The sequence below is a fragment of the Paenibacillus sp. GYB006 genome, from assembly GCF_036577645.1.
In the GTDB taxonomy this organism is placed as follows: domain Bacteria; phylum Bacillota; class Bacilli; order Paenibacillales; family Paenibacillaceae; genus Paenibacillus.
In genome coordinates, this window is sequence record NZ_JARBDA010000002.1 from 1 (window position 1) to 57,671 (window position 57,671).

General features: G+C 42.9%; 53 protein-coding genes and 1 other annotated feature (1 of these 54 running past the window's edge). Of the genes, 44 read left to right on the plus strand and 9 right to left on the minus strand.

Features of this window, described 5'->3' with window-relative positions:
- Nucleotides 1-227 precede the first annotated feature (227 nt).
- The 6 genes from PV403_RS05455 to PV403_RS05480 all read left to right on the plus strand — a co-directional run bounded on the left by PV403_RS05455 (nucleotide 228) and on the right by PV403_RS05480 (nucleotide 4,626).
- A complete protein-coding gene (locus PV403_RS05455; RefSeq protein WP_332083808.1) occupies nucleotides 228-665 on the plus strand; it encodes a DUF2487 family protein in 438 nt (145 codons plus the stop codon).
- Between the two features lie 190 nt (nucleotides 666-855).
- Nucleotides 856-1,398, plus strand: coding sequence for a ubiquinol-cytochrome c reductase iron-sulfur subunit (locus PV403_RS05460; protein WP_332083809.1), 543 nt, complete (start codon nucleotides 856-858; stop codon nucleotides 1,396-1,398).
- Nucleotides 1,399-1,412: 14 nt separating this feature from the next.
- The gene (qcrB, locus tag PV403_RS05465; protein WP_191799267.1) at nucleotides 1,413-2,084 is read left to right on the plus strand and encodes a menaquinol-cytochrome c reductase cytochrome b subunit; all 672 of its coding nucleotides are present in this window, start codon (nucleotides 1,413-1,415) and stop codon (nucleotides 2,082-2,084) included.
- Nucleotides 2,085-2,103: 19 nt separating this feature from the next.
- Entirely contained in the window at nucleotides 2,104-2,976 is an 873-nt protein-coding gene (locus PV403_RS05470) for a menaquinol-cytochrome c reductase cytochrome b/c subunit (protein WP_213529550.1), read from the plus strand.
- A gap of 105 nt (nucleotides 2,977-3,081) precedes the next feature.
- A complete protein-coding gene (locus tag PV403_RS05475; protein ID WP_213529548.1) occupies nucleotides 3,082-3,735 on the plus strand; it encodes a DUF1405 domain-containing protein in 654 nt (217 codons plus the stop codon).
- Nucleotides 3,736-3,783: 48 nt separating this feature from the next.
- On the plus strand, nucleotides 3,784-4,626 hold the full coding sequence (locus PV403_RS05480; protein WP_213529546.1) for a sporulation protein YpjB: 843 nt from the start codon (nucleotides 3,784-3,786) through the stop codon (nucleotides 4,624-4,626).
- 40 nt (nucleotides 4,627-4,666) lie between these two features.
- On the opposite strand, the gene PV403_RS05485 is transcribed toward PV403_RS05480, so the two are convergent.
- On the minus strand, nucleotides 4,667-5,536 hold the full coding sequence (locus PV403_RS05485; RefSeq protein ID WP_374705765.1) for a YitT family protein: 870 nt from the start codon (nucleotides 5,534-5,536) through the stop codon (nucleotides 4,667-4,669).
- Nucleotides 5,537-5,695: 159 nt separating this feature from the next.
- On the opposite strand from PV403_RS05485, the gene PV403_RS05490 reads away from it, so the two are divergent.
- The 24 genes from PV403_RS05490 (at nucleotide 5,696) to PV403_RS05605 (ending at nucleotide 29,310) form a co-directional block, all read left to right on the plus strand.
- Nucleotides 5,696-6,025 carry a nucleotide pyrophosphohydrolase gene (locus tag PV403_RS05490; RefSeq protein WP_213529544.1) on the plus strand — a complete coding sequence of 110 codons (330 nt, stop codon included), beginning with the start codon at nucleotides 5,696-5,698 and terminating at the stop codon, nucleotides 6,023-6,025.
- A gap of 52 nt (nucleotides 6,026-6,077) precedes the next feature.
- A complete protein-coding gene (locus tag PV403_RS05495) occupies nucleotides 6,078-6,614 on the plus strand; it encodes a tetratricopeptide repeat protein (RefSeq protein WP_213529542.1) in 537 nt (178 codons plus the stop codon).
- Between the two features lie 21 nt (nucleotides 6,615-6,635).
- Nucleotides 6,636-7,439: a 4-hydroxy-tetrahydrodipicolinate reductase gene (gene dapB / locus PV403_RS05500; RefSeq protein WP_213529540.1), complete on the plus strand. Its 804-nt coding sequence runs from the start codon at nucleotides 6,636-6,638 to the stop codon at nucleotides 7,437-7,439.
- Between the two features lie 44 nt (nucleotides 7,440-7,483).
- Nucleotides 7,484-7,918, plus strand: coding sequence for a methylglyoxal synthase (gene mgsA / locus PV403_RS05505; RefSeq protein WP_213529538.1), 435 nt, complete (start codon nucleotides 7,484-7,486; stop codon nucleotides 7,916-7,918).
- Between the two features lie 44 nt (nucleotides 7,919-7,962).
- Complete coding sequence (gene bshA / locus PV403_RS05510; protein ID WP_213529537.1) at nucleotides 7,963-9,120, plus strand: N-acetyl-alpha-D-glucosaminyl L-malate synthase BshA; 1,158 nt, start codon at nucleotides 7,963-7,965, stop codon at nucleotides 9,118-9,120.
- Nucleotides 9,121-9,163: 43 nt separating this feature from the next.
- Nucleotides 9,164-10,486 carry a CCA tRNA nucleotidyltransferase gene (locus tag PV403_RS05515; protein WP_332083810.1) on the plus strand — a complete coding sequence of 441 codons (1,323 nt, stop codon included), beginning with the start codon at nucleotides 9,164-9,166 and terminating at the stop codon, nucleotides 10,484-10,486.
- Nucleotides 10,476-11,450, plus strand: coding sequence for a biotin--[acetyl-CoA-carboxylase] ligase (locus tag PV403_RS05520; protein ID WP_213529533.1), 975 nt, complete (start codon nucleotides 10,476-10,478; stop codon nucleotides 11,448-11,450). Before PV403_RS05515 ends, PV403_RS05520 begins: the two co-directional genes overlap by 11 nt.
- 435 nt (nucleotides 11,451-11,885) lie before the next feature.
- Nucleotides 11,886-12,758, plus strand: a complete 873-nt coding sequence (panB, locus tag PV403_RS05525) for a 3-methyl-2-oxobutanoate hydroxymethyltransferase (RefSeq protein ID WP_213529531.1) — start codon at nucleotides 11,886-11,888, stop codon at nucleotides 12,756-12,758.
- A 1-nt stretch (nucleotide 12,759) separates the two neighbouring features.
- Nucleotides 12,760-13,656, plus strand: a complete 897-nt coding sequence (panC, locus tag PV403_RS05530) for a pantoate--beta-alanine ligase (RefSeq protein ID WP_213529529.1) — start codon at nucleotides 12,760-12,762, stop codon at nucleotides 13,654-13,656.
- Nucleotides 13,649-14,032 (plus strand): aspartate 1-decarboxylase, encoded by a 384-nt coding sequence (gene panD / locus PV403_RS05535; RefSeq protein WP_160033195.1) that lies wholly within the window; start codon nucleotides 13,649-13,651, stop codon nucleotides 14,030-14,032. The genes panC and panD overlap by 8 nt, the downstream gene beginning before the upstream one ends.
- Before the next feature lie 93 nt (nucleotides 14,033-14,125).
- A complete protein-coding gene (locus tag PV403_RS05540) occupies nucleotides 14,126-14,755 on the plus strand; it encodes a tetratricopeptide repeat protein (protein WP_332083811.1) in 630 nt (209 codons plus the stop codon).
- Between the two features lie 138 nt (nucleotides 14,756-14,893).
- A complete protein-coding gene (dinG, locus tag PV403_RS05545; protein ID WP_332083812.1) occupies nucleotides 14,894-17,773 on the plus strand; it encodes an ATP-dependent DNA helicase DinG in 2,880 nt (959 codons plus the stop codon).
- Between the two features lie 33 nt (nucleotides 17,774-17,806).
- Complete coding sequence (locus PV403_RS05550) at nucleotides 17,807-18,466, plus strand: redox-sensing transcriptional repressor Rex (protein ID WP_213529523.1); 660 nt, start codon at nucleotides 17,807-17,809, stop codon at nucleotides 18,464-18,466.
- On the plus strand, nucleotides 18,453-19,754 hold the full coding sequence (locus PV403_RS05555; protein WP_213529521.1) for an amidohydrolase: 1,302 nt from the start codon (nucleotides 18,453-18,455) through the stop codon (nucleotides 19,752-19,754). Before PV403_RS05550 ends, PV403_RS05555 begins: the two co-directional genes overlap by 14 nt.
- 29 nt (nucleotides 19,755-19,783) lie before the next feature.
- Complete coding sequence (locus PV403_RS05560) at nucleotides 19,784-20,302, plus strand: cell wall elongation regulator TseB-like domain-containing protein (protein WP_249716829.1); 519 nt, start codon at nucleotides 19,784-19,786, stop codon at nucleotides 20,300-20,302.
- Nucleotides 20,303-20,479: 177 nt separating this feature from the next.
- Nucleotides 20,480-21,007 carry a hypothetical protein gene (locus tag PV403_RS05565; RefSeq protein ID WP_213529519.1) on the plus strand — a complete coding sequence of 176 codons (528 nt, stop codon included), beginning with the start codon at nucleotides 20,480-20,482 and terminating at the stop codon, nucleotides 21,005-21,007.
- Nucleotides 21,000-22,502 carry an AAA family ATPase gene (locus PV403_RS05570; RefSeq protein WP_332083813.1) on the plus strand — a complete coding sequence of 501 codons (1,503 nt, stop codon included), beginning with the start codon at nucleotides 21,000-21,002 and terminating at the stop codon, nucleotides 22,500-22,502. The genes PV403_RS05565 and PV403_RS05570 overlap by 8 nt, the downstream gene beginning before the upstream one ends.
- Before the next feature lie 136 nt (nucleotides 22,503-22,638).
- The gene (locus PV403_RS05575; protein WP_213529516.1) at nucleotides 22,639-23,511 is read left to right on the plus strand and encodes a 3-hydroxyacyl-CoA dehydrogenase family protein; all 873 of its coding nucleotides are present in this window, start codon (nucleotides 22,639-22,641) and stop codon (nucleotides 23,509-23,511) included.
- On the plus strand, nucleotides 23,508-24,713 hold the full coding sequence (locus PV403_RS05580) for an acetate/propionate family kinase (protein WP_213529514.1): 1,206 nt from the start codon (nucleotides 23,508-23,510) through the stop codon (nucleotides 24,711-24,713). Before PV403_RS05575 ends, PV403_RS05580 begins: the two co-directional genes overlap by 4 nt.
- Nucleotides 24,714-24,743: 30 nt before the next feature.
- On the plus strand, nucleotides 24,744-26,039 hold the full coding sequence (asnS, locus tag PV403_RS05585; protein WP_213529513.1) for an asparagine--tRNA ligase: 1,296 nt from the start codon (nucleotides 24,744-24,746) through the stop codon (nucleotides 26,037-26,039).
- A gap of 20 nt (nucleotides 26,040-26,059) precedes the next feature.
- Entirely contained in the window at nucleotides 26,060-26,767 is a 708-nt protein-coding gene (locus PV403_RS05590; RefSeq protein ID WP_213529512.1) for a DnaD domain-containing protein, read from the plus strand.
- Between the two features lie 188 nt (nucleotides 26,768-26,955).
- Nucleotides 26,956-27,492, plus strand: coding sequence for an RNA polymerase sigma factor (locus tag PV403_RS05595; protein WP_249716826.1), 537 nt, complete (start codon nucleotides 26,956-26,958; stop codon nucleotides 27,490-27,492).
- Entirely contained in the window at nucleotides 27,485-27,976 is a 492-nt protein-coding gene (locus PV403_RS05600; RefSeq protein WP_332083814.1) for a hypothetical protein, read from the plus strand. Before PV403_RS05595 ends, PV403_RS05600 begins: the two co-directional genes overlap by 8 nt.
- Before the next feature lie 41 nt (nucleotides 27,977-28,017).
- Entirely contained in the window at nucleotides 28,018-29,310 is a 1,293-nt protein-coding gene (locus PV403_RS05605; RefSeq protein ID WP_332083815.1) for a multi-tm2 domain protein, read from the plus strand.
- Nucleotides 29,311-29,391: 81 nt separating this feature from the next.
- On the opposite strand, the gene PV403_RS05610 is transcribed toward PV403_RS05605, so the two are convergent.
- The 7 genes from PV403_RS05610 to PV403_RS05640 all read right to left on the minus strand — a co-directional run bounded on the left by PV403_RS05610 (nucleotide 29,392) and on the right by PV403_RS05640 (nucleotide 36,872).
- Complete coding sequence (locus tag PV403_RS05610) at nucleotides 29,392-30,036, minus strand: methylthioribulose 1-phosphate dehydratase (protein ID WP_332083816.1); 645 nt, start codon at nucleotides 30,034-30,036, stop codon at nucleotides 29,392-29,394.
- Nucleotides 30,033-30,707, minus strand: a complete 675-nt coding sequence (locus PV403_RS05615; RefSeq protein ID WP_213529509.1) for a 2-hydroxy-3-keto-5-methylthiopentenyl-1-phosphate phosphatase — start codon at nucleotides 30,705-30,707, stop codon at nucleotides 30,033-30,035. Before PV403_RS05615 ends, PV403_RS05610 begins: the two co-directional genes overlap by 4 nt.
- Complete coding sequence (locus PV403_RS05620; protein WP_332083817.1) at nucleotides 30,708-31,928, minus strand: 2,3-diketo-5-methylthiopentyl-1-phosphate enolase; 1,221 nt, start codon at nucleotides 31,926-31,928, stop codon at nucleotides 30,708-30,710.
- The gene (gene proC, locus PV403_RS05625; RefSeq protein WP_332083818.1) at nucleotides 31,925-32,785 is read right to left on the minus strand and encodes a pyrroline-5-carboxylate reductase; all 861 of its coding nucleotides are present in this window, start codon (nucleotides 32,783-32,785) and stop codon (nucleotides 31,925-31,927) included. Before proC ends, PV403_RS05620 begins: the two co-directional genes overlap by 4 nt.
- A gap of 30 nt (nucleotides 32,786-32,815) precedes the next feature.
- Nucleotides 32,816-34,063 carry a glutamate-5-semialdehyde dehydrogenase gene (locus PV403_RS05630; RefSeq protein WP_332083819.1) on the minus strand — a complete coding sequence of 416 codons (1,248 nt, stop codon included), beginning with the start codon at nucleotides 34,061-34,063 and terminating at the stop codon, nucleotides 32,816-32,818.
- A 58-nt stretch (nucleotides 34,064-34,121) separates the two neighbouring features.
- Complete coding sequence (proB, locus tag PV403_RS05635) at nucleotides 34,122-35,228, minus strand: glutamate 5-kinase (protein ID WP_213530222.1); 1,107 nt, start codon at nucleotides 35,226-35,228, stop codon at nucleotides 34,122-34,124.
- Nucleotides 35,229-35,372: 144 nt separating this feature from the next.
- Nucleotides 35,373-35,590 (minus strand) — a binding site (T-box leader).
- A 76-nt stretch (nucleotides 35,591-35,666) separates the two neighbouring features.
- Nucleotides 35,667-36,872, minus strand: coding sequence for a pyridoxal phosphate-dependent aminotransferase (locus PV403_RS05640; protein ID WP_332083820.1), 1,206 nt, complete (start codon nucleotides 36,870-36,872; stop codon nucleotides 35,667-35,669).
- 171 nt (nucleotides 36,873-37,043) lie between these two features.
- Here PV403_RS05640 and PV403_RS05645 point away from each other — a divergent pair, with 171 nt between their 5' ends.
- Complete coding sequence (locus PV403_RS05645) at nucleotides 37,044-37,892, plus strand: carbon-nitrogen family hydrolase (RefSeq protein WP_213529500.1); 849 nt, start codon at nucleotides 37,044-37,046, stop codon at nucleotides 37,890-37,892.
- A 381-nt stretch (nucleotides 37,893-38,273) separates the two neighbouring features.
- Here the strand turns inward: PV403_RS05645 and PV403_RS05650 are convergent, their stop codons facing one another.
- The gene (locus tag PV403_RS05650) at nucleotides 38,274-39,194 is read right to left on the minus strand and encodes a LysR family transcriptional regulator (RefSeq protein ID WP_332083821.1); all 921 of its coding nucleotides are present in this window, start codon (nucleotides 39,192-39,194) and stop codon (nucleotides 38,274-38,276) included.
- A 193-nt stretch (nucleotides 39,195-39,387) separates the two neighbouring features.
- Here PV403_RS05650 and PV403_RS05655 point away from each other — a divergent pair, with 193 nt between their 5' ends.
- The 13 genes from PV403_RS05655 to PV403_RS05715 form a co-directional block, all read left to right on the plus strand.
- A complete protein-coding gene (locus PV403_RS05655; RefSeq protein ID WP_332083822.1) occupies nucleotides 39,388-39,738 on the plus strand; it encodes a DUF3889 domain-containing protein in 351 nt (116 codons plus the stop codon).
- Nucleotides 39,739-39,986: 248 nt separating this feature from the next.
- Nucleotides 39,987-41,408, plus strand: a complete 1,422-nt coding sequence (gene leuC, locus PV403_RS05660) for a 3-isopropylmalate dehydratase large subunit (RefSeq protein WP_160031986.1) — start codon at nucleotides 39,987-39,989, stop codon at nucleotides 41,406-41,408.
- A gap of 20 nt (nucleotides 41,409-41,428) precedes the next feature.
- Complete coding sequence (gene leuD / locus PV403_RS05665; RefSeq protein ID WP_332083823.1) at nucleotides 41,429-42,031, plus strand: 3-isopropylmalate dehydratase small subunit; 603 nt, start codon at nucleotides 41,429-41,431, stop codon at nucleotides 42,029-42,031.
- Nucleotides 42,032-42,357: 326 nt separating this feature from the next.
- Nucleotides 42,358-43,752, plus strand: coding sequence for an N-acetylmuramoyl-L-alanine amidase family protein (locus PV403_RS05670; protein ID WP_332083824.1), 1,395 nt, complete (start codon nucleotides 42,358-42,360; stop codon nucleotides 43,750-43,752).
- A 24-nt stretch (nucleotides 43,753-43,776) separates the two neighbouring features.
- Nucleotides 43,777-44,448 carry a GerMN domain-containing protein gene (locus tag PV403_RS05675; RefSeq protein ID WP_213529490.1) on the plus strand — a complete coding sequence of 224 codons (672 nt, stop codon included), beginning with the start codon at nucleotides 43,777-43,779 and terminating at the stop codon, nucleotides 44,446-44,448.
- A 75-nt stretch (nucleotides 44,449-44,523) separates the two neighbouring features.
- Entirely contained in the window at nucleotides 44,524-47,250 is a 2,727-nt protein-coding gene (locus PV403_RS05680) for an S-layer homology domain-containing protein (RefSeq protein WP_332083825.1), read from the plus strand.
- An 87-nt stretch (nucleotides 47,251-47,337) separates the two neighbouring features.
- Nucleotides 47,338-48,033 carry an endonuclease III gene (nth, locus tag PV403_RS05685; protein ID WP_213529487.1) on the plus strand — a complete coding sequence of 232 codons (696 nt, stop codon included), beginning with the start codon at nucleotides 47,338-47,340 and terminating at the stop codon, nucleotides 48,031-48,033.
- A 26-nt stretch (nucleotides 48,034-48,059) separates the two neighbouring features.
- The gene (locus PV403_RS05690; RefSeq protein ID WP_160031980.1) at nucleotides 48,060-48,332 is read left to right on the plus strand and encodes an NAD/NADP transhydrogenase alpha subunit; all 273 of its coding nucleotides are present in this window, start codon (nucleotides 48,060-48,062) and stop codon (nucleotides 48,330-48,332) included.
- A gap of 231 nt (nucleotides 48,333-48,563) precedes the next feature.
- Entirely contained in the window at nucleotides 48,564-52,244 is a 3,681-nt protein-coding gene (locus PV403_RS05695; protein WP_332083826.1) for a dynamin family protein, read from the plus strand.
- Nucleotides 52,245-52,486: 242 nt separating this feature from the next.
- Nucleotides 52,487-54,259 (plus strand): ABC transporter ATP-binding protein, encoded by a 1,773-nt coding sequence (locus PV403_RS05700; protein ID WP_332083827.1) that lies wholly within the window; start codon nucleotides 52,487-52,489, stop codon nucleotides 54,257-54,259.
- Nucleotides 54,256-56,106, plus strand: a complete 1,851-nt coding sequence (locus tag PV403_RS05705; protein ID WP_213529481.1) for an ABC transporter ATP-binding protein — start codon at nucleotides 54,256-54,258, stop codon at nucleotides 56,104-56,106. The genes PV403_RS05700 and PV403_RS05705 overlap by 4 nt, the downstream gene beginning before the upstream one ends.
- A 131-nt stretch (nucleotides 56,107-56,237) precedes the next feature.
- Nucleotides 56,238-57,425, plus strand: a complete 1,188-nt coding sequence (gene purT, locus PV403_RS05710) for a formate-dependent phosphoribosylglycinamide formyltransferase (protein WP_332083828.1) — start codon at nucleotides 56,238-56,240, stop codon at nucleotides 57,423-57,425.
- Nucleotides 57,415-57,671, plus strand: the 5' portion of a protein-coding gene (locus tag PV403_RS05715) for a GNAT family N-acetyltransferase (RefSeq protein ID WP_332083829.1). 199 nt of this gene lie beyond the right edge of the window; the window shows 257 of its 456 coding nt (coding positions 1-257); it begins with the start codon at nucleotides 57,415-57,417; its stop codon lies beyond the right edge, outside the window. The genes purT and PV403_RS05715 overlap by 11 nt, the downstream gene beginning before the upstream one ends.

Below are 57,671 nucleotides of genomic sequence, written 5' to 3' on the forward strand. Positions count from 1 at the left end.
TAAAGCAGAGAAGTAAGTCAATATAAAAGAAATAGATCACTTCCTATTCAAAAACTAAACAGGAAGTGATCTATTTTGTTTTGAGAAACAATTACTAATTTAAAAGCGCAACTTTTTCAGTGGCCTCCTGAAAAATGAGAAGGGTTTTTTGTGAATCTATAGAAAGTCTTTCCAGTAATGAATTCGAACCTTATAATAGAAGTAATACATAAAGAGGAGGCAGGGTCTTGAAATTCAGCGAGATTACATCAGAAGATTGGGTAGAATTGCAGCCTTACCTAGATACATGTCTCATACCCTACACCGCACTTACGGGACAGGAATCCCCCTGCGAAACGGTAATTGCGCTTGAAAGGCTAAGAGATTTTCTGAATTATGTTGAAATCCCTTTCAACGGACGAGTAGTCACCTATCCTGCGGTTCATTATAGCCAAGCTTCGCAATTACAACATTTGAATGAGCTGTGCTCACATCTAAAAGCAAGCGGTTTCAAATATGTCATTGTGATGACCGCTGACGAAGCGTTGGTTCAAGCTGAACTTCCTGACGCAGATCTAGTCTTGTCTTTATCTGCATTTTCCCCTGGGAAGGAAGAAAGGGAACACGATAATGTATACGAATTAAAAAAGGATATCCAAAGTCAAATCTATCAAATGTGGATTTAATCCATTTCATAGGGATATGTGACAAATTACCAACATTTTCATTGTGACGCTTCCATTCCCTGTTTGAAAAGTTGTGACAAATTCTTGACGGTCCTTGTAGGCTACTATATGATAATGTATGTCATAGTAATTTGTGGAATATTTTAAGAGAAGAATGAAATATTTGGATGAAAAAGGGGGTCGGAAGAGGATGAGCAATCACAATGATAGTGAGCATAATGTGCCTAAGCCACCCAAGCGGAAAGAGATGTCACGCAGACAGTTTCTGACGTACACTTTGGGCGGAGCTACCGCATATATGGCTGCAGGTGTCGTATTGCCTATGGTTCGATTTGGTGTGGATCCAATATTGCAAAAGAAAGATGATGGCGCATTTGTGAAGGCAGTGGAAGTGAGTAAAGTGACTTCGGAGCCTCTGGAAGTCCATTTTGAACTGAAACAGCAAGATGGTTGGTACACTAACAATTCTTCACTAATTGCATGGATTCGCAAAGGGGAAGACGGCACCATCTATGCATTGTCACCGATATGTAAGCATCTTGGATGTTTGGTTGGTTACAATAACAATCCTGAATTTCAAAATCAATATTTCTGTCCTTGCCATGGTGCACATTATACACAAGAGGGGAAACAGTTAGCTGTAGCTTCCAAGCCGCTTGATGAGTACACCGTCAAGGAGGAAGATGGATGGATATACCTTGGGGAGATTATTCCGAATCAGAGAGTCCAATAGGAAGGCGTGAGTAGATGTTTAAAAATATTTACAACTGGGTCGACGAACGTCTGGATATCACTCCTATTTGGCGTGACGTTGCTGACCATGAAGTTCCTGAACACGTAAATCCAGCCCATCACTTTTCAGCGTTTGTATATTGCTTTGGCGGACTTACGTTCTTCATCACGGTTATACAGATTCTATCAGGAATGTTTCTAACGATGTATTACGTACCCGACATTATTAATGCGTATGCTAGTGTAGAGTTTTTGCAAACCCAAGTTGCTTTTGGTCAGATTGTACGGGGAATGCACCACTGGGGAGCCAGCTTGGTCATAGTGATGATGTTTTTACATACGATGCGGGTGTTTTTCACAGGATCCTATAAGGCCCCACGTGAGATGAACTGGGTGGTAGGAATGTTAATCTTTTTCGTTATGCTTGGACTTGGATTAACAGGTTATCTGCTGCCTTGGGATAACAAAGCTTACTTTGCGACCAAAGTAACACTCGAGATCGCGAATACGGTTCCTTATTTGGGACCTATTATCAAAGAACTTTTACAAGGCGGTACGATTGTTGGAGCTGAGACATTAACGAGATTCTTTGCCCTTCACGTGTTCTTCCTTCCTGCTGTTCTGCTTATTTTACTTGTAGGCCATTTTATTATGATCCGCCGACAAGGTATCTCCGGACCACTATAATAGAAGGGGGGAAACGCCTATGGCACACGGGAAAAAATCAGACGAAAAAGTTGTTTTTGTTGGAGATTCCAGGGTACGTAAGGGTATGGGATTTGTTACACCGCCTGACTACACTTCATATCCGGGAAAATCAGAGGCTTTTATACCAAACTTCCTTTTAAAAGAATGGATGGTAGGGGTCGTTGTTCTTGTTGGCTTTCTGGTACTTACGATTTCGGAACCAGCACCGCTTGGATATCCTGCTGATCCTGGTGCATCGGTAATACCGATGCCTGACTGGTACTTTTTATTCTTATATCAATATCTGAAGTATCCTTATGCTTCTGGTGATTATGTTGTACTTGGTACACTCGGTGTTTCAGGTGTAGCATTTGGAGCTTTACTTCTTGCACCTTTTCTAGATACGGGGAAAGAACGCCGTTTCTATAAGAGGCCGATTGCATCAACGCTTATGCTGTTATCCATTGCTTCGGTCTTCTATCTGACCAATGTAGCATGGACTCATTACCAACATGAGCTTGAAAAGTCCGGTCAAGTTCCAGAACATATCGCACGTGAGGAAGAAGCGCTTGAGAAACATAATGCAGGGCTTCCTACTTCAATGGCACCTACTACAGAAGAAGTAGCCATTGTAGATCCAGATGGAGCAGGTGCTGAGATTTACAAAAAAGCGACCTGTATAACCTGCCATGCTGCGGATATGAAAGGGCAAGGGGGTCCTTCACTTCGGGGGATCGGCGATGCTCACAGCAAAGAAGAACTTCTCGGTATCATTCATGACGGTATTGGTGGAATGGGACCTCAATATGATGCCAACATCGCAAAAGGTTTAACAGACAAAGATATTGACACTCTTGCAGACTGGCTTGCTTCCCAGAAAACGGCAGAGTAATATTAGAATACGGGTTACCGAAAAAGGGCCTGACTGCTTCTATGAGCAGTCAGGCCCTTTTTAGAGAGAACTCAATCACAATCATTCTATTAAAGTGAATATCACATGATAAAGGAGGATGTACGGCACGTGTTATCCCTATCTTTTTTTTGGAGCCGTTCTGTGCTGATGAACCGCGGTTTCTTATGGCTCTTATTTTGGTGTAATTTGCTAGGTACAGTATATGGATACATATGGTATGATGATCAGCTTCTTTTCACACTTCAAAATTATCCGGCAGCTCTCCTTGTTTTTGTACCGGATAGCCCTACCGCTAGTTTATTTTTTACGCTATCCCTATTATTTCTGTTATATCCGCCATCCGGGCGTTCACTTAAGAATGCAGGGTATGTGATTCAAGGGTTAGCTGTCGTTACATCGATCAAATATGGAGTGTGGGCAGTGAGCATGATTGTAGCAGGATGGTCCTTCGGAGGAGATATGATCTGGCAGGATTTTATGCTAATCGCTTCTCACTTAGCGATGGCAGTAGAGGCACTTCTCTATGTTCGGTTCTTTGGATTTAGAATGGTTAGTCTGATTGTAGCAGGAGGGTGGACCCTCTTAAATGATGTCATGGATTACACATTTGGGATTTATCCGTATCTTCCTTATGAGCTTCATAATTACGTGAGTGAAGTACGAACCTTTACCTTCACACTGACGATTCTTAGTTTTATAGCAGGCTGGATCGCCTTGAAAAAGGCGAAACGGTTATAGTTCTAGGTGGACATCTCTCTTCATACGATACAGTAGGAGGGGATGTCCTTGTTTTTTCGAAAAAAACGTTCTTCCTTATTAATGGTTGGTCTACTATGTTGTACACTACTGAGTCAGACTTTCTTGCTGAACACCGCATATGCGGAAATTTCGGATCAAGCGAGTCCAAGCCTTGTAAACAATGCTGAACAACTCAATCAGATCGCAACCTCCTTATATCGGAATGCGCTCGACTATAATCTTTCTGCGGTACGTGAAGATGTAGAGGATTTAACGAGGCAAGTAGAGCGGTTCTCGTTCGATGGGTTAACTACAGTAGAAGGGATGCATGCCCTCACGGAGACGATTGTGGAAGTGAAGGAAGCTACAGCCAGTGTGCAGGCAGCGTCGGAATCTTTACAGCATGCGTCTGCGAAACTGAGACTTGCGGTGGATAGTTTGGCTCATCCGGATAAACCGCTGTGGCTTCAATACTACAAGATTTTGAAAGAAGACTTATCATCTATTGAACAAAAAGTAATGAATGAACCAGGAACAGATATAACTGCAAATTATATGGAACTGGAAAGTCATTATGAAACGATTCGTCCTGCAGCCATCATTCGAAGACAACCTTATGAAATTGAAAGATTTGATTCCTGGATGTCTTATCTAAAGGGACTGACAATGAGTAATGGAGCGAAAGGACAAGACATTCTAGGTACCCTAAAGCAGGGGGATGAATTTGCCAATGCTTTGTTTGGCAGGGAGAAGGATGCGACCGCTTTTGTTCCATTTGCTGCAGGGCCTGAACCTTGGGCAGCCAATTTATTCCTTGGTTCTGCGATTGTGGCGGTGCTTGCGTACGTCGGTTACCGTAAGTACAGGGGGAATCACCAATCCTATTTTTAGCCAGGTAAAATAAAAAGGGAAAATAGTCCGGATTTCCGGGCTATTTTTCTCCTTCTTTGAAGCCTTCCCCATGAACATCATGCACCTCATTAATAATGAAAAATGCTTTCGGATCAATGGATCTTACAATCTGATGGAGTTCTCTAATCTCTTGTCTAGAAACAACAGAGTACACAACATGTTTTGCTTTTTTTGAGTAGGCTCCAATCGCTGGAATCAGCGTAACTCCGCGTTCCATCTGTTTGGTTATTTTATCCGCAATTTCAGGGCCGTAATCACTAATGATCGTAAACGCTTTTGCAGCGTATGCTCCTTCTTGAATGAAATCAATAACCTTGGATCCGATAAATACGGCAATGAGCGTATACAGAATTTTTTCAATAGGTATGTAAATAAGGGAAGACCCAATAATAACAATATCAATGGCGAGCATAACTCGTCCAATACTGAGCCCCGTTTTCTTCGACAGAATTCTTGCGATGATATCAGAACCTCCGGTTGTCCCCCCTGCACGAAACACAATCCCTAAACCAAGACCAATGGTAACACCGGCATAAAGTGCAGCAAGCAATAGATCATGTTCCGTCTGCAAAGGAATGATATATCCTGCATCAATTAATCGTTCGAATAAACCGAGGAAAATGGTAAGAGCGACGATTCCGACACCGGTATAAATGATTTGTCTTCCGCCAAAAACTTTCCATCCCAGCAGAAACAGCGGGATATTAATAATGAGAGTAGAAATGGAAGGAGAAATACCAAAAGCATAATTTAGAAGCACGGTAATACCCGTGACTCCGCCTTCCATCAATTGATTCGGAATAATAAAATACAGGAGACCGAACGCAAAAATGGCGGTACCCAGGAGGATTGGTACAATGATCTTAAGTTGTGCTGTAATCTTATTCATTTGAATGAATCCCTCACTAGTATTAGATTTGCCTGGATGCTCAAATGTAGTATGCCTTTTTGATGGGAAGTTTAAAAAATGATTTGTTTTCACTTTCTCAATACGTTAACATATGGATGAAGTGAGTTGTAAACATTGGTTAGTAAGGAGTATGCTCACATGGAAAAAACTTTATCAGAAATGCAAAAAGAAGTGGACGATTATATCTCCCAATTCAAAGAAGGTTATTTCAGCCCGCTGACGATGCTCGCTCGAATGACGGAAGAAGTCGGAGAACTTGCTCGTGAAGTCAATCATGAGTATGGAGAAAAACCTAAAAAAGCAACGGAAGCGGATAATTCCATTGAACTGGAGCTTGGCGACATCTTGTTTATTACCATTTGTTTTGCCAATTCGCTCGGAATTGATCTAACCGAAGCTCATGATAAAGTGATGCACAAATTTAATACGCGAGATAAGGATCGCTGGACGAAAAAGGACACCGATTAGGCCATTCTTACATATGCTGTACTGACCGACGATACGGGAGGTGCAAGCTAACGTGAATGCTGACGACTACATTCAAGAAGCGTATAAAGCCATTTTTCATAATGACTTTGAACGGGCTGTCTACTGGTTTGAAACTGCAATAGCAGAGGAACCAAATAATCCAGAAATTCATTATCGCTGCTCGATTACGTATGCTCGTAATGGAAAGCTTGATCAGGCTTTTGTTCATGCGAACAAAGCAGCTGAGATGGCACCAGGGCATATTGAATATCTCATCCACATCAACCGTCTCCAGTCCAAAAAGCTGACTGCCCTGTCTCGTGTTCTCATTGAGTCGGGAAATGCAGATCCGAAGAAGAATTACGATAAGGCGCTGGAACAATTGAAACAGGCGATTACGCTGGATCCGCTCTATACAGAAGCGTATGTATGGCTCGCAGTTGCTTATGCCGAGATGAATGAATATATACTGGCTATTGCTGTATTAAAGGAAGCAATCGCGATGGAACCGCAAAATGAACAATTAACAGATCTGTTGCACGATTTTAATAAACGGATGAGAATATATTTCCAGAAACCATCAACCTAGTTAATCTAAGGAGTGTTCGTTTTGGCTGATAAAATTAAAGTTATTGTTGTAGGTGCAGGGGGGCGCATGGGGCGCGAGGTTGTTAAACTAGTGCTTCAGGATGAGGAATTAGAACTTGTTGCTGCAGTTAACCGTTCCGAAGCAGGTACGGATGCCGGCAAACTGGTAGGACTTGAACCTTGCGGGATTATCGTTATGGATCAGCTTGAAAAAGCTCTGAGTCAGACCGATGCTGATGTCATGGTTGATTTCACAACGCCTCAGTATGCTTATGAGCATACCTCCCTGGCTATTTCTCATGGGGTAAGACCTGTAATGGGGACAACTGGTTTTACGACCGAACAGATTACGGAACTGGACAAGCAATGTGAAAAACAAGGGATTGGCGGCTTAATCGCACCGAATTTTTCAATCGGAGCTATTCTGATGATGAAATTTGCTGCACAAGCTGCGAAGTATTTGCCAAACCTCGAAATTATTGAATATCACGGAGATCAAAAACTCGATGCACCATCGGGAACGGCTGTAAAAACAGCTGAGATGATTGCAGAGAATCGCAAAGAAATACGCCAAGGAAATCCAAAAGAAGAAGAAACAATAGAAGGATCACGCGGCGGGTACTACAATGGTTTCCGTATTCATAGTGTTAGACTTCCGGGCGTGTTTGCGCAGCAAGAAGTTATTTTTGGTGACTTCGGACAAACGCTGAAGATTAGACACGACTCCTATGAGCGTGCCGGTTATATGCCAGGTGTTAAGATCGGGATTCAAAAAGTAATGGAGTATACGGGAATGGTCTATGGATTCGATCATTTTATAGACTAGTTGTTTGAAAAGCCTCAATTTATAGACATAGGGAGAGAACAGATATGTTAAAAATCGCTTTTATTGCACATGACCGTAAAAAAGATGAAATGGTTAACTTTGTAACAGCATATGAACACGTATTTGTTGGACACCAGCTTTATTCAACGGGGACAACCGGACAGCGTATCATGGCAGGTACAAATTTGGAAATTCATCGCTTTATGTCAGGCCCGCTTGGCGGTGACCAGCAGATTGGTGCACTTGTTGCTCAGAATGAGATGGATTTAATTATATTCCTGCGGGATCCATTAATGGCACAGCCGCATGAACCGGATATCAATGCATTACTTCGTCTATGTGATGTTCAAGGGATTCCGCTTGCCACCAATGTAGCTACGGCTGAAATTTTGGTGAAGGCGCTGGATCGCGGAGATTTCGCATGGCGTCAGCTTGTACATAAATACAAACCAGGTACCGATGGTACAGATTCCGAATAATACGGAAATAATTTCACTATTCTTAAGTAAAAGGAGGCCCTTCTTTGAGTCAAGCGGGTAAACACTTAAAAATCGGGATTACCTGTTATCCGTCTCTAGGCGGTTCGGGTGTCGTAGCAACTGAGCTTGGAAAAAGGCTCGCCGAAAGAGGGCATGAGGTTCATTTTATTGCGAACAGTATACCTTTTCGACTTGGACAATTCCATAAAAACGTATTTTATCATGAGGTGGAAGTGAACGATTATTACGTCTTTCGCTATCCTCCTTATGACTTGTCTTTAGCTACAAAAATGGCTCAAGTAGCCAAAGCACAGCAGCTCGATCTGCTGCATGTGCATTATGCGGTACCTCATGCGGTATGCGCCTACTTGGCTAAACAAATGGTACCGAATGATTTGAAAGTAGTGACAACTTTGCATGGAACCGATATTACGGTACTTGCACAGGATGAATCGCTCAAAGACTTGATTCAGCTGGCTATTAATAAGAGCGATGCGGTAACAGCCGTCTCAAACGATTTAATTCGCGAGACACATGAACTGCTCGATATTACGCGAGATATTGATCTTACGTATAATTTTGTGGATGAGAGAGTGTATTATCCAAGAGAAGTCTCATCCCTGCGAAGAGATTATGTAAGTGATCAAGAGAAAGTGCTCATGCATATTTCTAACTTCCGTCCAGTGAAGCGAACCCTGGATGTCATTGATGTGTTTGCAAGAGTTCAGCGAGAGCTTCCTGCGAAGCTTATACTCGTTGGTGAAGGACCAGACTTACCTAAAATTCAATGTAAAATCCAGGAGCTCGGTCTATCTGAAAAAGTTCTCTTTCTCGGAAAGCAAGATGACGTAGCACAGGTGATTTCGATGGCTGATCTACTGTTACTTCCATCCGAAAAAGAAAGCTTTGGTCTTGTTGCTCTTGAAGCAATGGCTTGCGGTGTACCAACGATCGGATCTACGGCGGGCGGAATTCCAGAACTCGTATTACACGGACAAACAGGGATGTTATCCCCGATTGGAGATACGGAGCAAATGGCAAAAGATGCTGTCCGCTTGCTAACGGATGGTGAACTTATGAACAAATTCAAAAAGGCTTGTCTTGAAAGAGCGAGCGTTAACTTTAATATTGATAAAATAACGGAACAGTATGAACGAATTTATGATCGGGTACTAACACAAAAACCGGCATCAATTTTATAAAAAGTCCCTGTGTGGATGAGGTTCGGTAAAGGAGTAAGTGGGAATGAAGAACTGGGATTATACGCTTCCAGCAATGGCTGCTGGTGGAGAACAAGTGCTGCAAAAACTAAACGACCATGGTTACGATGCCTTTTTTGTTGGTGGATGTGTGCGGGACGAGCTAATGCATAGAACGGTTACGGACATGGACATAACGACTTCGGCAACGCCTGAACAGGTTATTACTCTTTTTCCGGACTCCATTCCTACCGGGCTTCAGCATGGGACAGTTACGGTGCGAAGTAACGGACATCATTATGAAGTAACGACTTTTCGTACTGAGAGCGGGTATGAAGATTTTCGACGCCCGACCGAAGTCCATTTTGTGGATCGAGTAGAAGATGATTTAAAAAGAAGAGACTTTACGATGAATGCGATCGCCCGTAATGTACACGGCGATTTGCTTGATCCTTTTCACGGTCAAGAGGATATTAAGCAAGGTATTGTGAAGTGTGTCGGGACCCCAGAAGAAAGATTTGAAGAAGACGCCCTTCGCATCATGAGAGGCGTTCGTTTTGCTTCGGTTTTCAATTTCGGACTGGAGACAGATACCTGGTCGGGAATGATTCGTCAGCGTGATAAACTCGCTTACATAGCAATGGAACGAGTTCGTACGGAGATGGATAAAATGATGGCAGGTCCTTTTCCTTCTAAAGGTGTGCAGCTTCTTATGGACAGCTGCATCTTAGAATATGTGAAGGCGCCGGTAAGTTTCACCCTATTAGACCGTAATCTTACTGGATATTTGGATAAACTTCCGCAGCAAGCAGTTTATCGCTATGAAATGTTGCTGTTGTTACTTCAGATGGGTTCATCTGAGGCTAGTACCTTACTTCGTGAATGGACATTTTCAGGCGAATCACGTGATCGAATAACAAATATGTTAGCCTTTCATGAGCATATTATGAGTTTATTTGAGAAGCTCGCCTTAAACACGGAGCAGTTGGAGAAAAAAGAACTTTTGAGTTTGCTGCGAGCAGACTGGATACCTCTTGTCCTCCGGTTTGGAAGAGAAGCGGCTCAAGACTGGATTTTGATCAATAGGGAAATAGCGGTAGAAGCGGATATTTTTTCTCCTGCGTATAGTAATCTTTGTCCCTTGCTGCTTCTGAAAGCGGAAGATTGGACTGCTGAAATGAATGTATATCATGTAAAAGATCTGGCACTTGGAGGGGCTGACTTGATGAGAGTCACAGGGCGCAAGGGCGGGCCTTGGCTCGGTTTAACCATGAAGAGACTTTTACATGTTGTAGCACTTGGACAGATCCCTAATGACCATGATTCTCTAATAGATGCAGCGAAGAAGGTGATTGAAGATGAAGTTTAAATTGTTGCTCGATTTATTTGATGAAAAGTCGAATAGCTTTGTTTCCGGGGAAGAAATCAGTAACCGATTATCCATCAGCAGAGCAGCGGTATGGAAGCAAATTAACCAATTGCGTGAGCTCGGTTACGAATTCGAAGCGGTGTCCCGTAAAGGATATCGTTTATTGTACAAACCAGATAAGTATGAGCATAAGGATCTTATGCAAAATATAAACACAGCCGTTTTTGGAAGCAGGTTTCATCTTCTGGAATCGACTTCCTCTACGCAGATCGAAGCAATCAAGCTTGCAGAAGAAGGAGCCGAAGCAGGGACTCTGGTGATTTCGGATATGCAGACGAGTGGGCGAGGGCGTCTTGGACGCAACTGGTTCTCTCCTGCTGGAAAAGGCATCTGGATGAGTCTTGTTTTACGCCCGGAACTGCCGGTTAGATTTATGCCTCAGTTAACTTTGTTAACAGGTGTAGCGGTATGCAGTGCGATCCGAAAAGTTACAGGAGTGGAAGCGGGGCTCAAATGGCCAAATGATATTTTGATCAGCGGCCGTAAAGTGTGCGGTATTCTTCTCGAAGCAGCTACCGAAGATAACAAAGTAAGGTATTGTATTGCAGGGATAGGCATCGATGTTAATTTGTCTGAACAAGATTATCCAGAAGAACTGCGAAGTATTGCTACTTCTTTGAGAATGGAATCTGGAACTTCTGTGTCTCGGTCGAAACTGATCGGTGAAGTGATGAATGAACTCGAAGCGAGATATTTGCAGTATGAGAAGGAAGGATTTGCTCCGATCTTGAAAGAGTGGGAAGCCTTGTCGGCCTCTTTAGGGAAACAAGTGCGCTCGGTAACGCTCAACCAGGTAATTGAAGGAACGGCTATCGGTTTATCCGACAGTGGAGGTCTTATAGTTTTGACGGAAGAAGGAAAGAATTCTACTATTTTTTCCGGTGAAGTGGAGATAATACAATAAGGGCAGCCGTCCGAGTAAACAGATGTAAAAATCGGATGACTTCTTCATTAATCTAATGATGGTTCATCCTGTATGCTTTAGATTAATTATTCCGGGGCATAGACATTTGGTCTTTTTTTGGTATACTTTCTTCTTGAGGCGGTATTAAATTATTGCAATTTGAACTGCACTCAATAAGTTAGTCTGCTTTAAAAATTATTATTTTATAGGTTTGTTGGATTCTGCTCTGAGCCGAAGAGGACCGAGACAGAAGGGACGATCGTTAAGTGACTCTTTTTTGACTTTTGGGACCTTTTTAGTGACAACTAAAAGGTTTTTTTGTGTGTTCATCATCTAAACCTCCAGGGCCCAGCTGATGAGAATCCGTAGGAATTTCACATTTTTCAACATCTCAGACTTACGGTCAATATCAGAACAGAAGGGAGCCACATCCAAATGGCTGCAGTAAAAAAACCACTTAATATTGTTAAAATGAAAAAAATGAAAGAAAATAAAGAACCGATCACAATGGTGACTGCTTACGACTATCCTTCCGCGTTACTTGCTGAGGAAGCGGGAGTAGATATGATTCTTGTAGGAGATTCACTTGGTAACGTTGTGCTTGGATATAACTCCACAATTCCTGTAACACTCGATGATATGGTTTACCACAGCCGCTCTGTTGCACGCGGAGCTGAGCATACATTTATTGTTGCCGATATGCCTTTTATGACGTATCACGGCAGCATTGACGAAAGCTTGCGCGGTGTTCGCAGATTAATGCAGGAAGGGCATGCCCATGCCGTAAAACTAGAGGGTGGAGCTGAGATTGCGGATACCGTTCGTACCATTGTTTCCGCAGGTGTTCCTGTTCTCGGACACATTGGACTCACGCCTCAGTCTGTGAATCAAATTGGTGGATTCCGGGTACAAGGAAAAGACGCACAAGATGCAAAACGATTGCTTGAAGACGCTAAGGCTCTAGAAAAAGCGGGTGCGTTTGCAGTAGTACTTGAGCTGGTAACCGAAGAAGTAGCGGAAGCAATCTCTCGTGAGCTTAGCATCCCAACCATTGGTATTGGTGCAGGTCGAGGGTGCGATGGGCAAGTTCTTGTGTTCCATGATATTGTTCAGTATGCTTCTCCTTATATTCCGAAACGATTTGTTAAAACGTACAGTGATGTAGGGTCCATTATTCGTGAGAGTATTGCAAACTATGTGAAAGAAGTAAAAGAGAAATCTTTCCCAGCACAGGAACATGTATTTACTGCAGAAGACGGTGTCGTTGAGTCGCTATACGGAAATCGTAAAGCAAAGGTGGATAATTAAGATGATTACCGTTCGTAGTATTCAGGAACTAAGATCTCAAATTGCAGGGATGAAAAAGCAGATTTCTAAACCGGAAGTAACGGTTGGATTTGTGCCTACAATGGGTTTCCTGCATGAAGGTCATGCCAGTTTGATGAAACAAGCAAGAAACAAAACCGATATTGTTGTGCTCAGTATTTTTGTGAATCCGATCCAGTTTGGTCCGAATGAGGATTTCGAAAGTTACCCGCGTGATGAGAAGAGAGATCTTGCGGTAGCTGAAAAAGAAGGAGTAGATATTGTATTTATTCCTTCGGTTGAAGAAATGTATCCAGAGCCTACAAAGACGACGATTCAAGTCGCTGGCCTGACAGAAGGCCTATGCGGTGCTTCTCGTCCAGGTCACTTTGACGGGGTAACTACGGTTGTCGCCAAACTTTTCAATATAGTTCAGCCTGATTTCGCATTTTTTGGTATGAAAGATGCACAACAAGTTGCAGTGCTGTCGCAAATGGTTGCGGATTTGAATATGCCTGTAACCATTGTTCCTTGCCCAATCATGAGAGAGGACGATGGGCTGGCTTTAAGCTCTCGTAACGTCTATTTAAGCAGTGAGGAGCGTTCGCAGGCACTCTGCTTGTCACGTTCACTTGCTCTTGCTGAGAAAGCAAGTAAAGAACGTGCTGATATTACCATTGGTGAGCTTCGCAGCCTGGTTATTGCAGAAATCGAAAAATCACCAATTGCGGTAATTGATTATGTGGAAATTTTGACGTTTCCCGGTTTACAACCACTAGGTGAGGAACACAAGCTTACCGATCTAGAAGATGTAATTGTGGCATTAGCCGTTAAATTCGGCAAAACTCGTCTGATCGATAATCATCGTTTACAGAAAGTGAAGGTGGTCTCGCATGTTTAGAACTTTAATGAAATCAAAAATACATCGTGCAACTGTAACAGAAGCAAATTTGAATTATGTAGGAAGTATTACCATTGATCGCGATCTAATGGAAGCAGCGGATATTTTTGAGAACGAGAAAGTACAGATTGTGAATAACAATAATGGAGCCAGACTAGAGACTTATGTCATCCCTGGACCACGCGGTTCTGGAACGATCTGTCTCAATGGCGCAGCAGCTCGTCTCGTTCAGCCGGGAGATACGGTTATTATTATCTCTTATGCGATGATGGATGCAGCGGAGATGGCAAGTCATAAGCCAACCGTCGTGTTTGTTAATGATGCGAATAAACCGGTTCAAACCGTTCAACAGGAAGTTCACGCCACGATCATGTAATCCATGGGAATAAGGAATGAAAACTGCCCATTACGCAGAAAATGTGATTAGGTTACTGCACTAATCCATTTTACCGAGGGTGGGATGCAAGCCATGTTTCAATATTTATTCGCCGAAATGAATGATGCGCTTGACGAGATTGAGAAGTATTATTCTGCTGCACCTGCCGTTAAGAAACAGGAATTGTTACGAAAGTGGAATTTGCTAAAACAGATGAGCGATGGAATTATGGATGAGTGGATGTCATTCGAAGAAAAGATGGCTCGGATACGGGAAAGCGGTTTGTTCCGCGGAACGGATCCCTTTACCATGATTCCGGAACTTAAGCTTCAATCTTTTGTCAAAGGACAGGGTTATTTTAAACTTCTTATGTACAAACACGCGGCTGAAGAATTTAACAAAGTCGTTGAATTGTACCCGGAAAGTTTAATGTCTCGTCTGTACTTAGCTGTGTCGTATCTTCATTTAGAAGAAACACATGTCGCTGCAAAGGAACTGAATCGAATTTTGCTGAACAGCGATCAGCCGAGATTAAAAGCGCTGGCATATAATGCACTTGGCTGTATCCATGCCAAACATACGGATCTCGAGAAAGCTCTTTCCTGTTTTGCACTTTCTCTAAAGCTTGATCCTAGTTTGCAAGAGCCGCTGTATAATCTGGAAGCATGCAGATCAAATAGCGGAAAACTCCATTATGGAACCCAGTTGCTTGCTCTCTCCTAGAGATGCATCAAAAGGCAGTGCATCAAAAAGGCGATGTCTCTTCATTTGGCATCGTCCTTTTTTTGTGCTCTAATGTTCAAAAGTCTTTTTTTTTGCTATGCTACTAAAGAGACTGGATGAAGGGAACGTTTAATTGTAATGAAATTTGCCGTGCTTGATTTTGAAACAACAGGTACCCAGTCTGATGGTGAAATTACCCAGGTTGGACTTACCATAATAGATCATGATTTAAGTATAAAAGAGACATACAGCTCTTATGTCAATCCCGGCGTTCCCATTCCACCTTTTATAACTGGACTTACTGGAATTTCGGACGACGATGTCAAAGATGCACCTCATCTTGAAGAAATGATGATGGAACTTGTTCCATTGCTAGATGACGTTGTACTCGTTGGGCATAATGTAGCTTTTGATTTTTACTTTTTGCAAAATGCGTTAGATCGATGCGGATACCTGCCGTTTACAGGCCGTATTTTGGATACGATGGACCTTTTAAAAGTTTGTTTTCCTTCGCTTTCCTCTTACCAGCTGGGTTATGTTTCAACTGAATTTGGATTTGAACATGACAGACCGCACCAAGCGGATAGCGATGCACTGGCAACCGCCCATGTATTTCTTAAAAGCATTGACGAACTGAGAGGCTTACCTTTGATTACACTGCAGCGTCTCTCGGACCTCTTTCCTGCAGAGGAAAGTGATTTCGGCTGGTTTTTGGATGGACTGCTGACAGAGAAGGAAAGCGAGCCGATTCAGGATCTGGATGGTCAGAAATACTACAGGCAACTTGCGCTGGCCATTGATGATTGGTCTACGATTGCTCCGCCACGGGACGAGCGTGCACCGAACCCTTTGGAAAATGAGTCGTTCAGCGAGTATATGGAGAAGGTTCAACAGAATTTGAAAGAAAAACTTCCCAACTATGAACAAAGGGAAGCGCAAAATATGATGTTTGACGAAGTCAATAAAGCTCTTTATGAGGACAAGCATTTATTGATTGAGGCGGGAACAGGAACAGGTAAATCACTCGGATATTTGTTGCCTTCTATTTACCAAAGTGTAAAGCAGGAGACTAAGGTTACGGTAAGTACACACACCATAAACCTGCAGGAACAATTGCGTGAACGTGATCTTCCTCTGTTAACAAAAGTCGTTCCTTTTCCTTTTAAAGCAGCGATCTTCAAAGGTCGTGGTCATTATCTTTGTCTGCGTAAGTTTGAACAGAAGCTGAATAATAAAGAATTTGCTACACCCAAAGAAGATGTTTTTACTGCTGCTCAGATGCTCGTCTGGCTCACGCAAACAGAAACCGGAGATGATGAAGAACTAAACTTAAGCCACCGGGGAACAGATTTCTGGGAAACCGTGCAAAGCGAATCTGAATCCTGTTTAGGACGGAGCTGTCCGTGGTTCAAAAAATGTTTCTATCATCGTGCGCGTCATGAAGCGGGGATTGCAGATGTTGTGATTACCAATCACTCGAAACTGTTTACAGATGTGAAAGCCAGCCATCAACTGCTTCCAAGTTATGATTATCTAGTGATTGATGAAGCTCATCATCTAGAAGACGTAGCTGGTAAACATCTGGGGATGCATATGAAATATTTCTCAGTGGTCCATACTCTAACGAGACTGTTTAAGGATAGTCGTAACGGTCAATTTCCTGCACTTCGTCAACAAATCAATCAGTCAGGACATGAGAAATACGTGGAATGGACTTCAGCTATTGACGAGTTGTTCCCATTTGCTCTGGAAGCGAAGGAAGAATGGGATACACTGAGTGATATGTTATTTAAGCTGTTACCAGAGAGAATGGATGCTGCGCCGGGAGACTCAGGACAGTTTTCACTAAGACTGAAGCCGCAGGCGAAGCCAAAAGCATGGGACAAAATCTCAAAACATGAAAATCAGTTTTATGTCACAGTAGGCGAAATGGTGCGCAAAGCAGATAAGCTGCTTGGAGAAGTGAGAGAAGAACTAGACGATTATGCATCAGATAGTCTGATTACGGATATCACAGGTCTTGTCAGAGACTTAGCAGAGCTTAGGGATAATTTGAGACTCTTTATGCGGCTTGACGATACAGGCACCGTATACTGGCTTGAAGCAAGCGGTCAGTTTAGAAGTAAGTCCCTTCAGCTATACGCAGTTCCTGTCGATGTAAGTTCACATTTGAAGGAACTGTTTTTTGATAAAAAACACAGTGTGATTCTGACCTCTGCTACGTTATCTGTAGACAAGTCATTTCAGTTTATGATCGATCAGCTGGGACTATCGGAAGCGCAGGAAAAGGGCAGGCTTATGACGTCCTTGCTGCCATCGCCATTCAATTATAGGGATCAGGCACTTCTTGTCATTCCACGCGATTTTCCAAGCGTAAAAGGAAGTGTAGGGGATGATCACTTTGTAAGTATGCTTGTGACTTCACTTGCAGAGACAGCGAAGGCTACCAAAGGCAGGATGTTAGTGTTGTTTACATCCTATCGAATGCTGAGACAAGTGCATGAACCACTAAAAGAAGCACTTGCAGCTAGTGACATCACGGTGCTTGGACAAGGAGTAGATACAGGCAGCCGGACAAAACTTACTCGTCGGTTCCAAGAGGCTAAGGCTTCTGTTTTGCTCGGAACAAGCAGCTTCTGGGAAGGTGTAGATATTCCAGGAGAAGCTTTAACTTGCCTTGCGATCGTGCGACTGCCTTTCCAGCCGCCTAGCCATCCGGTGGTGGAAGCGAAAAGCGAACTTTTGGAAAAAGAAAAGAAAAATCCTTTTATGAAACTTTCTGTTCCGCAGGCAGTGATCCGGTTCAAACAAGGTTTCGGACGGCTCGTTCGTACAGCACAGGACAGAGGTATCGTTATCGTTTACGATACAAGGGTTATTGAATCTTATTATGGAAAGTACTTTTTGTACTCCTTGCCAGGTCCAAAAATGGAACATATGGTTACGGAGAAGATGGTTCCAAGGATTAGTGAATGGCTGATGGAACATGAAACGAATAATGAAACAGACGGAACATAAGAAATTGTGTTTTGATGTAAGGGGGAGTTAACATTGAAGTCGGATAAAATTTCAGAGGCAGTCGTTCGTCGGCTGCCCGTATATCTGCGTTATCTGCAGGAGTTATACAAAAGAGAAGTTACAACGGTATCATCTCAAGAACTCGGGCTTAAACTGGATCTAAATCCAGCTCAAATCCGTAAAGATTTAGCTTATTTTGGCGATTTTGGACGGAAGGGAATCGGATATGACGTCGCTTATCTTATTGATAAAATCCGTCAAATTCTCAAAATTGATCAAGTCATCAATGTTGCCCTCGTCGGGGCAGGTAATCTCGGTCAAGCTTTATCTAACTATAACCGCTATGTAAAAGACAATATGAAGATTGTTGCCGTATTTGACTCCTATGATAAAAAAATTGGAACGATGATTAATACACTTACGGTACAGCCAATGGAAGAGTTACAGGATACAGTGAAAGAACGGAATATCCGGATTGGGATCATTACGGTGCCTGATTTTGAAGCTCAGCGTGTAGCGGATTGCATGGTTGAAGCAGGTATAGAGGCTATACTTAATTTTGCACCGATTATTATTAAAGCTCCGCCGCATATTCGGATTCATACGGCCGATTTCACAACAGATCTATTAAGCCTTGCTTATTATCTGGAAAGCGAAGAAGGAAAGGAAGAAACAGAAGATGAAAAGTCATAAATGGCTTATTAAGAATGGACAATTTGCAGTTAGTGATCCAGAATGGCGAATCGTTAAAGGTTATATGCTTGTGGAGAATGATAAGATTGTCTACATAGGCGAGAAACTCCCTGAGGGTGAAGAAGAAACGACCGTTTTTGACGGGAATAATCTACTCTTTATTCCTGGTCTAATCAATACGCACGGTCACGCTGCAATGTCTCTTCTGCGAGGTTATGGGGATGATCTTGCACTCCAAATTTGGCTTCAAGAAAAAATGTGGCCAATGGAAGAGAAGTTCACGGCAGACGATGTATACTGGGGAGCGTCCTTGTCGATCCTTGAGATGATTAAAGGGGGGACAACCGCTTTTCTTGACATGTATGATCAGATGAATCAAGTGGCTAAGGTAGTAGAGGAGTCGGGAATACGTGCAAGCCTGATGCGCGGTGTAATTGGATTCGGTTCAGATGAACTGCGAGCTTCTAAACTTGCGGAAGCGACTTCTTTTGCTAAGGAATGGAACGGACAAGCGAGTGGCAGAATTACCACGATGCTGTCTCCTCATGCACCGTACACATGTGGTCCTGAGTTTATTGAAAAATTTGTTCAGGCAGCACATGACTTGGACCTGCCGCTTCATACACACATGTCTGAGACAAAGGCAGAGGTAGAACAGAACGTGAAAGATTATGGGCTCCGTCCGGTTGCTCACTTAGAGAAATTGGGCTTCTTCTCACGTCCATCCCTCGTGGCGCATGCGGTTCATTTAACTGACGAAGAAATTGAAATTCTTGCTAAATATAATGTTGCTGTAGCTCACAATCCAGGAAGCAACTTGAAACTTGCCAGCGGTGTAGCTCGAGTTCCGGATCTATTAAAAGCTGGGGTTGTTGTATCGTTAGCAACGGATGGACCTGCAAGCAATAATAATCTGGACATGTTTGAAGAGATGCGTCTGGCTGCCCTTATCCATAAAGGAGTCTCTGGTGATCCAACGGCTGTTCCAGCGACAGAAGCTCTTCGCATGGGAACGGAATATGGAGCAAAATCGATCTATGTTGAAGACACGGGGACGCTTGCAGTAGGCAAGAAAGCAGATTTTATAGCGATTGATTTAGATCAGGCGCACTTTTTGCCGTATTCAGATTTGATCTCTCATGTTGTATACTCGGCAAGTGCTAAAGACGTAAAACATGTTTGGGTGGATGGCAAACAGTTGTTAAAAGATGGTGAAGCTCTTACTTTAGATGAAGAACGTATTAAGCGAGAAGCAGAATCTGCATTTAAAGGACTGAAAGCCCGCTAACGGACCAAGGGTGAGAAGGGAGTCCCGCCTTGAGAAGGAATCGAAAAAAATGGATATACATTAGTATTCTTACCGTATTACTAATTTTATTTGGGATTTATCAATTTTATGTTTACGTAATGAAAGATCAGTGGGCGGAAAGAGACCTCGCGGTGTCGATTGCAGAGCAACAGGCACAGCTTACGTCCGTTACAAAAACACAAAAGTCGGTTTGGGGAGAAGAATCGATTTATTGGACGATCGAAGGCATGAGCAGCGAGAATAAGCCGATTATGGTCTGGGTCCAGTTCGGAATGGATCATAAGCCAGTTAGTGGTAAAAATAGTGTTCATAGTGAACTCATTGAGAATAGCTTTTCTGAAGATGAAATGTACGCCAAAATCGCTTCAGAGTTAGGCAATATAGAGATTATTCATTTGCATCCAAGCTACTACAATAAAACGTATGTATGGCAGCTCTTTTATAAGCAAGATGGCAAATATGTGTATCGGTTCTACCAATTCAGCGATGGAACCGAAATAGGTAATGGTTATCAATTACCCGATTAAGAAGTAAATTGATATAACAAATAACCCCCGAATGGTCGATATAGATCACTCGGGGGTTATTTTATTTGGTAACATAGAAAAATGTTTCATAGTTTAGATTTCATGCTTACGATATGTTATGCTATATTTATAGATTTTATTTACAGCAAAAAGACTAAAAGTAAGGGAGGTTGTCACTTGAAATTGCGTCCCATCCCAATTGCAGTATCTTTGTTCGTTACTGCTACACTGCTGTTTGGCGGTTGGTTTGCGTACCGTCAGGTGGCTATGATTAAACCAATTGATAAGTTGGTTTCAGCATACGAAGGTGTCAACAATGTTCAAATAGATATTACCCCAAAGGAAGTGACTTTGAATCTCGATTTGGAGCCTCAAACGAATCTAAGGGGTCTAGTTGAACTTATTCATACAGATGGAAATCCGTATTTAAAGGGAAAGAAACTTAAACTTGACGTAAAAAATCATTCCACAGAGGAACTCGATGAATTTTGGTCAACTGCCTTGTTCACGGTAGCAGAAGCAATGGAAACAAGACAATATACTCAGATTCCTGAAGAACTGCAGAAAATGAGTGATGGCAGCATACAAGTAGATTACGACATGGATGATCAGAATGTGTATGTAAGTCTATCTGACGGAGAGGCAAGCAAGTTTATTATTTTGCCGAGACAGTCGGCAACGATGGGGGTATGGCCAAATGCCTAAGTGGACCAAGGAAATCTTGATTGGCGCAACGCCCGTCATTTTCTTATTTCTCGTCTATATTGGGGTTAATGTAGTTCCCTTATTGCTTATGGGGCTTCTTGTTGGAGGTGTATTTCTTCTTATGCAGATGCGCGGCGGTCTGACCGTCGGTGCAAGCAGTGAAAGAAAGCGAAAAAAAGCAGGTCCGAAGAAGCTCACTTTTGAGGAAATAGGCGGTCAAGATAGTGCGAAACAGGAGCTTAGAGAGGCGCTTGATTTTTTAATCAGACATGAGGAAATACAGAAATTTGGTATCCGTCCCTTAAAAGGGATCTTGTTAACCGGCCCTCCGGGAACAGGTAAAACACTCATGGCCAAAGCAGCAGCACATTACACGAATTCCGTGTTTATTGCTACATCAGGCAGTGAATTTGTAGAAATGTATGTTGGTGTGGGTGCGGGCCGTGTTCGGGAGCTGTTCCGTGATGCGAGAACGCGAGCAGCCAAGGAAAATAAAGAAAATGCAATCATTTTTATTGATGAAATCGATGTTATTGGCGGTAAACGAGAAGGCGGGCAACAACGTGAATACGATCAGACCCTGAATCAGCTTCTGACGGAAATGGATGGGATCTATACATCTGACGCACCGCGTATTCTAATCATAGCTGCAACCAACCGTAAAGAAATGTTGGACAGCGCTTTGCTTCGCCCAGGACGTTTTGATAGACATATACAAGTGGACTTGCCGGATAAAAAAGGACGCAGACATATTCTTGAACTGCATGCCAAAAACAAGCCGCTTGATAAAAATATTAACATGGACAAAATTGCGGAAGAGTCTTATGGCTTCTCTGGTGCCCAACTGGAAAGTCTAATGAACGAAGCGGCGATTTATGCGATGCGGGATGATAGTCAGTATATTTTGCAAAAACATCTATCCATGGCCATCGATAAGGTGATGATGGGTGAAAAAACAGACAGAGAATCAAATGAAGATGAGAAAAAACGGGTAGCAGTGCACGAATTAGGACATGCCATTGCGGCAGAAGCAGTACGTCCAAATAGTGTCGGCCAGGTTGCTTTAAGTCCCCGTGGACAAGCATTAGGCTATGTAAGACATAACCCGCAAGAAGAACAATACTTATACACCAAAGAGTTTTTAGAAGCTCAAATTATGATTGCGTTAGGCGGTGCAGCAGCAGAAGAAATTTACTACGGAGGCCGCAGTACGGGTTCAAGAAATGATTTTGAGCAAGCATTAGATATTGTTAAAACAATGATCAGCTCTGGACTTACGGGACTCGGGATTGTGCATCTTGAGATGGTCTCACAGGCCGAGATGTCGAAAGAAAACGCAGCGATATTAAATGACCTTTTCTCCCGTACAAAGCAGCTGTTGATCGATCACGGTCCTATCTTTGATCAATCATTAAGCATCCTGCTTAAAGAAGAAGTGTTATCTGGTGATGAATTTCGCAAATTATTCAAAGAAAGTACATTATTGCCAGCATAATCTATGATGCTGGTTATTTTTTTTTACTTTTGTTTCGTGCTAAGATATTATTAGATGTTGGGTCATAAAATGTATTTTTCGACAAAGAAGAATACAAAATATTACTAGAGACCAAGAAAGGGATGGAGCAGTAACCATGTTGTTTAAAAAAATAGGAGTTATCGGCGGAGGTACAATGGGCCAAGGTATAGCAGAAATGCTTGCAGCCAAAGGCCTCGACGTCTTGCTCGTAGAACAAACCCCTGAGAAATTAGATCATTCAGTAGAAATGATTGAAACAGGACTCGATAAGAAATTAGAGAAGTGGGCTATCACCCAAGCAGAGAAGAAATTAATCTTGTCAAGAATCCATAAAACGACAAGTTATGAGGAACTTTCTGTTTGTGATTTGATCATAGAGACCATTACAGAAGATCTGGAAGAGAAAAAAGTTCTCTTTAGAAAACTGGAAGAAGTCATTGGTAACGATATTATTCTGACTAGTAATACTTCTACTCTTAGCTTAACTGAGCTTGCAGGTGCCACTAATTCTCCTGAACGTATGATCGGACTTCACTGGACACATCCGGTTTCCAGCATTGATATGGTTGAAATTATTCGTGGTCTTAAAACTTCTGATGAAACGTTCAATGCTACAAAACAGTTTGCAGAAGAAGTGCTTGGCAAAAAAGGGATCATGGTTTATGAGTCTCCTGGATTTGTTACTTCTCGTCTGATCTGCCTTCACATTAACGAGGCTCTTCATCTACTTGAAGAGGGAGTTGCTTCTGCAGAAGATATCGATGAAGCAGTACGTATTGGTTACAAATTCCAACATGGACCGCTTGAAATGGCGGATCGTTTCGGACTTGATTCTGTTCATGCAGCGCTTGATGGGATGTTCCGCGAGTTTGGTGAACTGAAGTATAGACCGTCTACTGTTCTGAAGAAAATGGTTCGCGCTGGACAACTCGGCGTAAAAACAGGAGAAGGCTTCTTCAAGTACGACAAGGATGGTGATCGAGTATGAAAATTTTAGTTATCAATTCAGGGAGTTCTTCTCTGAAATACCAAGTATATGACATGACGAATGAATCTGTTCTGGCAAAAGGACTTGTAGAACGGATTGGTATGGATTCTTCAATCTTGAATCACAAACCAACAGGTAAAGAAGAAGTTACAGAAGTAAGCGAAATTCTTGAGCACACAACTGCTATTCGTAAAGTGCTGGATAAATTGACTCATGAAGTTCACGGTGTAATGAGCTCGATTTCAGAAATCCAAGCAGTAGGTCACCGCGTAGTACACGGCGGGGAAGCTTTTAAAGAATCGGCTCTCGTAACGGATGAAGTAAAAGCTGAGATCCGTCGTCTGATCGACCTTGCACCGCTTCATAACCCAGCTGCGATGATGGGAATTAACGCAGCAGAGCTAAATATGCCGGGTATTCCGCAGGTTGTCGTATTTGATACTGCATTCCATCAAACGATGCCTGAACACGCATACCTGTATGCTATTCCACGTGTTCTTTATAACAAGTACAAAGTACGTCGTTATGGTGCACACGGTACTTCCCACGATTTTGTAAGTAAAGCAGCTGCTGAATTCCTTAATCGTCCGATCGAAGACCTGAAGATCATTACATGTCACGTAGGTAACGGGGGCAGCTTAACAGCAGTGAAGAATGGGGTTTCCGTTGATACTTCGATGGGTATGACTCCTCTTGAAGGTCTGATGATGGGAACACGCAGTGGTGATCTCGATCCAGCGATTGTACCTTATGTGATGAACAAAGAAGAACTTACGATTAACGAAGTAAATTCGATGCTTAATAAACATAGTGGACTGCTTGCCATCTCCGGTATCAGCAGCGACATGCGTGAGATTACAGAAGGAATGGAGAACGGTGAGCCAAACTCTACACTTGCTTTCAATATGTATGAGTACCGTCTTCGTAAATACATTGGTTCCTATGCTGCAGCGATGAACGGTGTTGATGTGATCGTCTTTACAGCAGGGGTTGGAGAGAATTCCGTTGTACTTCGCCAGCGTGTTCTTGAGCAGCTTACTTATCTTGGTGTTGAAGTAGACGAAGAGCTGAATAAAATCCGTTCTGGTGAACCGCGCCGTATCTCTTCAGCAAATTCTAAAGTAGAGGTTCTTGTGATTCCAACGAATGAAGAACTTGTGATTGCACGCGATACACATCGTATTGTAGGAGCAACTCAATAATTAATATTATATAAGCAGGGAGAGATCGGAATGAGCACGAAAAGTGACATTCGCAATGTCAGCAAGCACGTTGGAGAGACAGTAACGATCGGTGCTTGGATCAATAACAAGCGCTCCAGCGGTAAAATTCAATTTTTACAGCTTCGCGACGGTACAGGCTATATCCAGGGGGTTGTGGTGAAAAGTGAAGTTTCTGAAGAAATTTGGAACAACGCCAAAAGTCTTACCCAAGAAAGTTCACTTTATGTAACAGGGGTGGTTCGTGAAGAGCCGCGCAGCCAGTCTGGATATGAACTTACGGTAACAGGAATTGAAATTATTCATTTAACTGAAAATTATCCAATTACGCCGAAAGAACACGGTGTTGATTTCTTGATGGATCATCGCCACTTGTGGCTTCGTTCTAACAAACAGCGTGCAATTATGGTGATCCGTGCGGAAATTATCCGCGCAGTTCAGGAGTATTTTGATACCAATGGATTTACGATTGTAGATCCTCCGATCCTGACACCTTCTTCTGCTGAAGGAACAACCAACCTGTTCCACATCAAATACTTTGATGAGGATGCATACCTGACACAAAGCGGTCAGCTTTATATGGAAGCAGCTGCAATGGCTCTTGGTAAAGTGTATTCCTTTGGTCCTACTTTCCGTGCAGAAAAATCCAAAACTCGCCGTCACTTAATTGAATTCTGGATGATTGAACCGGAAATGGCATTTGTGGATCATGAAGAAAGCTTGCGTATTCAGGAAGAGTTCATTTCACATGTAGTACAGTCGGTAGTGAAAAACTGCCGTAAAGAGCTGGAAAGCATCGGCCGTGATATCTCCAAACTCGAGAATATCAAAGCTCCATTCCCGCGTATTACGTATGATGAGGCAATTACATTCCTGCAAGGAGAAGGTTTTGATATTCCGTGGGGTGAAGATTTTGGTGCTCCTCATGAAACAGCGATTGCCGAAAAATACGACAAACCTGTATTCATTACTCACTATCCAGCAGGAATTAAAGCTTTCTATATGAAACCAGATCCGAACCGTCCAGAAGTGGTATTATGTGCAGACATGATCGCACCGGAAGGATACGGCGAAATTATCGGCGGGTCCCAGCGTATTGACGATCCGAAACTGATGGAAGAGCGTTTTGAAGAACATAATCTTTCCCGTGAAGCTTATCAGTGGTACTTGGATCTTCGCACCTATGGATCTGTTCCTCACTCCGGATTTGGTCTTGGACTTGAACGTACAGTAGCTTGGATTTGCGGACTTGATCATGTACGTGAAACGATCCCATTCCCACGCACACTGTATCGTCTTTATCCGTAAGGATCGTAGGAGGTATGTTAATGAGCGAACCAGGTGAGGGTACATGGGTGAAAGGTATTGCTTACGGGATGTCTATGGGGAGTGTTCAGCTCCCTTATGCACTGCTCCGTTATTACACCCGGCTTGGTTTGTCAGATGGAGAGATGCTTCTAATTCAACATCTGATATCATTTCAACAGCTGGAAGGAAATGATTTTCCAACGCTGGAGGAATTGGCAGTTCGAATGAACATACCGCCGGAACAGGTTGCTCGTGGCTTGCAAAGGCTGATGAGAGATGGTTTTGTTAGTATAGACGAAGATTTGGATGAAGCGAGTGGCATACAATATGAGCGGTATAATGTGCTTGGATTATATGTAAAACTTGCGGAATGTCTTCAAGAAGAATCATCTGCTCCAGCGGTTGCTCGAAAATCAGCAGCATTACCTTATCAGCAGAATTCAAGACAAACGATGGAAGAAGTCGAAGAACGTAACATGTTTCGGATTTTTGAGAATGAGTTCGGCAGACCTCTATCTCCCATGGAATATGAAACGATCTCTGGCTGGATCGATCAGGATCGATACCCTGAAGAGTTGATATTGCTTGCTCTGAAGGAAGCTGTGTTTGCTGGGAAAGTACATTTCAGATATATTGATCGTATATTACTGGAATGGAGCCGCAATAGGGTTAAGACAACCGAGGATGTAAAAGCATACGCCGCCCGCTTCCGTAGTGGTGGACGTTAATTATATAGGTTAATATAAGGCACTCCTTTATAAGGGGTGCCTTTTTTCGCTCTTTTCGCGATAATAGAAATGAAAGGTTGATCGAATTCAGAAAATTTAATTATTTTATATGAAACTTGCAGGGATGCGCTTCGTTCATACGTCTATTTATATGGGGAAGGAGGAGAGAGACCATTGATGAAGCAAGATTGATTGAAGACATTGTTCAAGGAGATCATGCGAAATACCGTGAACTTATTAATCAATATAGTAAACATATTTTTCAAGTTACGTATTCTGTTCTTCATCATGTTCAGGATGCGGAGGATGCCGCACAGGAAGCTTTCGTTCAAATCTTTAAATCTCTCCCCCAGTACCGATCGGAAGGATTTAAGACTTGGATTACACGAATTGCACTAAATAAGGCGATTGATATGAAGAGAAAAGTGAGCCGAAGAGTGGTAACCGAGACGGGACATGAGAACGATGTAATACATATACCTGACCGGCAGGCGGATACGGTGTATCAATTGATTAAAAAAGAAAAGAAACAAGAACTGCTGAAAAAAATCAGAATGCTTCCTCCCAAGTATCGTGATATTATCATTCTTTATTACCTAAAAGAAAACAATTATGAGCAGATAGCGGAGGAATGCAGTATTGCTGTGAAAACCGTAGAATCCAGGTTATACCGAGCGAGAATATGGATAAGGCAGCATTGGAAGGAGGAAGAATGGCGTGAATAACCAAAATGAGGACCGCTTTACGGCTTATATCAAAGGGACACTAACCCAAGCGGAGAGAGAAGAGATAGATGAGCAGCTCCTTACTGATGAAGAAGCGCTCGCCTCCTATCTGATGTCTCTTCAGTTATTGAATCAAAACGAAGGTTTGGCTCATCAAAAAAACAACAAGACGTTTACTTTCCCGCAGATTCCTAATCAAAGAGAATTTACCAAGGAGATTATGAAACAGGTTGACTCTTCTGTGAGAAGTGAAAAAAGAAAGAAGAAATCGGGTAAGCTTCCGTGGCAGCATCTCCTCAGTCATAAAATGATTCACTATACGGTAGCTGCTTCGATAACGGTGATTTTTATATCTACAGGTGTATTTGACCGGTTAGCACCTGGAAATATATACAAGAGCGAGACCCTAGCAACAACACCTTATAGTGAGATTATGGTGAAAAAGGCGACTGGCTGGCTAGATACGTTAAAGCCTAAACCGTAATGAATAGATATACATTCGATTTAAGAAAGGAAGACAATGAGATGAATATACAGCAAGACAGGAGTAAACTGCTTGCCTTTTTACTTAACTTTGTGCCGGGGCTCGGACATTATTATTATAAGAGCCGGGTAAAGGGTTTTATCTATGGATTCCTATTTTTTGGAATAGTAGGATTGGCTTTTTTAGCTGCTCTCGGAAATGAAATGGAGTTTGCTCTAGTTTTGTTACTAGGGGCTGCCTTTCTATGGATGGTCAGTATGTTTAGTCTGGTTTTTAAACTGCTTCGTGCACCCGAACATTCTCCATATCCGCCGGGTTATCCTAACTATGTTCCAAATGCTGAGGCGTACGGGCAAATGGGACCCGCAGTAGATCCAAACTTAAACCCTAATGAGTCCTTTTACGGCATGCAGCACGATCAAGGACCTGGAATGGAACCTCCTTTTGGTTTTCCACCGCACGAAGGGTATGTGTATCCGAATCAGGGAAAAGGGAAAGAAAGCGAACGATTCTTTACGATTCTCTTATCGTTCGTACCAGGGCTCGGACACTTGCACATGGGACTATTGCAACGCGGATTATCCTTTCTAATCGGTTTCTTCGGACTCGCTATTATGCTGCTATTCGTGGCGGCTATTTCGGGGGAAGGAGTTATACTTCTTTTTTTGCTTCTACTGCCGGTGATGTGGCTGTACTGTATGTTTGACGCGGTTCAGCATGTACATCGCAAACAAGCGGGGGAAATCCTAGAAGATAAGACATTGTTCGAGCAGATTGAACATGGTCGCAGTCATGGAAAGCGGAGTAAAGTGATCGCTACGTTACTTGCGGTTTTCCCTGGGGCAGGTCAGATGTATCTGGGGCTTCAAAAAAGAGGTCTTCAGCTTATGGTGATATTTTTAGGGAGTATTTATATATTGGACTTGCTGAATTTGTCCCTCTTTCTCTTTCTAATCCCAGTTATCTGGTTCTATAGTTTCTTTGACGGACTTCAGCAGGCAAGCAAGTACGGCAGAGAACCCTTATATGATAAACCGGTGGTTGAAGCGTGGACGCGTTATCAGCGATGGATCGGTGCAGCCTTGTTATTCCTAGGTGTTTATTATATTTTACTGAGACTGGTAGTTCCGGAGCTGGAAAATTATTTTAAACCCTTTCATTATTTCTACGTCTTGGAGTCTTATATGAACACGATCGTGGTATCATTGCTTTTGATCGGGGGCGGGCTAAAGCTACTATTTTCTCCAAAACCGAAAGAGGATGAAGGAGAGCGTCTGCTCAGAGAACTTGAGCGTGATATGGATCTATCTCCTTATCAAGACAGAGAGTTGTAGACTCGTATTGTATCCTTTGGGTCAAATGATAAAAAACCGTAGATTTGCCGAATTAGGCATTTCTACGGTTTTTTCTATGCTTTATTTTTTAAGTAAAAGTCCGCGGTACATCACTTCAAATAAAAACTCAAACGCCTCAAGATGCTTTCTCGCTTCAAACGCGTTCTTTCCCCATACATAAATGCCGTGATTGCGAAGAAGAATCCCAGGAACTTTCTCTTGAAGCACACCAGGTACCAGCTCGGCAATGGAAGGAATATGCGCGTAATTAGGAAGAACAGGCACCTCAATAGCAGCATTCTCTTCCCAGATGTTAAAAGCTTTAATCAGTTCGATCCCTTGGATAGGTACATGACCTTGATCTCCGTAATATTCACTGATCAGGTTATTGAACACGGTATGTACATGAAAGACTGCCCCGCATCCAGTTAAGCGATAAATTTCGCAGTGGATTAAAGTTTCCGCACTCGGTTTTAAGCTCGTTGTTTCGCAAGCTTTTCCATCCTTATCTACAAAGAGGAAGTCTTCGGGTGTGCGAGCTGCTTTATCTTTACCGCTGGCGGTAACTGCAAAATGGAACTGTTCAGCATCAAAATCTCCAACACGCATGGAAAGATTTCCGCTGGTGCCGGGAAACCAGCCTCTTTTTGCAAAGTCATCTTTTACATCGGCTAGTTCGGAGAGAACACGGTTTTTTTCTTCTGTGGTGATATCTGAAAAAGTCATTTTACTGCCTCCTGAGCGCGTTTCGATTGTAAGTCTTTTAAAATATCGAAGAAAGTAGTAAACGGTACGTGAGGAACCTGCAGTTCTTCACATTTCTTCGTTAAGATCGAACGAGAATACACTAGGTCAGCAATTTTAGCACCTTGGAAGTCGGTGAGACTGTCACCGATGAGTATACGTTCATAAGAATTAGGATCGAAATTACGCATAATAGTTGCTTTACACATTCCACAATCATTCGTACATGGGGCTTTACAAGGATGAGGCCACAGGATCTGAATATGATCTCCCGTAAAATCAGCACGGTTACAATAAACATGATCCTTTGGAATTCCAAATGGAGCAAGCAGGGGATCAATAAAGAAATCCATTCCGCCGCTCGTTACATAAAACTCGATACCTTCTTTACGTACATAGCTAAGGAACTCGGCAAAGCCATCCCTAATTCCTGCTTGCCCAAGAACAAACTCGATCACTTCATTCTTTTGCTTAGAAGGAATGAGACCGAACAGTGCGCTTACCCCTTGCTGTAAAGAAATTTTCTGATCGACTATATCTTTCATAATCGGCTCATAACCGGCAGGCTGAAAATGCTTCATGATGGCTACGATATTATCGGATAGCGTAATCGTTCCGTCAAAATCGCAGAATATGACTGTTTTTTTACTCACTTATTTTTCTCCTCCCCAAAGCTGCAGGGCACTTGCAAGTTCAGGATGGGCAGAAGCATAGTCTGAAAGTGAAATCCCTTGCTGTGCTGCTTCAATAGCTTGAACAAATGCACGTCCTCCGGCTTCTGTACCCATCGGATGACCGTGAATTCCACCGCCTGCATTAACAATGACATCCGTACCGAAATCTTGTAAGATCAGCGGAACAAGCCCAGGATGGATGCCCGCAGACGGTACAGGCATACTTTGTTTTACTGGCAGTGCTGAGGTTAACAGCTGCTCTTTAATTCCCATATTTTCTTCCCGCGGCATCGTTACTGAACCGTAAGGTGAAGGGAAAAGGACAAGATCTGCCCCCGCAAGACGCATGAGCTGACCCAGCAGGACGGAAGCAGAGATACCGTGATAAGGAGAAGGATAATAGGCACCGGCAAGGGCTGGATGGGCCATGATCGGTACTGTAATCTCTGGATCTTTACTCAGTTCGTGCAGGACGTCATACCCGTAAGATAGTACATTAAAGAGAAGAGCGTTAGCGCCTGCGTCAATCGCTTTTCGAGCTTGCTCATGCAGACGGGAAGTCGGACCGGTCAGATTCGTCGCATAAAGCAATTTTTTACCGGTTTCTTTGCTTGCTTCTTCCGCAGCCCGAATACATACTTCCACTCGTTTTTCAATGGGAGTCAGTTCATTCTCAAAAAGGATTTCATCATCTTTAATTAAATCGACACCGCCAAGTGCTTGACGTAAGAATTGTTCGCGCAGTTCTGAAGCATTGAGACCGATAACAGATTTAAAAATACTCATCAAAAGCGGCCGATTCGGTACACCTAGAAGTTCACGTACGCCTTGTATACCAAACTTTGGACCAGGGAAATGAGAGGCAAAAGCTTCGGAGAAACCGAGCTGCATGAGCTTAATTTTGCCGTCCATTGATATTTTTCCAAATACGGTAACGAGCAGTGCCGGAATGTCCCTGCTAAAGTTTATATCGGGATAAGCGATCGTAACATCTCCGTAGCGTTCTCCGGACTTCGCATTTTCAGGTTCATGGACCTTAACTTCAAGCACTTGTCCTAAATGTTGTTTCATTGCGTCTCTTTTTGCTTCCGGTAATTCTGTCCAGCTTCCCACTGTCATACCAACGGCAATAGACTCTGCCTTTTTGTGAAAATTCGCTTTATCATCGTAAATCCGGTACGTTGCTGTACAATAACTCAATTGATTTCCTCCTTCAAGGCATTGCCCATTTCCCGGGAACGCTCTGCACAGCGATCCACCGCAGCATGAACAGTTTCTTTGAAATGGCCCTTAGCTAACACACCAATAGCCGCCTCTGTTGATCCATTAGGGGAAGTTACCTTTTTGCGTAAATCTTGCGGACTTTCACCCGTTTGCTGTACCATTCGAGCTGCACCAAGTACGGTCTGAACCGTCAAATCACGAGCTTGCTCAGAAGTGAGTCCGCCCCTTACACCAGCTTCGATCATGGCTTCCATCATGTAATAGATGTAGGCAGGCCCGCTTCCCGAGATTCCAGTTAAGGTTTCTATTGTAGATTCATCGACGATCGTGACAATGCCTACGGCTTCAAATAAAGTACGGACTAAATGCTGATCTTCGTCACTAACTTCTTCTGAAAAAGCGATTCCGGTTGCACCAAGTCCAATTGTACTGGACGTATTTGGCATCGTGCGGACAACGGGATGCTTTTTGCCAAGCAACGTCTGCATTGTTTCTATAGTCATGCCGGCTATAACCGACACCACGAGTTGCCCTGGCGATAGAAGCGGTCCTAGATAACGGAGAGCTTCTGCTGCATCTTTGGGTTTCATTGAAAGGACAATGACATCCGTCGTTTGCAGTACATCTTCTTTGGCAGCCGTTTCACATGCCGTAATGACACCATATTTATTTTCAAGTTCCTGAAGTCGTTCCCTATTGCTGCGGTTCATCATGGTGATGGAGGAAGGAGAGAGCACACCCCTTGATATGAGCCCTCTTGCAATAGCTTCTGCCATAGACCCAGCTCCGTAAAAAGCTACTTTTTTCTGAATGAGTGTACGAATTCCGCTCATAGATCTAATTCCTCCTGACCCTCTGTAATTTTATTGTCTGATTTGTCCAGTTCCGTAAATACGATATTTTGTTGAGGTTAGTGCAGGAAGACCCATAGGTCCGCGTGCATGCAGTTTTTGCGTGCTAATTCCGATTTCTGCACCATAACCAAATTCAAAACCATCCGTAAAACGTGTTGATGCATTGTGATAGACGGCTGCTGCATCTACCTGTTGCATGAACTTCGCCGCGGTAGCCTCATCCTTAGTGACAATACACTCGGAGTGCATCGTACTATGCTGCGCAATATGATCCAGCGCTTCCCCTAGATCATTAACGATCCGCACATTAAGTACATAATCGTTATATTCTGTACTGTAATCAGCCGAAGTAGCGGGTACAGCCCATGGAACAAGCTTAACAAAGGCAGGGCAACCGCGAAGCTCAACAGAAGAGTTTTGAAATGCTTCCGCCAGCTTTACAATTTTCTCATTTCCATAATCCTTATGAATTAAAAGTGTCTCCATTGAGTTGCATACTGATGGACGTTGCACTTTTGCATTAAGAGCAATATCGGTAGCCATTTGCTCATCAGCGTCCGCTGCAATATAGGTATGGCAGATTCCAGCACCCGTTTCAATAACAGGAACCGTCGCATTTTCAACTACATTTTGAATGAGAGAGGCGCCGCCTCGTGGAATAATGACATCGAGCAGACCTTTGCATTTTAACATTTCATTTACTGAAGCACGATTTGAATCTTCAATCAGCTGGATCGCTTCAGATGGAACCGGAGTAGATTTCAGCGCTTGTTTTAATACTTCTACAATCTTTTGGTTTGATGAAAGAGCAGAGGAGCCGCCCCGCAGCACCACAGCATTTCCCGTCTTGAGGCTTAGTCCAATTGCATCTACCGTAACATTGGGTCTAGCTTCGTAAATGATTCCAATCAGTCCAAGCGGAACGCGTTCCTTTTCGATGCGAAGACCATTAGGGCGATGAATGACTTCGAGAATGTCTCCAATAGGATCATTCAGCTCAGCAATCTGCCGAAGTCCTTCTGAAATACTGTGAATCCGTTCTTCATTCAGGCTGAGGCGATCAAGCATGGCAGCAGGAGTACCGTTTTCCTCACCACGTGCAAGATCGAGCTTGTTGGCTTCAATTATAGAAGACTGCTCCTGAATCAGTGCATCTGCCATGACAAGAAGGGCTGCGTTCTTAACGTCAGAGGATAGACTTGCTAGTATTGCGGTCGTTTCCTTAGCCTCTAATGCTTTCGTTTGTACTTCACTCATTTAAATTCACTCCTTTAGGTAATTTTAAGTAGAAAAAGTTTATGGGAACATTCATCCGTTATTTCAGTGTAATCCATTCATCTCGATGAACCACTTCCAAACGACTCATGTTTCCTTCAAGTTTTTTGAGAACTTCCTGACTTGAAAGTCCTCTAATCATGCGCAGTTGTTCTTCATCGTAATTTACGATACCGCGTCCGATGATATCACCTGTTACATTAATAACTTCGATGACATCACCGGCTTGGAAATGACCTTGGACTTCTTGTACCCCTACAGGGAGCAGGCTGTGACCGTCGTGAAGCAATGCCTTTTCTGCTCCTAGGTCGACCTGTACAGAGCCGAGTGGGGATGACATGAATCCAAGCCACTGTTTTTTACGAGGCAGAGAATTTAGGCGTGTATCAAAATAGGTACCTTTTCCTCTATCATAAAAAGCTGCTTTCATGTCCCCCTGTTCCAGGACACGCCCTACAAAGACGGGGACTCCGCCTCTAGTAGCAACCTTGGCTGCATCAACTTTGGAACGCATACCGCCTGTACCGACGGCAGAACCGCTTCCGCCAGCAATCGCATAGATTTCATCCGTAATTTCATCAATTCGGTCATATTTGACTGCATCGGCCTGTTTCCGGGGGTCAGCAGTATATAGTCCATCGGTATCCGTTAAAATGAGGAGCTTACTCGCTTTAATAAATCCAGCTACAAGCGCTGACAGCATATCGTTATCCCCGAATTTCAGCTCGTCAACAGATACTGTGTCATTTTCGTTGATGATAGGGATCACTCGCTGTTTTAACAGCTCATCAATCGTCATGATGGCATTTCCCATCCGTTTGCGGTTTAGGAAATCGGTTCTTGTCAGCAGGATTTGTGCTGTCTTGATTTCATGACCCGCAAAAGCTTGTTGATATGCTTGCATAAGAAGAGCCTGCCCTACAGCCGCAGCCGCTTGTTTTTCATGAAGCAGCTTGGGCCGGGATGTGTATCCAATGTGACCGAATCCAGCAGCGACTGCTCCAGAAGTGACAAGAAGAACTTCATGGCCTTCGGCGTGGAGTGCAGCAATCTCAGCTGCGAAGAATGCAACGGCTTCTTTATGTAATGAGCCTGTGTCCGTGGTTAAAGAACTGCTTCCAATTTTAATAACAATGCGAGAAGACACGCCTGTATTCACTTCCTTTTTAACTGAATGAATTTCATGATTTATTTAATGAATTTGAAAATAAATATACTCTTCATTGATGCAAGGGCAGATAGTATGAAAGTGGTTCTTTTAGAAAAACAAAAAAACTTTCGTCCTTGTAATGCAAAGGACGAAAGTTAAATCTTCCGCGGTACCACCTTTGTTGATGATCTAGATCATCCAACTCGTAGACCTTATAACGTTAAGGGAAACGTCCTGTTTTCTTAGTTAGGCCGCTCAGGGGTAGGTTTCAGAAATGTCCGTGGTAAATTCTTTCAGCCTCTGGAATTTACTCTCTGAACACGGAGGAGGTTTCTTACTGGTCCCGTCAACACGTTTACGATTTTAAATTACAGATAGGATACCACGGAAGATAGACCGTTGCAAAGAGAAATAAGCGTAGATTTTGTAGTATTCCTAAAACAACCCGAGCTTTCCGATTCGTCTCGCTGCTTCCCGCAGTCTTTCTTCATCACTCAGCAGTCCTACGCGGACGTATCCTTCTCCATGTTGTCCAAAACCAATGCCTGGTGCTACAGCTACTTTTGCCTCTCGAAGCAAAAGGTCAGCGAACGATGCGGAAGTATAGCCTTTAGGCACAGGAAGCCAGCTAAAGAAGGAACCGCCTGGTTTTTTTGCGTTGTATCCTATATTTCCGAGTTCGCTAAATAGCGCATTTCTCCGAGATTCATAGCGGGCCACAAGTTCAGTTACACAATGCTGAGAAGAAGTCAGTGCCGTCTGCGCGGCTGCCTGAATGCCTCCGAATAAGCTTACATACATATGGTCTTGTAGTTGATTAATAAGTTTAATAATCTCAGCATTTCCGAGAGCAAAACCAACTCTCCATCCTGCCATATTATAGGTTTTGGATAAAGTGTAGAATTCAACGCCTACTTCTTTGGCTCCGGGTGTCTCTAAAAAACTGATAGGACGATGTCCGTCAAAACCAATAGCTCCATAGGCAAAATCACTTGCAACAATAATACCATGCTTAGCCGCAAATTCTACCGTATCTTCATAGAAAGAGCTTGGAGCAATGGCAGCTGTCGGGTTATTCGGATAATTGAGAAACATCAGTTTTGCTTTATTGGCATCTTGCTCTGAAATCGCACTGTAATCAGGTAGGAAGTCATTAGACGCAAGCAGCGGCATAAATGACATTTCTGCCTTGGCAAGAGCGACTCCGGACCAGTAATCAGGATAACCAGGGTCGGGCACGAGACACACATCCCCGGGATTAAGTAGAACTTGTGGAAGTTCTACAAGTCCTGTTTTTCCTCCAAACAAAATGGCTACTTCCGTTTCAGGATCGAGCTGAACACCATAATCCTCTTTATAACGGTGAGCAATCGCTTCTTTTAGAAAGGGAAAGCCGCTAAATGGTGAATATTTATGATAAAGCGGATTATCCGCTGCTTCTTGCAAGGAAGATACGATATGCTTTGGAGTAGGTCTATCGGGATTTCCTTGTCCCAGATTAATGACATCATGTCCTGCCATGATCTCACGGTTTACATTCTGAACAAGCGTAGCAAAAAACTGAGTAGGCAGATGATTCATAATCTCAGCAGGTTCGATCGTAAATCTGGACTTTGCAGGCTGAACATGAGAAGAGTTCATTTCATCACTCCGGTTTCATCATAGTAAAAAGTATTATAAATCTATCATGATTTTTCCTAGCTGTATAGATGGAATTCGCATAGATGACTTGTATGATTTGGAAGAAAACGTCTATGATAGGATGAACTTATTTTATATGAATCTGGTTGAAGTGTAAAAGGAGAATAGATGATGACAAACTTGAATCGTGAGATTAGTGATGTATCGGAAAAAGCGGAAAATTCATCCGTTCAGATTGTACTGCTTCAGAGTGATATTCAGATTGGAAAGCCAGATGTTAACCGTAAACATATGCAAGAGCTTATAGAGCAGGCGATGAAGAAGAGTCCGAATACGGATATCATTGTACTGCCTGAGATGTGGAACACAGGATATGCACTTACAGAGATTCATGAACTGGCTGACGAGCATGGAAAGAGGGAACGAGAGTGGCTGCAAGAATATGCTGCTCGATATAAAGTGAATATTGTGGCAGGTTCTATTTCTGAAATCGTGGATGGAAAGATTTATAACAGTATGTACGTATTTAATAAAGAAGGAAAAGAAGTAGCACGTTATGCAAAAATGCACTTATTTAGGCTTATGGATGAAGAGAAGTACCTTGCATCCGGAGAAGAGCCGATTACTTTCAGTTTTGACGGTAACTGGACTGCCGGAGCTTCGATTTGCTATGACATCCGTTTTCCTGAACTTGGAAGGACGCTTGCCTTAGCTGGGGCAAAGGTGTTATTTGTGCCGGCGGAATGGCCGCATCCACGTTTGCATCACTGGCGAACCTTACTTATGGCCAGAGCAATTGAGAATCAGATGTATGTGGTATCCTGCAATCGTGTTGGCGTTAGTAAAGATACGTCTTTTTTTGGACACTCCATGATCATTGACCCGTGGGGGGAAATTGTAACTGAAGGTGGAGATCAAGAGGAGATTCTTACGGGTACGATTGATCCGGCCCTGGTAGACGAAGTACGTGGAAGAATTCCGGTTTTTGAAGATCGCAGACCAAACCTTTATTTTTCTTAAAAAAGTGGAATGAATTGTTTCAAACCCTAGGTAGAAGGTTAATAGATAATATCCCGTCACCAAAAGGAGATGATCACCATGGATGACCGTAAGGCTAACCATTTGGAAGAGAAACTCAGGCGACAAGTTCACAAGTATGTGAGGGATGACAGAGAAAGACCTTTTCTAGAAAGCAGAGACGGAGATTTATCTCCCCCCAGAGACTGACCGAGACTGGAAACAGGTAAGTCAAGCAGACTGGATTCCAATGCATGAACCTAACAAGCATGTAAAACAGTAAAGCATAAGCGTACAAAGTATATTTGGTCCTTTTTGAAGTAGTGAATAATTACTGTAAAAAGACAGCGAAAGCAGCCCGGATGATCCGGGCTGTTTTTGTGTTCATTTTTCCCATTCGGTAGACATTTCCTTAATCGTTGATCGAAAGGTCTCTATAAAAGCTTCCGCAGCTCCGGAAAGATAGCGGCCTTTACGGTAAGCAATCACGAGTGTGCGACTTGGAGTATCTTCAATTGGCAGGTATACAGGAACAAATTCACTGCGCGGCGCCCTTGCGATAAATCTCGGGACAAGAGTGATTCCCATGCCTGTAGCCACAAGCGATTGTACGGTTTCCATGTTATTGCTCTCGAACACCACTTTAGGTTCAAACCCCGCTGCTTGGCACAAGTCGAAGGTCAGTTTGCGAAAACCCTGGCCTTTTTTTAGTACCACAAAAGATTCTCCCGCAAGTTCTTCTAACCTTACTGGAGACGAAGAAGCTGGATCACGGAGTGCGAGGGGATGATCTTTAGGTACGGCTAGATCAATCCTTTCTTCGCCAATCTCGATGTAAGATAGGGAAGGCTCTTGAAGTGGAAGGGATAACAAGCTGAGATCACTTTTGCCGCTGGCTGTTAATTTTTCAAGATTCATAGAAGAGTCCTCTAGCAAAGTGATTTCGATATCGGGATAATTTTCACGAAAAGTAGGAAGGACATGCGGCAACAGATGGGAGCCTGTAATCGGCATACTCCCAACAATGACTTTTCCTTTACGAAGCTGAGAGATATCCGACATCTCTTGCTTAAGAAGTTCAACAGCATCAAGGATGTCACTTGCTTTGGATACAAAAGAAGCACCTGCATGAGTTAACTCCACAGAACTAGTGTTGCGCTGGAAAAGTAAAACCCCCAATTCTTTCTCAAGCTTAGACAACTGTTGACTTAGGGAGGGCTGAGCAATGTGAAGTTTTTCAGCAGCTCTTGAAAAGTTTTTTTCTGCTGCAATTTGAAGCGCATATTGTAATTGTCTAAGTTCCATAATGATTCACCTCATGTTTATAAGAAAATACATATCCTAGAAATATTCTGTTTTTAGTATATAGGTTTTTCCTTTAATGAGATATCTAATTTATTGAAATGAACAATAAGCGCATAGCGTGCTAGTCATTGTTGAATAATGAGAAGGACATGAAATCTTTATGAAGAGAATAAAAGAAGGAGATGATTAACCTTTGAAAAATTCACTTACCAGTAAAATAAAGAGAAGAGTTGCTGCAGGTTCACTCCTGCTCATTCTATGTTCCTCAAGCATATGGTTTCAGTATCAGATACCTGCTGCCCATGCTGAACCTGCTTATGCAAAGTGGGGTGTCATTGCTGTAAAGAAAGCCGAGACCAAGTATGGTGCTCCTGTGAAGGATTATGCTCACATGGGAAGAACCGTTATTTCGGAATCTATAGCGGAAGAGAAATTTCGTCTATTAATACAAAAAGATAATAAGGAATTGACGGTTGAGGTCACGGTCCGATTTAACCCGCAAACCGATGAATTAATAAATGTTGATTTTACAGCTATTCATTAGCGGTGCGGAGCAAATTTATGAATACCAAGGTTAAGTGATGGTGCAAAGTTCTATAAGATGCACTTTTCACTTAACCTATGGAATTTGTGCATGGCACCACGAAATAGTCTATAGGGTAATCCTATCAGTTCTATAGTTTTTATATCTTGGAACAATATGTATTTCTCATGCTATATTGAGTTCATTAATAGAAGCGGCATGTGATGCCCTTCTAAATTGAGAACGAAAATTTAGCTGAGGTGAATATAATGAGCAAAAAGACGATGTTCGAAAAGATTTGGGATAATCATGTGATTACGCAAGAAGAAGGAAAGCCAAGCATTCTCTATATTGATTTGCACCTCGTTCATGAAGTTACCTCTCCGCAAGCATTTGAGGGTCTGCGTCTCAGCGGACGCAAGGTTCGCCGCCCTGAGCTTACTTTTGCTACGATGGACCATAATGTACCGACGAAAGATCGTTATAATATTACGGATCCGATCTCAAAACAGCAGATTGATACCCTCTCTGCAAACTGTCGTGAATTTGGCGTTAAGCTGTATGACCTAGATACCCTCGATCAAGGGGTCGTTCACGTAATGGGACCTGAACTCGGTTTAACTCATCCTGGAAAAACAATTGTATGCGGTGATAGTCACACTTCCACACATGGTGCATTTGGTGCACTTGCCTTTGGTATTGGAACGAGTGAAGTAGAACACGTACTAGCTACCCAATGTTTACAGCAAGCAAAAGCAAAGACAATGGAAGTTCGCTTTGTAGGCCAGCGTAAACCAGGCGTAACGGCTAAAGATATGATTTTGGGTGTTATCGCTAAATACGGTACCGATTTTGCTACAGGGTATGTTATCGAGTATACAGGAGAAGCCATTCGCTCTCTCAGCATGGAAGAACGTATGACCGTATGTAACATGTCGATTGAAGGTGGAGCAAGAGCAGGAATGATCGCTCCAGATGAAACGACTTATAATTATCTTAAAGGTCGTCAGTATGTACCGAAAGACACGGATTTTGAAGCTGCTAAACTTAGATGGGATGAACTTACAACGGACGAAGGAGCAGAATTTGATACGGTTCTGGAGTTTGATGTAGAGTCACTTATTCCACAAGTAACCTGGGGAACAAGCCCTGGTATGGGAACAGATATTTCCTCTCGTGTTCCAGTTCCAGCTGAACTTCCGACGGAAAACGAACGTAAAGCTGCTGAAAAAGCAATTGAATATATGGGACTTATCCCAGGAACTCCGATGGCTGATATTGAGATTGATTACGTATTTATTGGATCTTGTACAAATGGCCGTATTGAAGACCTTCGGGCAGCAGCCGATATCGCGAAAGGATACAAAGTATCTGATCGTGTTACCGCAATTGTTGTACCAGGTTCAGGCCGAGTGAAAATCCAGGCAGAAGAAGAAGGACTGGATAAAGTATTTATAGAGGCTGGTTTTGAATGGCGTGAAGCGGGATGCAGTATGTGTCTTGCTATGAATCCAGATGTGCTTCAACCCGGACAACGGTGTGCTTCAACATCTAACCGTAACTTTGAAGGTCGTCAAGGCCGAGGTGGACGGACTCATTTGGTATCGCCAGCAATGGCAGCAGCTGCTGCAATTAAAGGACGTTTTGTAGATGTTAGGGATTGGAAACTGAAATCAGAAGTTGCGAACTAACGCGGAGAGGAGCTATTAACATGGAGGCTTTTACTAAATTAACAGGTATTGTAGCACCCGTTGACCGGGTAAACGTGGATACAGATGCGATTATCCCAAAACAGTTTTTGAAACGAATTGAGCGTACAGGATTTGGACAATTTCTATTCTACGAATGGAGATTTGACCAAGAAGGCAATGAGATCACTTCATTTTCATTGAATCAGCCGGAATACAAGGGAGCTTCAGTTCTCCTTTCCCGAGCTAACTTTGGATGTGGTTCTTCTCGTGAACATGCGCCGTGGGCTATTATGGACTTTGGATTTCGCTCTGTCATTGCCCCTTCTTTTGCAGATATTTTCTATAATAACTGTTTCAAAAATGGAATTCTTCCGATCAAACTGTCAGAAGAACAAGTCGAAGATCTATTTCAACGTACAAGTCAGCATGATGGCTATCAGTTAAACATTGATTTAGAGAATAAAACGATTACGGATGCCTACGGATTAGAGATTCACTTTGACCTTGACGAGCACCGCAGACAGTTCCTTTTGCAAGGGCTTGATGATATCGGTTTGACTTTACAGCATGCAGATGCAATTTCGGAGTATGAAAACAAGCACTCTTCCATTTTGTTCGGCTAAATTTCAAAACAGAGAAAAGATTTGATGGTCCATGTGATCCTCAGATCTTTTTTTTATTTTTCGTGAACTGAATCAATTTCAATTATTCTCTATTAAAAGTGCAACTAACAAAAGACAATTTTAATATTTTTATCGGAAAATGTTAAGAAATATGCTAAAATGTTACAGTAAGACTGGATGATTTCCCTCATTATTTCAAAAAAAGAGGCGATAATTCGCAACTTTCACACTTTTCTCTCGTCTATTATTAAGTTATTAGTAAATTTAGCTAATTTATTAGCAAATGTTTACTAGAGCGAAATAATACAGAATTGGAAGGGTGAAGGATGAAAAAGTTAAAAATTTTGGTTGCGTTGCTCTGTTTTGTATGGTTATTTCCTGGATATGGACAAGCAGCCGCCAACATCAAGATTTATCTCGATGGTAGTCAGGTAAGTTTATCTTCTGGTGCAAGTGCTGAGCTCATCAGTAACAAAGTCATGATACCTATTCGTGTCGTCTCAGAAAAACTAGGATACAGCGTCGGTTGGGAGCAGAAGACGAAGACGGTTACTATAATTCAAGATGAAAAAGTAATAAAAATGGTAGTAGGGAAAAAAACTGCCACCGTTGACGGTTCCAAAATTAGTCTCGATATGGCTCCTATGATTAAAAAAGGGACGACGCTTGTTCCGATTCGTTTTATTGCAGAGGCAATGGGAATGAAAGTGAGTTGGAACAACCAAACGAAGTCCGTTTATCTTGTATCTCAAAATAGCGGATCTGGCGGTGAAACGATCCAGCCGCCCGCTGCAGGTAATGAATCCGATTTAACTCAGGTGAATGGGATCAGCTTTTCAGACAGTAAACTGATGATCGCAACAAGCGGAGGAGCTGTACCTTCTGCCTTCGCAATGACTTCACCAAATCGGGTTGTCGTTGATATTCCTCATTCGGAATTCAGCAGTCTTTTTGAAGGGACACAAGCGCTTGATCTGACAAAAAGTACAGCAGGACAGATCATTGTGGATGGCTATCCAGGTGTGGAAAAAGTAAGATACTCCCTCTTTAGTGAAAGTCCATCGACCGTTCGTGTCGTAGTGGATCTGAGCAAAGCCATGACGTACAAGCTCTCAACAACCTCAGCAGGTCTCATTACCGTAACGTTTAACACAAGCGGAGGAGAAACAACGCCGACACCAACTGTGAAGAAAACGGTGGTCATCGATGCAGGTCATGGGGATCAAGATCCAGGTGCTATTGGTGTAACAGGCAAGAGAGAAAAGGATTTTAATCTATCCCTTGCACTGAAAATTGAACAACTATTGAAAAAAGAGTCGGCTATTAAAGTCGTTATGACGCGGGATGATGACAATTTCCTTAAACTATCTGAACGTGTAAGTCTAGCGAATAAAGCGAAGGCAGATCTTTTCCTTTCTATTCATGCGAATAGTGGACCGGCTGCTGCGACGGGTTCTGAAACCTACTACTATCGTGCAAACAGTAAATCTCTTGCAAGCACTGTCCACAAATATATGGTACAGGCGGCAGGACTCAAAGACCGAGGCGTAAAAACAGGAAACTTTGCAGTTATCCGTGATACAACAATGCCCGCTATTTTGCTAGAGGTTGGATTCCTATCCAACAAAAATGACGAAGCAGCTCTTTTTAATGAAACATTCCAGAACCGAGTTGCTGAAGGTGTTGTTAAAGGCATGAAGGAATACTTAAACGTGAAATAAAAGAAGTGAAGGGGGATTTGACTAATGAACAATAAAAAGTGGTGGATGATCACTCTTCTTGCAGCAATGCTTTTGGTAGTAACGGCTTGTGGAGCCGACAAACCTCCGTTAGCTCCATCCGGGCAGCAAGGCAACGGTGCAGGAGAATCGGGGGTAGATAATTTACAACCGACTGAAGATCCCGTTAATACAGAAGAACCGGGTGATGATGTGACAAACGGGGATCCAGAGGGTACTCCTGTTACTGGGGGTACAACGGAGGGACAAGCGAACGGCGGGGCAACAACTCCTTCTGAAGAGAACAAGCAAGAAACGATCACACTCTTTTACACAGACCCCGAACAGTTGGAATTAAAAGAAACAAAAGGTGAGATCACCTTTAAAACGGACTGGAGTAAATATGAGTCGGCTTTCAAAGCACTACAGAAAAGTGATAGTGAGGAATTAATTCCTCTTTGGTCCGAAGAGATTACAATAAATAAACTCGAAGTGGATGGCGGAAAGATTACCCTTGATCTTAAAATTCCAGCAACTGCTAATCTTGGTTCGGGCGGAGAACAATTTGCACTTGATGCTCTTAAACAAACCTTCTTCCAGTTCGAAGAGGTTACCTCCCTTGAACTACTCGTCGATGGTGAACAGAAAGAAAGCTTGATGGGACATGTTGAACTTGAACACCCCATGACAAAAGAATAGGGAGCAGGACAATCGTTTGTTCGGCTGCCGACATGGCAAAAGATTTGATGTGCATATAAGAGAGGAGAAATTACTTTGACTTTCAAACCTAGCAATATCAATTCCATTCCTTCTAAAAAAATGGTATCTGCCATGCTCGCCAGCCTGATGGCGCTTAGTGCCTACGCAGGAGTAGCGGGAGCTGAAACAGCTCCCGTTTCTGTTACGGCTAAAGCGGCAACAGGTATGTTCAGTGATGTAAAAAGCGGGTATTGGGCAGAGAAGCATATTTACAAGTTAGCATCACAGAATATTCTTCTAGGTAACAACGGATTGTTTAGACCAGGTGATGCAGTAACCCAGCAAGAAGCGATTACGATGGCCATTCGATTTGTGAATAGAGAATCAGAGCTTCCTGCCGCTGATAAAGCAAAACTTCCCGCAGGTATTTCAACAAGCAATTATTTTAAATCTTATGTTTCGTTAGCATTTGATCTCGATCTAGTTGATGAGAAGGAAGAAGCAAAAGTAAAGATTGATAAAGGGACATGGGGAGAGAAAAAAGCTTCTCGTGAATGGATTACAAAGTTGTTAATTAGAGCCATCGATAAAGAAGCAGAAGCGAAGGCAGCAGGAAATGCGCCTACTGATTTTGCGGATAATGACAAAATATCGGATGGTGTGAAAGGCTACGTAAGTGTAGCGGTTGATTTGAATATTGCCCAGGGAATATCAGGCAATAAATTCAATCCACAGGGAAATGTAACTCGTGCTCAGTTAGCGACGTTCTTTAGTCGTGGCGGGGGCTACAAAGAGTATTCTTATGCAGGACAACACAAGGGGTACATAACCGAACTGACAGACAGCAAAATAACCTTGTACACCGGCAGTACATATGTAACATTCACAAGAAATGCAAATACGCCTTTCTTTACGAGTGCTTCCGAGCTGAAGATTACTGCAGCTGACATTGCATTATACAGCGAAGTCATGGTAGCCGGTAAAAACCAAACGGCAACTTATGTAGAGAGCTTAGATAATACACCGAAGACGGAATCCGTAGAAGGCAGCTTTGAACGTCTGTCTGGAAACAAACTATGGTTATTTGCCGGAGATACGTATCAAGAATACACATTCACAGATAAAACGGTATTCTACGATCAAAATGGAAATGTAATTAAAGCCGCAGACTTAACTGCGGGAAGTGTAATAGAGATTCAGAGAGAAACATTTACTACACAAAAAAATCCAGTTGCTGTTCGTGTGAAATCAGGCGTGGTAAATAAGACAGCTACGGGTAAAGTTCAATCGGTTGATCCAACATCTAAAACAGTTACCGTGGTGAACGACTCTGGGACAATCGATGTACTCAAAATTCAAGATGGAATTAGTGTGATTAGATATCAAAATGAGATCGTAGCTCTATCTGAGTTGAAGATCGGAACCGCAGTGAAATATACAATTAAAGATAGCATCGCTCAATCGATTGAAATTACAGCAGGTGTAGAACGTACGGTGCGAGGTACACTGTATGAGCTTGGTGCAAATCATTCGACGGTTACCTATATGAGAGATGGCGGCTCACTAGAAGTGAAGATCCTGGCTTCAAATCCTCAGATTGTTATCAGTGGAATAGAGCAGCCGATCATCAGTGATCTGCTGGCAGATGGAAAATCAGGTGATGTAGTAGAAATTACACTGAATAGTAATGAAGAGGTTACTAAGATTGAAGTGCTCAATCGCCAGATGGAACGAGTGAATTTGGCTACGGTTGTTTCATACAACAATAAAACGAAACTACTTACCGTACTTGACGCGAACAAGAAACCACAGGTATTTACACTTGATGAAAAAACAAAACTCGAGTACAATACAACGTCTCCAACGCTGGCAGGTATTGAACCTTATCTGACAGATGGCCGTAAAGTGAACCTTAATACCATCGGGACACGCGCTTTGTCTTTGTCGATCGTTTACAAGTATGAAGGAACAGTTACGGAACTGAGTACAAGCGCGAAGAACGTGAAACTGCTTCAGACGAATGGTGAAAGCATCACTTTGCCTTATCAAACAACTCCTTCTGTTGAGTTATATGGGAAGAGCAGTGCTTCCTTGTCTGATGTAAAAGCAGGCGATCAGATTACAGCTATGCTAGGTGCAAATCAGGACGTTATTAGTAAAATTTATGTGAAATCCGCAGTGCAATTTGAACTGCAATCACTGAATTTGTCTACCTACCGTGCTGAGGTGAAAAAAGATGGATCTACAAGCCAAATTTATGTAGACAAACTATCCATTACAGGCGATAATGGAGCAGCGTTGAAACCAGCTGATCTAAAATTAGGTTCGCTTATCAATGTATCTTTTGATGGCAATACGCCGCAGTCCATCCAAGTTGTAAAACAAACATGGGGCGAAATTAGCAGCATCAGTGGAAATACAGTAACTTATAAGACTGCTTCGGGTTCTAGTGAATCTGTGAATACGAGTAAGGTGAAAGTAGTCAAGAATGGCAGTACGTCTACCACACTTAGTTCGCTTACTACAGCTGATCATGTTATTTTGACCAAAGATGCAGATGGAACACCCGTTTTTCATGTACTTTCACCTGTATCCAAAGCATTTTGGACATATAGTGCGTCTACCAATGAACTACAAGTGAAACGTACTTCTACGACAGACACTAACTATCGCTTTCAATTGTCACCGAATGTTTACATTCATCAAGGTGATAGTACTTTGAGCGTGCAATCTCTCAAAGATAATGATAATATTGTATTGTATCTGCTCAATAACGTAGTAGTTGAGATTTCCAAACCGTAGTCATTTCTTTAAGCAGTAAGAAGAATGACCGTCTTGATACGGACTAGCCGTATCAAGACGTTTTTTTTGTAGGGGGTAAGCTCATCAATGAATGCAACGATTGTACGTCACATTCTTGATACCATCGCAACCATGTTTCCCGATGCACATTGTGAACTAAAGCACAGCAACGCGTTTGAACTTACCATCGCGGTTTTGTTGTCTGCACAATGTACGGATGAAACGGTAAATAAAGTGACAGTGGACCTGTTCCAAAAATATAAAACTCCTGAAGATTATATTGCTGTTCCTCTAGAAGAATTGGAACAAGATATCAGAAGAATCGGTTTGTATCGCAACAAGGCGAAGCATATACAGAATATGTGCCGTATTTTGATAGAGCAGTATGAAGGAGAAGTGCCAAGTGAACACGATCGCCTGGTCCAACTACCAGGAGTAGGGCGAAAAACTGCAAATGTGGTAGTCTCCAACGCTTTTGGAGTTCCAGCGATTGCAGTGGATACCCACGTAGAGCGTGTATCGAAACGATTGGGCCTTGCAGGATGGAAAGATTCTGTTCTTGAAGTGGAGAAAAAGCTGATGAAAAGAGTACCCATGGATGAATGGACGATTACCCATCACAGACTCATCTTTTTTGGCCGATATCATTGTAAGGCACAGTCACCTAAATGTCAGGTCTGTCCGCTTCTGGACGTCTGTCGTGAAGGGAAAAAGCGTATGAAAACGTCCCAAATCAGGAAAGATAAGGAACGAGGATCATCTGCTTTAACCAAGAGAAAATAGTAAACGAATAGTAGAGGATGAGAAAAATGAAATGCATTTCCGTGTACACAGACAAATTTGACGCTTTTTCTGATATTTTTGAAGAAGTAGTGACAACTGAAATGAGTGAAAATGAGGAAAAAGAAATCGAAGGAATTACAGTGAGCCATTCCGGCGATGTTCCTGAGCATTATCTTGAGCGTATGTCTCAAAAGACTGAAGTGGTTGTAATGAAAGATAAATTGAGAAATATCACAATCCTGCAGCATGGACAAGTATTTGAAATCTTGCTTCCTACGCTTGAGAATGCAGTTCAATAATGAATTTCTAAAACCAAATAAATAGGCTGAGTATTCTAGGAAACGGATTATTCAGCGAATCAACCGAGTCCCACGTTCCGATAAGAAAGTGATCTTTCTTATCGAGCGAGGGAGTCGGTTTTATTTTTATTCTGAAAGATTTTGCGAAATTAGGTTCAAATCTCCAGTTCTGAGTGATAAAATGTACATATTTGGTTGAAAAGAAAAGTTGAGAAGGAGCCTGACTAGGACATGCTGACACACAGGAGCAGACAGAATGAAGAAATGCGAGAGCGTTTACAAGAACTGCAACAGTTTTTTATTCAGCACGAGGACAAGACAGCATCATCTGCCATGGAAGATTTACTTCAGAAAGCGGCCGTAGATGAAGTGACGATTGCTTTTTGCGGTCATTTTTCAGCCGGCAAATCAAGTCTGATTAATAGTCTATGTGGTAAAAAAGTACTCCCAGCAAGTCCTGTTCCTACGAGTGCCAATGTAGTGGCTATTCGAAATGGACCAAAGTTAGCTAAAATATATCAAACGTTGCAAGAAGGGGAAGTACAAATCTCTTCCGACGAAATAAGTCCCGTCGTAGCAATGCCTGAAGAATTAGATGAGTATTGTAAGAATGGTGAACAGTACTCTTATATCGAGGTGTGGGATGAGGTACCCCTTTTGCAAGAGCATGCTGTTCTACTGGATACACCTGGTGTAGACTCGACCGACGACGCTCATAAGAAAGCAACGGATTCAGCTTTACATCTGGCTGATGCTGTTTTCTATGTGATGGATTATAACCACGTGCAATCGGAGAATAATTTATCTTTTGCAAAGAGTTTGTCCGATTGGGGGAAGCCCCTTTATTTAATTGTGACGCAGATTGATAAACATCGTGAACAAGAGCTCAGCTTTTCAGCGTACCGAAGTGCTGTAGAGGAAGTGTTTGCTGCGTGGGAAGTTACCTATGCGGGTCTCTTATTCACAACGTTGAAACAGAAGACACATCCATATAATCAGTGGAATGAATTAGTTCAACTCGTTAAAACAATCCCTGGTCTCCGATCAGACCTTATTCAGCATAGCATTGCCTCGTCTTCCCGTCATGTAGGAGAAGAATTTATCAAGAACTGGGAAGCAAAGCACGAGAATATGAAAGAACGGATGCTGAATGAGCTTGGAGGAGAAGAAGGTGCGGCAAGACTGGCTTCAGAGACCTCACGTTTTAATCAAGACATTGCACAGTTAAGTGAAATGACAGCTGAAGAAAGAAAACAATTTCGAACGGAGACAGATCAGTTGCTGTCTTCTGCCAACATCACGCCCGCAGACGTGAGATCAGCTGCTGAGAGTTATCTAGAAAGCCGGCGCCCAGGGTTTAAAGTTGGTTTTTTATTTAGTTCAGGGAAGACGGAGCAAGAAAAAGAAGCACGTCAGCAGCAATTTTGGGATCTTTTTACGAGACAAGCGGACGGGCAAATTGCCTTCCATCTTCGGAGTCTGTTGAGGGGACTCGGGCAGTCTCATGGATTGTGGAATGAAGAGTGGAACGAGAAACTAGAAGCGAATCTGTACACTCCTGAGATAGAACTGATTACGAAACGTAAAGCACCTGATACGCAGATCACGGGGGAATATGTACTGAATTATTGTAAAGATCTGCGGGCAGACCTAATTGCATCCTACCGGAGGTCCGCTCTTGAATTGGCAGATGATCTGCTTCATGAGCTGTCTGAGAAAAATGCACCTGTCCTTGTGGTTTTGGAGGAACAAAGAAAACAGCTGGATGTGAAAAATAAGGTTGCTGATCAGTTATCCCAGTTGGAGCAGCATATTCAGGATACGGCAGCAGCAGTGCGTGTGATGCTCCCGGCAATGACAACACTGACCTCGGAGCTATTACCAGAGGTCAGTCACAGGACTGCTTCGGTGGAAACAGCAGCAGATCTAACCGGAACCGGTGTAGAACGAAATGTTACGGCTTCCGAGCATACGGGCTCCCTTACTGTGCGCAAGGAACGTCCGGCTCTTGCTGCTCGCAGGTATGAGCGTTTGTCTGCGGCTGCAACAAGATTACGCGAGGCAGCAGCCCATCTAGCCCCCTATTCCACTATGAACTCGGCGGTACGTGGACTGAATACACGCGCGGCATCCTTTGACGGGGGAACATTCACTTTGGCGCTGTTTGGTGCGTTCAGCGCCGGCAAATCATCATTCGCCAGTGCTTTGCTTGGCGAGGCCGTACTTCCGGTATCGCCGCACCCAACCACGGCGGCAATAAACCGGATTATGGCGCCGCCAGAAGACATGACGCACCGGACAGCACAAGTGACGATGAAGTCCAAAGCCAGCGTCTGGGCGGATCTGACGTTTTCTTTTAATCTGCTGGGACTTGGTGTTCCAGACGAGAAGACATGGAGGGCGGCCGTGAGTGCGGTAACTCCGCAGCAAGTACATCCGGCGGGCCGTCCGCATTATAGTTTTTTGAAGGCGGCAGCCAGTGGATATGATGATGCTTTGTCCAAGCTGGGACGATCTTTTGTAGTGAATATGGAAGAATACCGTGCTTATGTTGCTGAAGAATCGAAATCTTGTTTTGTAGAGTCGATTGATTTGTATTACAGCTGTGATCTAACCAATCAAGGGATCATCATCGTCGATACACCGGGAGCAGACTCCATTAATGCAAGACATACCGGAGTTACATTTAACTATATGAAGAATGCAGATGCTCTCGTGTTTATAACGTATTACAACCATGCTTTTTCTCAGGGAGACAGGCAGTTCCTGAATCAACTGGGCCGGGTTAAGGACACGAAGTCCCTTGATAATATGTTTTTTGTGATCAATGCAGCCGATCTTGCAGCTTCTTCCGAAGAATTGGAACTAGTTAAAGAGCATGTCAGCGAGAAATTACAACAAAATGGGGTGAGGTCTCCCCACCTATATGCAGTTTCTAGTCTGCAAGCCCTTGATGCCAAGCAAACGGGGAATGAAGATAAGCTCGCTGAGTCAGGTTTTACGGAGTTTGAACAGGCGTTCAGCACATTTGCAGGAGAAGAGTTACTAGATATAGCCCTGCTTGAAGCAAATAAAGATATTCAAATTGCCCGCAAAAGAGTAGAACAGTGGGTTCAAGATGCGCGTCAGGGAGCAGAAGTAAGAGAACATCGTAAAGAAGAACTAGAAAGGGCACTCGCACAGGGAGAGCAGTTTCTTCAGCGGCTATCAAATCAATCAAAAGACCACGAGATCGCACAGGAGACTCAGGAATTAATCTTTCATACAGGTCAGCGTATTGGTTACCGCATTTCAGAGTTTATGTCCGAAGCCTTTCACCCCTCTGTACTTCGAGAAGATGCAGGTGACTTAAAAGCCATATTTATCTCTTCAGGCCGGGAACTGCTTCGAATGCTGAATCTTGAAATGCAGCAAGAGCTGCTTGCAACTTCCATCAGGCTAGAGAACAAAGGGAAACAGCTGGTGACTTTCGCTGCAGAGGAAATGGCTGACGAACTCAGTGGGCTGACACCAGGCATCTCACTGTCGGTCAGTTTATCGAAGGGTTGGGAAACTCCGTCTCTGCGGACGGGGGAAGAACAGGGGAGTATAGAATTTAAACTGTTTTGGAAATACTTCAAGAACCCAAAATCCTTTTTTGAAGGCAACGGCAGAAAAGAGTTACAGCAAGTCCTTGAGCCAGAGCTTAAACAATTCATTAGTAAACAGTTACAGGGGAATGAGTCTCTGCTTAAAGACTACTATCAATCACTTATTCGGACATCGTTTTATGAGGTTTCTCTGGATCTCAGTGAGCAGTGGAAAGAGAATATTTCTGGACTAGTTGAAGCCCTGGATTTAGCAGATGATTCAGAAAAGTTAGTCCTGCTTGCCCAAAAATTATCTTCACTCGAACAGGAATCACATATTTAAGAGTACAGAAAACACCCTTCCTATGCTTTTTTCGCAGCGGGGGTGTTTTTTTGCGCATATGACCCTGAATAGGGGAGGATTGCTGACCATTTAATTGAGAGATGGTGATTAATTCCTGTTATTGCCCAATCATACGAAAAGAAGGCGAAATATGAGTTGATTCTCGCTTTGCCGAGGTGGTAATGCGGTGATAAACTTCATTAATGTTCGTAAAAAAGTAAATATTTTGAAGGAGGAGAAACATGGATGTTCTCAGGCAGCTGCAGAGCTTCTTCTGGTCCAAACGTATTTTGTTGTTTTTATCAATATTTTGCTTGGCCTTAGCGACTGCACTCGGGCTTATATACCCGAATCTACTGAGGGTACTCATTGATGATATGATAACGCCTCGTAATTTTGAAGGCGTTCCCATGCTTGCCCTAACCGTACTCGGAGTGGTCATCTTAAAATCATCATTGCAGTTCTTGCACGGCTTTTTTGGCGCTAGGCTTGGTAACTATCTTGCTTATCGTTTACGTAATGCTTGTTACGAAAAACTACAGTTTTTGTCTTTCCGCTATTATGATACGGCTAAGACAGGGGACCTGATGTCACGGCTAACCGGTGACCTCGAAGCAATTCGTAACTTTATCGGGTTCGGTTTTGCCCAGATTTTAAATATGGTTCTCATGGTTCTGTTTGGGTCGATTATGATGTTCTCAATTAATTGGCAGCTGACCTTAATTACGATGATCTTCATGCCGATCCTTGTGATGGTTGCTCTAAAATTTGAAACACAAATCCACCCTGCTTTCCAAGAAATGCGGCTGGCAATGAGTTCACTTACCACAGCTGTTCAAGAAAATGTGACCGGAGTGCGTACCGTTAAATCGTTTGCTCGTGAGCCGCATGAGGTAGATAAGTTCTCCATTCGGAATGAACGCTACAAGACGAATCAGATTTTTGCATCATCATTATGGGCTAAGTTTTTCCCAATCATGGAACTTCTGGCTTCGATGAGTGTAATATTACTTCTTGTTGTAGGCGGCAGATTAGTCATACAAAATGAATTATCATTAGGCCAACTTGTTGCTTTCTTTAGTTTAATTTGGTACATAATCGGACCGATGTGGAATATTGGCTTCCATATCAATAACTATACACAGTCCAAAGCCTCCGGTGAACGCGTACTGGAGTTACTTAATCAGCCTATTGATGTTCAGGATACAGAGGATTCTATTATTCTTGCACCCGAGCAGGTTAAGGGACATGTTTCTTTTGAGAATGTGACCTTTGCTTACGGAAACAAAATAGCAGCCGTTACAGATATTAATCTGGATGCACCACCGGGAACGGTTATTGGCTTTCTCGGAGGGACAGGATCGGGTAAATCAACGATTATTCAGCTGTTAATGCGTGCCTATAACATTAATTCAGGTTCAATCAAGATTGACGGTATGGAGATTAAGGATATCAACATTCGAAGTTTACGCAGTCAGATTGCGGCCGTGTTCCAAGAGACATTCCTGTTCTCATCCAGTATTCGTAATAATATATCATACGGTTTAAAAGACGTATCTATGGAGGAAATCATTCGCGCTTCTAAACTTGCAAAAGCCCATGATTTCATCATGGAAATGCCACTAGGCTACGACACGATTGTCGGTGAGCGGGGAATGGGCTTATCTGGAGGTCAAAAGCAGAGAATTGCGATCGCGAGAGCGCTGCTCAAGAATCCTAAAATCCTCATTCTTGATGATGCGACAAGTGCGGTTGATATGGAGACAGAACATGAAATCCAGTCGGGATTCCAGGAAGTTATGCGAGGAAGAACAACATTTATTATTGCCCATCGGATTTCTTCATTACGACATGCGGATGAAATATTGGTGCTTAACGAAGGACACGTAGTTCAGCGGGGGACGCATGACGAACTGATTAAAGTTCCTGGTCAATACCAAGATGTCTATCATATTCAGTATGCGGATCATATCGCTCGTGAGCAGCGGGCACCCGGAAAGCAGGTGAACTCATGAGTGCAGATACAGCAGCAGAAAGCAAGAAGATTCCAGGTACGAAGGAAAATAAGAACCAGGAACGATTTGTCTATCAAGATGATGAGGTGATAGAAAAGCCGTTTAACTGGGGAGAGTTCACTCGGTTGTTCTCTTATATGAAACCTTATGCAAAACAGTTACTGCCGATCATTATTGTTATGATGATCCTCGGAACAATTACAAAATTGACCGTACCTTATCTGACAAGTCTTGCCATCGATAAAGCGATCGCACCGGCTGAAGGGTCGCCGAGTCTCAGACTGTTATACTGGATTGCAGGGGGGATTTTGCTCCTATATATTATTCAGTGGGCTGCGGCTACTTACCGAATTAAATATACGAATATTATAGGACAACGGGTTATTTACGACCTTAGAACGGATTTGTTTAAACATATACAGAAATTATCATTCTCCTTTTTTGATAAAAGACCTGCCGGTTCTGTTATGGTTCGAATAACCAACGACATCAACTCATTACAGGATTTGTTCACCAACGGGGTGGTTAACCTGATGATTGACTGCGTACAGCTCGTTGGGATTATGATCATTTTGCTCTTTATTAACTGGAAACTGGGGCTCGCCGTGATTCTAACGGTACCGGTAATGTTCCTTATATCGACGAAACTCAGAGTTCGAATCAGGCGGGCCTGGCAAGATGTACGTATGAAAAATTCACGAATTAATTCACATCTTAATGAATCCATTCAAGGGATTCGTGTTACTCAAGCTTACACACAAGAAGATGAGAACATGAAGTTCTTTGATCAAATGAATGCGACGAGCCGTAAATCCTGGAATAGAGCTTCGACAATGAACCAAGCATTCGGACCGCTGATCGAAATTACAGGCGGGGTAGGTTCCTTAATCTTATTCTGGTACGGGGCGTTTCTTATCCAATCAGGTGAACTCACCATTGGTCTTCTGGTCGCTTTTGCTAACTATGTCGGAAACTTTTGGGATCCGATTAACCGGTTAGGCCAGATGTATAATCAGCTTCTTGTCGCTATGGCATCTTCAGAACGTATCTTTGAATTTATGGATGAAGAACCTGGCATTGCCGATAAGCCAAATGCGGTTCCAATTCCGTCAATCAAGGGCGACATTACATTCGAACATATTGTTTTTGAATATGAAAAAGGACGTCAGGCGCTCAAAGGAATTGATCTTGACGTCAAAGCAGGGCAGTCTATTGCGCTGGTTGGCCATACTGGTTCCGGTAAAAGTACGATTATTAATCTGCTTAGCCGATTTTATGATGTGACCGATGGCAAGCTGACGATTGATGGTTATGATATCAGGGATGTGACGATTCGCAGTCTGCGAAGCCAGATCGGTATTGTGCTTCAGGACACCTTTATTTTCTCCGGCACCATTCGGGATAATATTAGGTTCGGGCGCCTGGATGCGACCGATGAAGAGGTAGAGGCAGCCGCGAAAGCAGTTAATGCTCATGAATTTATTGTGAAACTTCCCGGCGGATATGAGACAGAAGTGGAAGAGCGGGGAAATGTATTATCCATGGGCCAACGTCAGCTGCTGTCATTTGCGAGAGCCTTGCTGGCAGATCCGAGGATCTTAATCCTTGATGAAGCAACCGCGAGTATTGATACAGAGACAGAACTAAAAATACAAGAAGCACTGAAAGTGCTTCTAAAAGGCAGAACTTCATTTATGGTCGCTCACCGTCTTTCGACGATCCGGAATGCAGATAACATTATCGTGCTGGATCATGGTGAAATTAAAGAACAAGGAAATCATCAACAACTCATCCAACAAAAAGGAATTTATAATGGATTGATTGAAGCGCAATTCAGATTTTTGTAAATTTTGTTCGTTAGAAAACGAAAATCCATGTAATATTCACAAGAAAAAAGTCGAGCACTCTTGCATTCTGCCGCAATAACCCTGAAAATAGAGAAATGTAATAGATTTCTCACATAGGGGGATGGGAGAGAATGTGGGGTGCTCCTTTTTCGGCTGAAGCCAAAAAGTTGCTGCTGCTTGGCAGCGGAGAGTTAGGAAAAGAAGTCATTATCGAAGCCCAAAGACTTGGTGTGGAGACCATAGCGGTTGATCGCTACGATAATGCTCCTGCGATGCAAATCGCCCATAGGTCATACTGTATTAATATGCTGGATGGAGAATTGTTACAAGAGATCATCCGGAAAGAGCAACCCGACGTAATCGTTCCTGAGATTGAAGCAATTGCAACCGATGCACTAATTCAGCTTGAAGAAGAAGGATTTTGTGTAGTTCCAACCGCTAGAGCAACAAAGCTGACGATGGACCGGGAAGGAATCCGGCGCCTTGCAGCAGAGGACCTTGGTATTGCTACAGCTGCTTATCGATTTGCAGACAGTCTGGAAACTTTGCAAGCTACAGTTCGTGAACTGGGGACTCCTTGTGTAGTAAAACCGCTGATGAGTTCTTCTGGTAAAGGTCAAAGTGTATGCCGTACCTATGAGGATGCTGAATCTAGTTGGAATGCTGCCTTGGATGGTGCTAGAGCGAAAACGACTCGAGTGATTGTCGAAGCATTTGTTGAATTTGAAAGTGAGATTACCCTGCTGACTGTCCGTTCTGTATCTGGAACGGTATTTTGCCCACCTATTGGACATATCCAAAAAGATGGGGATTATATAGAATCTTGGCAACCGCATCCGATGAGCGAAGAGCAGCTGAATGAAGCAAAAGAAATCGCAAAGCGGATTACAGATAAACTTGGAGGCTACGGTTTATTTGGGGTTGAACTTTTTCTGACGAAGGATGGAGTTGTATTTAGTGAGGTTTCTCCACGTCCCCATGATACCGGAATGGTAACCATGGTTACGCAGGACCTATCTGAATTCGCACTTCATGTAAGGGCAATTCTTGGTTTTCCAGTTACGGGAGTGGAGTTGTTAACACCAGGAGCTTCTGCTACACTAAAAGCAGATTTAGAGACAGTATCCTACAAAATTCTTGGCGTGTCTGAAGCACTATCTTTACCAAGAACTCAGGTCCGTTTATTCGGAAAACCTGAGACTAAAGTAGGAAGAAGAATGGCAGTAGCATTAAGTGCATCACCCAATGTAGAGAGTGCACGAGATACGGCAAAACAAGCCGCAAATATGTTGAAAGTGGAGGTTAACCATGTTAAGTAATGTAGAGGCCCCAGTACTGACGATTCGAGCATGCGAACTGTACGATGTGGATGCGGTAACGAGTCTGATGCATGAGGTCAGATATCCAGCTACCCCAGGAGTCATGAGGGAACGCATCCAGATGAGTCAAACGAGCGAGAAAGCTTGTATGTTGGTAGCGGAAGTAGAAAATGAAGTAGTTGGTTTACTAGGTTTGCAGTGTATTCAATCTCATGCAAGCCGTAATCAAGCAACACAAATTACTTC

Excerpts from the sequence above, each read along its gene's own strand:
- PV403_RS05460 (WP_332083809.1), top strand. The coding sequence starts at position 856 with ATGAGCAATCACAATGATAGTGAGCATAATGTGCCTAAGCCACCCAAG.
- qcrB (WP_191799267.1), top strand. The coding sequence starts at position 1,413 with ATGTTTAAAAATATTTACAACTGGGTCGACGAACGTCTGGATATCACT.
- PV403_RS05470 (WP_213529550.1), top strand. The coding sequence starts at position 2,104 with ATGGCACACGGGAAAAAATCAGACGAAAAAGTTGTTTTTGTTGGAGAT.
- PV403_RS05475 (WP_213529548.1), top strand. The coding sequence starts at position 3,082 with ATGATAAAGGAGGATGTACGGCACGTGTTATCCCTATCTTTTTTTTGG.
- PV403_RS05485 (WP_374705765.1), bottom strand. The coding sequence starts at position 5,536 with ATGAATAAGATTACAGCACAACTTAAGATCATTGTACCAATCCTCCTG.
- PV403_RS05490 (WP_213529544.1), top strand. The coding sequence starts at position 5,696 with ATGGAAAAAACTTTATCAGAAATGCAAAAAGAAGTGGACGATTATATC.
- mgsA (WP_213529538.1), top strand. The coding sequence starts at position 7,484 with ATGTTAAAAATCGCTTTTATTGCACATGACCGTAAAAAAGATGAAATG.
- PV403_RS05515 (WP_332083810.1), top strand. The coding sequence starts at position 9,164 with ATGAAGAACTGGGATTATACGCTTCCAGCAATGGCTGCTGGTGGAGAA.
- PV403_RS05520 (WP_213529533.1), top strand. The coding sequence starts at position 10,476 with ATGAAGTTTAAATTGTTGCTCGATTTATTTGATGAAAAGTCGAATAGC.
- panB (WP_213529531.1), top strand. The coding sequence starts at position 11,886 with ATGGCTGCAGTAAAAAAACCACTTAATATTGTTAAAATGAAAAAAATG.
- panC (WP_213529529.1), top strand. The coding sequence starts at position 12,760 with ATGATTACCGTTCGTAGTATTCAGGAACTAAGATCTCAAATTGCAGGG.
- panD (WP_160033195.1), top strand. The coding sequence starts at position 13,649 with ATGTTTAGAACTTTAATGAAATCAAAAATACATCGTGCAACTGTAACA.
- PV403_RS05540 (WP_332083811.1), top strand. The coding sequence starts at position 14,126 with ATGTTTCAATATTTATTCGCCGAAATGAATGATGCGCTTGACGAGATT.
- dinG (WP_332083812.1), top strand. The coding sequence starts at position 14,894 with ATGAAATTTGCCGTGCTTGATTTTGAAACAACAGGTACCCAGTCTGAT.
- PV403_RS05555 (WP_213529521.1), top strand. The coding sequence starts at position 18,453 with ATGAAAAGTCATAAATGGCTTATTAAGAATGGACAATTTGCAGTTAGT.
- PV403_RS05570 (WP_332083813.1), top strand. The coding sequence starts at position 21,000 with ATGCCTAAGTGGACCAAGGAAATCTTGATTGGCGCAACGCCCGTCATT.
- PV403_RS05575 (WP_213529516.1), top strand. The coding sequence starts at position 22,639 with ATGTTGTTTAAAAAAATAGGAGTTATCGGCGGAGGTACAATGGGCCAA.
- PV403_RS05580 (WP_213529514.1), top strand. The coding sequence starts at position 23,508 with ATGAAAATTTTAGTTATCAATTCAGGGAGTTCTTCTCTGAAATACCAA.
- asnS (WP_213529513.1), top strand. The coding sequence starts at position 24,744 with ATGAGCACGAAAAGTGACATTCGCAATGTCAGCAAGCACGTTGGAGAG.
- PV403_RS05590 (WP_213529512.1), top strand. The coding sequence starts at position 26,060 with ATGAGCGAACCAGGTGAGGGTACATGGGTGAAAGGTATTGCTTACGGG.
- PV403_RS05605 (WP_332083815.1), top strand. The coding sequence starts at position 28,018 with ATGAATATACAGCAAGACAGGAGTAAACTGCTTGCCTTTTTACTTAAC.
- PV403_RS05610 (WP_332083816.1), bottom strand. The coding sequence starts at position 30,036 with ATGACTTTTTCAGATATCACCACAGAAGAAAAAAACCGTGTTCTCTCC.
- proC (WP_332083818.1), bottom strand. The coding sequence starts at position 32,785 with ATGAGCGGAATTCGTACACTCATTCAGAAAAAAGTAGCTTTTTACGGA.
- PV403_RS05630 (WP_332083819.1), bottom strand. The coding sequence starts at position 34,063 with ATGAGTGAAGTACAAACGAAAGCATTAGAGGCTAAGGAAACGACCGCA.
- PV403_RS05640 (WP_332083820.1), bottom strand. The coding sequence starts at position 36,872 with ATGAACTCTTCTCATGTTCAGCCTGCAAAGTCCAGATTTACGATCGAA.
- PV403_RS05645 (WP_213529500.1), top strand. The coding sequence starts at position 37,044 with ATGACAAACTTGAATCGTGAGATTAGTGATGTATCGGAAAAAGCGGAA.
- PV403_RS05650 (WP_332083821.1), bottom strand. The coding sequence starts at position 39,194 with ATGGAACTTAGACAATTACAATATGCGCTTCAAATTGCAGCAGAAAAA.
- leuC (WP_160031986.1), top strand. The coding sequence starts at position 39,987 with ATGAGCAAAAAGACGATGTTCGAAAAGATTTGGGATAATCATGTGATT.
- leuD (WP_332083823.1), top strand. The coding sequence starts at position 41,429 with ATGGAGGCTTTTACTAAATTAACAGGTATTGTAGCACCCGTTGACCGG.
- PV403_RS05670 (WP_332083824.1), top strand. The coding sequence starts at position 42,358 with ATGAAAAAGTTAAAAATTTTGGTTGCGTTGCTCTGTTTTGTATGGTTA.
- PV403_RS05675 (WP_213529490.1), top strand. The coding sequence starts at position 43,777 with ATGAACAATAAAAAGTGGTGGATGATCACTCTTCTTGCAGCAATGCTT.
- nth (WP_213529487.1), top strand. The coding sequence starts at position 47,338 with ATGAATGCAACGATTGTACGTCACATTCTTGATACCATCGCAACCATG.
- PV403_RS05690 (WP_160031980.1), top strand. The coding sequence starts at position 48,060 with ATGAAATGCATTTCCGTGTACACAGACAAATTTGACGCTTTTTCTGAT.
- PV403_RS05695 (WP_332083826.1), top strand. The coding sequence starts at position 48,564 with ATGCTGACACACAGGAGCAGACAGAATGAAGAAATGCGAGAGCGTTTA.
- PV403_RS05700 (WP_332083827.1), top strand. The coding sequence starts at position 52,487 with ATGGATGTTCTCAGGCAGCTGCAGAGCTTCTTCTGGTCCAAACGTATT.
- PV403_RS05705 (WP_213529481.1), top strand. The coding sequence starts at position 54,256 with ATGAGTGCAGATACAGCAGCAGAAAGCAAGAAGATTCCAGGTACGAAG.
- purT (WP_332083828.1), top strand. The coding sequence starts at position 56,238 with ATGTGGGGTGCTCCTTTTTCGGCTGAAGCCAAAAAGTTGCTGCTGCTT.